Genomic DNA, 57,671 nt, shown 5'->3' on the forward strand with positions numbered 1-57,671 from the left:
TTTTTACGATAAAATATATCTTCACCTATTTTTTATCATCGCAGGAATATTTAATACCCTTTTCTTTTTATCCGGCGTTCCAGAAACCAACAATGGATCGACTCCACTTATTTTAAAGTATCCAAAAGGACTTAAAAATTTCACTCAATATGTATTACTTCCATTAATCAGCATTTATCTAGTGATTTTGATTTGTTATGAAACTAAAATCTTAGTCACACTTTCTTTGCCTGTGGGTTGGGTTTCTAATCTCGTTTTGGTTTTTGCCATCTTTGGAATACTCTCTTTTTTACTCGTACATCCTATTGCCGAAGAAACTGAAAATCTTTGGATGCGAACCTTTAACCGTTGGTTTTATTATTTATTAGTCCCGTTATTGGGATTGTTGTTTTGGGCTATTTTATATAGAATCAATCTCTACGGATTTACGCATGAACGTTATTATGTATTGGCATTATCAATTTGGTTAACGATTGTGGTAGCCTATTTTATAATCAAAAAAGAACCTAAAATAAAGTTCATTCCTATCACAATGTGCATAACAGCTTTGCTTACCATTCTTGGTCCACAAAGTGCAGATACAATATCTAAAAACAGTCAGCTTTCCAGATTTGAGTCCTATTTGCAAAAAATAGAAAAGGAAAAACTTACTTTCGAACAAGAACAAGATTTAAGCAGTATCGTGGATTTTTTAGAAGAAAACTATGGTTCAGAAGTGCTTCTTCCATTTGCAAAAGACAAACTAACTGCCCTGATTAAAAAGGACAAAAATCCAAACTCCTCCCAAATCATGATGGCATTAGGACTTCAATATCGTTCTGATTATGATAGAAAAGAAAGAAATAACACCGAGTATTTTTATAATTTTTACGAAAACAACAATCAAAACATAGAAAACATTCAAGGTTATGACATGTCTTTTTCTATTTTGAATACTGAAGATTTAGAATGTAACGATTGTATTACCATCGATAATAAGTCTTATTCTATTATTTCTACTAAAAAAGAATACGGCGTAGACTTACAAATCAATCAGGACATTGTTCCGTTGAAGATTGTTGATTTTGTGAATCAAACCCCAGATTTTGATTATAATGAAAATTGGAAACAAAAGATTACACAAAAAATTGAAACTCCTAAATACACGATTTTAATATACTACATGAACGTAGGTGGAGAAAGAAAAGGAAATAAAAAAACGGTAAATCAGTTCCAAATCAAAGTCCTATTGGGAATTAAAAACTAAAAAAAGGCCTTTGAAGAATAAACTTCAAAGGCCTTTTATCTTCTGGCAAATTTACTACAAATTATACTTTAAAGAAAAAATTACATACCGTGGCTGAACGGTATATTGCGAGGTTCTGGTTGCAAACTGAGTGAAATTATCATCATTTAATGAGGTCGTGTTCAACAAATTAGTCCCACTAACTTTATATTCTAACTTGCTGCCTTTCTTTTGATAAATCAAACTGGCACTCAAGAAATCATATTCATTATTGACTGTTTTGGTGTTGTTATAATAATGATAAAACTCATACTCCGCTACAAATGAAAAACTGTTCAAGAAGAAATAATCCAGTCTTGTAAAAGGCTTTTCCGTGTAAAAAGTAGCATTATTATAATCGTTGGTTACAATATTATACCCCAACTCCAGATTGGGCATATTCTTGTAATTCGTAGACGCTTTCAGAGTATAACTTTGAGTAAAACTCTCGTTTGTTGAGAACACATTATTCTGGATGTTGTTGAATTTTGACCAATTTAAATTGGCTCCCAAAGAGGCTTTGTAATTCTTCAAAAAAGAACGTCCGTAAGAACCATTTCCGGACAAAGTTTCATCGGCAAAATCAGAATTGAAAGGAGATGATGTTTGATTTACACCGTTGAATACGGCTCGGGTTTTTATCGCATCGACTCTTCTGGAATAATTGACAAAAGCGGTAATATTTTCAAAATTAAACATGTTGTATTTAAAGTAACGCAACGAATGTACTTGTGCCGTAGCGTTTTCTAAAAGTCGGTTTCCTTTTGTCAAACTGTTGTAATTTGAAAAAATAAATCCTTCGGCTAGTTGATTAATATCGGTGAAATTATTGGTGTACGAAAAATTATAGGTTAATGTTTCCGACTTTTTAATTTGATAAATCGCCAAGAAATCCGGCAATGCTCTGAAGAAATTTTGACCATTATTGGTTCCTAATTGCTCATTTGTCATAGTATAGGAATGCAGACTTACTCCAGGAGTAAAAGTGAATTTCCCACTCAAAATCTTATAATGCAATCCCAAAAACGTGTCATTAAAATTATAATTCACATCATTTGTATTCGCAACATCATCTAAATTGTTGACCGTTTCGTTATCCAAAATCTGAAAAATACTGGAATTGAAATTTTGATGGGAATACGTATTTCCTAACGTAACATTGATGTTACTTTTTGGGGTGACCATGTAATAATAATCCAATTTAGCGTCAATCTTATTGGTTTTTACAAAACGACTTTGGTTGATGTTATTTCTATTTTGACCAGAAATATAATCGGCTAAATTAAAAGGTTGCGATTGTAAATTAGCATTATAAAAAGGATCTTCCTCTTGGTACAAATGTTGCATTTCGAAAGCAAAAATATTTTTATCGCTTTGCGTATAATACAAACTCAGGTTTTGATTTACTGAAATTGGATCTTGTTTTTTTAATGTATTGATGTTTTCAGTTGTAGCATTATTGCTGACAATAGATTCTCTCAATAACGAATTATTCTCGTCTTGTTTGGACAATTTAGCCAGTATATCATAATCAAATTGAAACTTCGTAGTTGGTTTATAGCTGGAACTCAATTTGAATAATCCTAAATTACTTTTTTGATTTGCGGTTTCCTGACGATTCTCTGTAGAAAGAATTTCAGAAGAATTAGGCTGTAAAATATTCGTTTGTGACTTTGTTTCTAAATCCGTTTCAGAAGAAGAAAGAATTCCAAAACCACTTAAAGTCCACGCTTTATTTACATTGTACGAAAAATTTGTAGCTCCAAATTTAGTCTCAATTTCCTTAGCTCTATTATTTCTTAAAAGTGAAATACCCAAATCATTCGAAGACACATTAAAACTGGAACCGCCTTTTTGCATCATGCCTCTAAAACCGCCCGTGAATTTAAAATAATCCTGAACCGTCAAAGGCAATTCCCCAATATTATTAAAATTCGTAATTAAGTTAATACTGTATTTTGGATTATAATAAAACAATTTTGGGTTGATCAAATAGCGACTTTCCTCGTGTGCCACTCCAATTCCGGCTGTCATATCTCCAAACCAGAAATTTTTCTTTCCTGATTTAAGTTTGATATTCATCGCAATATTATCCTGATTGTTCTCCACTCCTTTTAGCGCACCAATTTCGCTGTAGTTTCGCAACACTTGAATTTTATCAATGGCATCAGCAGGAATGTTTTTTACACCCAACTTAGTGTCGCCATCAAAAAAATCTTTGCCTTCCACCATTAATTTGGAAACTTTTTTTCCTTCGACTTCCACTTCCCCATCGGCGTTTACCTCAACACCAGGCAGTTTTTTCAATAAGTCTTCCAGTTTTCGTTCTGTTCCGGATTTGAAAGAATCGGCATTATAAACAATGGTATCTCCTTTTATCGAAACCGGCATTTCACGAACAATTTCGACTCCGTCTAATTCAATTCCGCCTTCTTCAAGCGCAATGTTTTTAATGCTATTTTCTGAAGTTGTGGTGATTTCCAGCTCTTTATTTTGCATTCCCAAATAACTGATTTTTAAGCTATACGTAGTATTTGGTTTTAGATTAAGAACAAACTTCCCTTTGTCATTTGTTATGGCGTAGGAATCCATCGCTTTTGTGGCTTTATTAACCGCCATAACATTGGCCATTTCAAGACCAACTGTTTTTGAATCGGTAATTAACCCTTCTAATTTAACGGATTGTGCAAAGGAAATTGCGGAGATAAAGAAAAATAAAAAAAGGTATTGTTTTTTCATTTAGGAATTATGGATGAAATCGTATAGTATTGATTTTAAACTCTGATTTGGCTTATTATTACCCTCCTATTCTCATGTGCATCCCGCCATTTCCGCCGCGACCTTGATTCATTTCGCGCATCTCTTCCATTTTTTTCACAACCGTTTCGTCATACTCCTTTTGGGAAATCACTTTTCCATTGGTAGGCGCTTTTATTTCGGTTTTAACTTTAGGATTCAGAACTACTTTCGAACATAAAGTAACCGTTTTACCTTCATTTACTTCCAATATTAAACCTGGCAATCCCCAGTAGTTTTCAGGTCCTTGATTCACTGGAATTTCAGGAGTATACCAAGCTGTAATTGTAACTTCTTTAGGCATATCCAACTCATCCATAAGATTTGTTTTCTTAGTTGCACCCGCTGGTTTTGTTGCTGCGGCATCTTCTTTTTTGGGTCTGAAATTTCTAAAATCTGTTTTGCTTGCAGGACGCACAGCTGTTGCTTTGAAACAATTGTAACCACCAATAACACGGGTTTCACTTTCCATTTTCCATTGCAAATTAGGCAACGAATCTTTTATAAGAAACTCTTTCCCCATGAACTCTTTATCAACGGTATACGATTTGTCTTTTACATTTTTATAATACGTTCCGCCGCCGCCGGTCATAGACATCATCATTCGCATTCCGCCACCACCTTGACCCGGAGTATCCAACTTTTCTTCTTCTTTGTATATTGATGCCGATTTATCAAAATTAAGAATGAATGTTTTTTCGAACATTTTCTTCATTCTTTCCTCGATTCTTTTTTGCATGTCCGGAGTCATGTCCTTATTGCCTTCCATTCGCGTTTTAAAATCGGAGGTGCTCGTTTTCGATTCGTAAACTGCCATTCCTTGAAATTCCTGAGCGTGAAGTCCCATAAATGATGCGACTGTTACTACTAATGTGAAAATTACTTTATACATACTTTTGGATTTTAATAAATAAGACTGAAAAATACTGTTTTTGTTACTGGTATTCTGTTAAAATAATAATAAGACATTCCTAATTACAAAAGGTTTAATTGTAATTTCGCTTTCATGAAGAAATTAGTGCTATTACTGTTTATTGCTTCGTTCTCAGTTGTATCAAGTCAGAACCAAAAACTAACTTCCCTTAAAATTGATTCCATTCGTTTTGATGGAGATGCGTTTTTAGGATACGATTCATTTGGTTTTTATTACTCCATTAAAAACAATGTTTTTTCTAAAATTAATACGCGAGATACTTTAGAATATAAAAATATTTCTTTGGGTAAAATCACCAAAGTTGACTTGCAAAACCCCCTTAAAATCGTCTTATTTTACGAAAATTTCAACACTGTTATTATTTTGGACAATCAATTGAATGAAACCCAAAAAATCAATTTTTCAGAAAGTATAATTCCTATTGTAGCAATTGGAATTGCATCTCAAAATCAGTTGTGGATTTACAACAGCATGAATCAGCAACTGGGACTCTATGATTATTTAAACAAGGAGTACAAGACCATTTCAGTTCCTTTCACAGAAAGCATCAAGAATTATTCTTCAGATTTCAATGTCTTTCATTGGGTTGACAATAAAAACAACTGGTACGTATGTGACATTTTTGGAAAAATAATAAGTAAAGGAATAATTCCTGATTTTGATTCGATTGCAATTATTAATGAGAGTCAGTTTATTTATTCCAAGGACTCTGTTTTGATTTTGCAGGATTTAGAAAAAGGTAAAAAAACTGAAATTGAAATTTCAGAAAAAACGTTTAAAAAATTCTATTACAAGGACCAAATTTTATCTATTTTTACATCAGCAGGAATTACAAATTATAAAATCACAATACCGTAATGCACATAGCAATAGCAGGAAATATAGGTTCCGGAAAAACAACTTTAACACGTCTGTTAGCGAAACATTTCAAATGGGAACCGCATTTTGAAGACGTAGTTGACAATCCGTACTTGGATGATTTTTATCATCAAATGGAACGTTGGTCTTTTAATTTACAAATATATTTCTTGAATAGTCGTTTCCGTCAGGTGATACAAATTCGTGAAAGCGGTAAAAAAATCGTACAAGACCGAACTATTTATGAAGATGCTCATATTTTTGCGCCTAACCTTTACGCGATGGGCTTGATGACCAATCGTGATTTCCAGAATTATTCCTCTCTTTTTGAATTAATGGAATCTACGGTTAAAGCACCTGATTTATTGATCTATTTAAGAAGTTCTATCCCTAATTTAGTCGGACAAATACACAAACGTGGTCGTGAATACGAAAACTCAATATCTATTGATTATTTGAGTCGTTTGAACGAACGCTATGAAGGTTGGATTCAAACCTACGACAAAGGAAAATTAATGATTATTGATGTCGACAATATCAACTTTGTTGACAATCCAGAAGATTTAGGAACTATTTTTAACCGTATCGACGCAGAATTGAACGGATTATTCTAGAAAATTATTCCATTTTACAAACAAAAATGCCTCACAATTGCGAGGCATTTTTTGTTACAAAGATTTCCAAAAATCTACATCTGCTTTATCAAAGAAATTGCTTTCTCCAAATTATAAGCACCACCAATAGCATTTTCATCAAAAACCATCATATAATTATAATTGGATCCCGAAAGCCGAGCCCAAGATTTCCCCAACCTCAATTTTGCTGCGGTATCAGGATTATTCAAATGAGAACCTTTGGTTTCAACAACGATTACTTTATTGGTTTTAGTAACCAGAATAAAATCGGGATAATGATTCGATTTATAACCGTTCAAGGAGAAACCTTTACCTCTTCCTAAATTGCGATGCCAAAAAGCAATATTTGATGAACTGGAAATTTCCAAAATAAATTGCTCTTCTAATCCGTTCATATCACCTTCGTGAACATACAATGAATTGCCAATGTTATTTCCAATTCTTGTCGGAATTATGGCTTTTTCAAATTTCCAATTGGGTTCTGTTTTAATTTTAGGGATTTCGAGCCAATCATTAAACTTTTCTTCTGCATAAATATCGGCCAATTGATTGATTTTTTCCTTAATCGAATCAGAATATGTCAATTTATATTGATTGAAATCAATCAATTCTTGTGCAGACATATTCTCTAAAATTCTATTGACGTATTTCTTAATTTCATTATCGGCAATGGGTGGTAACTTATCAATTTGCTTGACTACAAAATGCGCTAAATCTTTAATTTGTCCTTCTTTAGGTTTAGCTAAAATGTATTCCGCCATTTTTTCTTGAACTATATTTTCTATTTTGAACGAAACCATTTTATAACCGCCATCATTCGTTTTTTCAGTATCAATTTTATATAAATCAGAAGAAATACTTTTAAAAGGAATTTGAATATCTTTATCCGAAAGCTTAAAATCTTTCAAAAGATTGACCCTGTCTAACAATTGCGTGTCACCTTGTTCCATTAAGAGAAATTCATTTTGAGGAACTTCAACTACAAATTTTGGCAATACAATTTCTTGTGCTTGCTCAGCAACACTTTCACGCATTTTATATTGTTTCACTTTCATGCCAACTTCAGAATAAATTTGTTGAACTGTGTTAGAATTATTATCTTGATTTGCAATTTGAATCTCCATTTTTAGACTATCTTCAATTGCCATTTTTTCCATTTCAAATACAGCAATATTAGGAGAGTTGCTAATTTCATTGGGATTGAAATGAATTTTTTGAACATCAATCACACCTTCTTCTACAACTTCTATCTGCTCAGGAAAAAAGAAATTATCTAATGTTTCTTGCTTCACTTCTTCTTTTACAAATTCTGGCATTATGTCTTTTTCACGATAATCTTTTTCGCTAAAACCTGATTGCTGCAAACCTTTGATGATATTTTGCAAAGTGTTTTGAAACTTAACCGAAGCCGTAATGACATAAGACAAATTCAACATTGTACTGTTGTGTTTCATCACATAAGGCTGACGCAAAACACGACCCAAAATCTGCGTAACATCAACTTCCGAAGATTTATCAGCCAAAGAAGCTAGAATATAAGCAAACGGACAATCCCAACCTTCTTTCAATGCATTGATAGTAATGATGTAACGAACAGGGCAAGCCGCACTCATTAAATCCTCATTTTTCAACTCATCTTTATTGGCAGTTTTGATTTTGATTTGCTCTTCGGGAATTCCAACAGCAATCAATTGGGCTTTCAATTTGTCAAAAGTCGTATTATCTTCTTTTCCTTTGGGTTGAGCCTGAAACAAGACTATTGGACGAATGTATTTTCCTCCATTCTCTTCCAGAATTTTAGCTTCTGTTTCCAATTTATTTTGCAAATGCAACGCACTTTCAATTACGCCTTCAATGTTTTGATGATTATAAACGATGACTGGTAACTTGACCATGTGCTCTTTTTTGAGTTCAATAGCAGAAACCAAACTTACAATATTAGCGTTCTGTTTGGGAGTTGCTGTCAAATCCAAAATGAAACTTGGGTTGAGATTGTTCAACATTTCCACACTCAAATCACTTTCGGCATTGTGACTTTCATCGACAACCAAAATGGGATTTAAACTTCTAATGACATTAATTAACGCTTCTTTTTCAGTACCCTCTAAAACAATTTCATCATCAATAGAATCTGAAAAACTGGATAAATTAGAATTTTGCTCATTAAATTTTCTGTCCTCTTTATTCTTGGCTCTTATGGAAGCAAAATTTACAACCATTATACTCAATTGCTCTTGTACCGATGATGGATTGAAATTAGCCCCTTGCAATAAATCTCGTTTTTCATACACTTGAACTCGGTTATTGAACAATGAATTTAGTTTCTGACAATACGGATGATCCGGATTAGAAAGATTTTTTACGGTTTGGTCTAATAAATTGCTCCAAGGCACAAGCCATACAACTGCTCTTGCCTTAGTGTCTGGCATTGCATCAAAAATAGTTTTCAACGCATTACAAGCAATAAAGGTTTTCCCGCCAGCGGTCGGCACTTTTATACTCAAATGAACGGCATTTGGAACGGTATTTTGATACGGACGCATTCCTTCGCCAGTTAATGGATTGTAGAAACCCACTTTTTCCTGCCAAAAAGAATTGAAAGCTTTATCCGCTTTTTTATGGTTTTGCAAATACTCAAAATACAGTTGCAAATCGTCAATGACTTGCTTTTGATAGGTTTTTAGTTCCATAATTAAAAACGAGTTATATCTCTCGGGATTTTCTTGAATTCAATATTTTTGGCTCTCATAAAAATTTCGGGCAACAAACAATTATCAGCATAAATGATATACCGTTCGGCTTTTTGTTGTACATAATCGGCTAAAGACTCATAATCCAGCGTAGTCAAACTGTCTTTTTCGTAGATAAAATAATAACTAGTGTCGTTATAAATTCCTAAAAATGGAGAAGTCAATTTTTGAATTGTATATGGAATTCGAGTTTCAGTAAACCAAACATATTCCCTGATTTTTTCTTCTCCTACAATTTCATTGAGGTTATTGTTTGCATCAAAAAGTGATTCGCCCAAAGTATAATAATCAAAATTGCCACCAGTTCCATCTTTGTCTGCATAACCATTAATCACTCTTTTGACACGTTCGGCAGTGATGGTTTCTGCATAATCCTCCATCTCTATCAAAATGAATTTTCGATTGCCTCCGTCTTGTTTGTTTAAATTTAAAACGGCGTGTGCTGTAGTTCCTGAACCTGCGAAACTGTCTAGGATTATGGAGTTTTTGTTTGTGCCTAATTGAACTATTCTTTCCATTAATTTTATAGACTTCGGTGTATCAAATGGGATGTCACTTTCTGGAAAAATTCCTTTTATTTCTTTTTTAGCATCTTGTGTGTGTCCAACTTCCTTGTATGTCCAAACAGTCATTGGCGTTATACCATCTTTAACTTCTGTTTTAAAACGTTTAAATCTTGGGACATTTTCTCCTTTTTCACCAAACCAAATCCTATTGTCTTTTATCATTTCAAAAAACTTTTCTTCAGTAACTCGCCAACAATATCCTTTTGGAGGATATACTATTCTTCCACTAGGACTTGTTATAGGATAGACTTGTTTTTCAACAATTGGACCAACTGATAAGTCCCCAGAAGTCCATTCACCTCTTAAATCATTATCAGAATTTGTATATCTTGAATCCGCTAAATCTGTTCTTTCTAATGCAAATTCAACCTTTTCAATTCTTTTTGTGTAACAAAGAATAAAATCGTGATTAGCAGAAAATCTTTTTTTAGTATTTACAGGCGAGTAAGCTCTTTGCCAAATTATATTATTGACAAAATTACCATTACCAAAAATCTCGTCCATTATTATCTTTAGATTAGCTTGTTCATTATCATCGATAGAGATAAAAATCGCTCCATCTTTAGCTAATAATTTATGAAGTAGTTTCAATCGCGGATACATCATACACAACCATTTGTCGTGTCGGGTCAAATCTTCACTTTCCTTACCAACAACCTTTCCCAACCATTTTTTAATTTTTGGAGAATTGACATTATCATTGTATACCCAACTTTCATTTCCTGTATTGTAGGGCGGGTCGATATAAATACAGTTTACTTTGCCTTCATATTTAGGTAATAAAGATTTTAGCGCTTCCAGATTATCGCCATTTATAATAAGATTTCCAGAAGCAACAGGAGTTTCGGATTTTTCATTTTCAGAAAAACCATATTCGTGGTTCAGGACTTTATAGGGAACTTCTTGATGATGATTGATAATTTTGTCTTTACCAATCCAGTTTAGTGTAGGCATTTTGAAGTTGATTTTTTTCAAATATAAAAATAAAATCGGTTGCAAACAATCGATTGAATACAATCGATTAAAAACAACCTTCTCATCATAAATTTATTCCGATGAAAAGGACTAGAAAATCGGAAATTCCTAAAGAAGTTATAGAAATTGGCAATAACATTAAAAGAATTATTGCAGAGAAAAATCTTGTTCCAAAAAACGTAGCTCACGATGCAGGATTGGATGTTGAAAATTTAAGAAAATACATTAAAGGTTCTCAAGAAATGAAGATTAGTACGATGTTAAAAATTGCTACAGCTCTTGGCGTTAAAGCTGAAGAGCTAATCAAAGATTTACAAATTGATTTCTTAGAAAAAAACAGCTAACTTCTATTATTTTAAAAGCAACTAGATTTAAAAATCACTAAATAAAACGTACATTTGCAGTCCTTTAACAAAGAATATTAAAATATTTCTTTATATTTACTTATGTTTAGAAGAATAAATAACGATAAAATCGGCAATGTTTTAAACTATTTTGCGTCACAAATAGACTATCTATCTATGACCAAAACGTTAAAACTATTGTACATTCTTGACGAAACTTCCATCAAGGAAACAGGATCCCCTGTAACTTGGCTAGATTACAAAGTTTGGGAAAATGGTCCCGTTGCCATTGATGTTTATAATGAAATCAAACATCAAGAAGTCTTTTGTTACCAAGGAAAAGAATTATCATTACTACACTCCATTCAACTAGAAAAAAAATTCAATACTGATAGAAATTCTGAAGAAGTTTTCTTAAAACCTAATGGTAATTTTGACAAAACCATTTTCAATAGATATGAATTAAATCTATTAGAAACCATACTTTTTAAATATGGTAATTGGAACGCAACAGAGTTAATTAATTTTCTACACGAAGAAGGATCGCTTTGGCATAAAATGGTTTCCGAACATAATTTAATAGATCACTTTCAGCAAATAGGAAAAATCACTAATCATTCCATTGAATTTAATGATTTATTAGAAAACAACCCTATTTTACAAATGGCTGCAAAATCTTCTTTTGAAGCATTAGCTTTTCAAGAAAGCATTAGCTAGAATTGACATGCTTGACGAAATTTTACAACAAGGCCATTTATTATTAATTGAAGATTATCAGTTTCAAGATGGAAATGGTAGTAAAGACAAATTTCTGATTGTATTAAATCGCAATGATGAGTTTGCTTATATCATTCATACTTTAACAACATCACAAAACAAATTGAATTTACCCTCTGGGAATTTTGGTTGCTTAGTTGCGGGAAACATTCCGTACTTTTTTATTCAAAAGAATACAGCATTAGGGAAAAATCAATTTAGTTTTGACAAAGACACTTTTATATTTTTCAGAAATAATGTTCGTAAGGAAAACACATCTTCTTTTTTGAAATACAACGAGAACAATCTTATTTTAAAAGAAAAACTATCCAATACTTTTTTAAAAAGACTTTTGAAATGTATGCTGAAATCTAACTTTATCGACCTAAATATTGAAAAAGAATTGATTACGATTAAAGACCAACTTTAAAGAAAATATCTTCTAAATATTTTTGAATTAATTTATTAATAGATTCAAAAAAGATATTTTTTTTCCAAAATAGGTACGCATCCCAAATATGACAACTTATAAAGACATTAAAAACTTATAAAAAATGGAAATAAATCCTGTAAAAACAGAAAAAGATTATGATTTAGCTTTAGAAAGAATAAACATTCTTTTTGATGCTAAACCAAATACAAAAGAAGCTGATGAATTAGATATCCTAGTCACTCTTATAGAAAAATATGAACAAATACATTATCCTATTCCTGAGCCAGATCCAATTGAAGCGATTAAGTTCATGATGGAACAAAACGGACTTACAGATGCTGATTTAGGAGTCATTTTAAATAGTCGCTCTAGAGTAACTGAAATTTTTAAACGCAAAAGAGCTTTAACTATTAAACAAATTAGAGTTTTAACAGAAACACTTCATATTCCAGCTTCAACTTTAATCAAAGAATATGCATTAGAACAATAATTTTATAATCTCAATTAAAAATGCCCCGCAATTGCGAGGCATTTTTATTTAGCAACAAATATATTTTACTTCAAAGAATCAATCTTAGTTTGAACTTCTTCATCCGTCCCTTCAAAATTTTGAATAGTAACTTTCCCGTTAATACTTGTTTTAATGGTAGCTTTTACTTTTCCATCAACATTCGTTTTTTCGATAGAAACTTCTTTAGAAACCATTTCAGTGGCTGCTTGGAAAGCTGCTTTATCCGAAATAGTATGACTTCCATTTCCTAAAATTGGGGCAATTACAAGACCTATCAAACAGGTCAATTTAATTAAAATATTCATCGATGGTCCAGAAGTATCTTTGAACGGATCTCCAACAGTATCTCCAGTTACTGCCGCTTTGTGCGCATCAGAACCTTTATACGTCATTTCACCATTAATCAGAACTCCTGCTTCAAAAGATTTCTTAGCGTTGTCCCAAGCACCACCGGCATTGTTTTGAAAAACAGCCCAAAGCACACCAGATACGGTAACTCCAGCCATATAACCTCCTAACATTTCTGCAATTAATTGGTTGTTATCCGCGTACACTATTTTACCTAAAAGAACAATGGCAATTGGAAAACCAATAGTCAAAATTCCCGGCAACATCATTTCGCGCAAAGCAGCTTTGGTAGAAATGTCAACACATTTAGCATATTCCGGTTTTCCGGTTCCTTCCATAATTCCAGGAATCTCCCTGAACTGACGACGCACTTCATATACCATGTCCATCGCGGCTTTTCCAACAGAATTCATGGCCAAAGCAGAGAAAACTACCGGTATCATTCCGCCCACAAATAGCATCGCTAAAACAGGCGCTTTGAAAATATTGATTCCGTCAATTCCTGTAAACGTTACATACGCTGCGAATAAAGCCAATGACGTTAATGCCGCCGAAGCGATAGCAAAACCTTTTCCTGTTGCTGCCGTTGTATTTCCTACTGAGTCCAAAATATCCGTTCTGGTACGCACTTCTTTAGGTAATTCACTCATTTCAGCAATTCCACCGGCGTTATCCGATATGGGTCCGAAAGCATCGATTGCCAACTGCATCGCCGTTGTCGCCATCATCGCCGAAGCAGCCAAGGCCACACCATAAAATCCTGCAAAAGCATACGAAGTCCAAATTGCAGCAGCAAATAATAAAACGGTTGGAAACGTAGAAATCATTCCAGTTGCCAAACCTGCAATTACGTTTGTTCCTGCTCCGGTACTTGATTTTTGTACAATTGCCATGACTGGTTTTGTACCCAATCCTGTGTAATATTCTGTAACAGATGAGATAACGGCTCCAACCACTAATCCAACGATTGTAGCATAGAAAACGCGCATTGACGAAATTTCTTTAGTCCCTTCTCCGAAGAAATCCATTTTCATGGTTTCGGGCAACATATATTGTACTAAAAAGAAACAAGCGATAGCTGTTAAAATAATAGAAACCCAGTTTCCTATATTCAATGCTTTTTGAACTTGTGCTTCTTTAGCATTATCATCTGTAATTTTCACTAGCATTGTTCCGATGATAGAAAATAAAATTCCAAAACCGGCGATTGCCATTGGTAATAAAATAGGTCCTATTCCGCCAAAAGCATCTTGAATATTTCCGCCCATGTCTTTGATCACATAATTCCCCAGAACCATGGCCGCTAAAACTGTCGCAACATAAGAACCAAATAAATCGGCACCCATTCCGGCAACATCTCCTACATTATCTCCTACGTTATCTGCAATTGTAGCCGGATTACGAGGGTCATCTTCGGGGATTCCCGCTTCTACTTTTCCTACTAAATCAGCTCCAACATCGGCAGCTTTTGTATAAATTCCACCACCAACTCTGGCAAACAAAGCGATAGATTCTGCTCCAAGAGAGAAACCGGCTAATGTTTCCAATACAATGGTCATGTCTTCAGTAGAAGTCCAAACTCCATTCATAAAAAAGTGGAAGAAGAAAATAAAGAAAGTGGTCAACCCTAAAACGGCTAAACCAGCAACTCCCAATCCCATTACAGTTCCGCCACCAAAAGAAACTTTTAGAGCTTGTGGCAAACTGGTACGTGCAGCCTGCGTAGTTCTGACATTAGTTTTTGTTGCGATTTTCATTCCCATATTCCCTGCTAAAGCCGAGAAAAAAGCACCGAAAATAAAAGCAACAACTATTAATATATGTGTGGTAGGAACGATAAATGAAATTCCGGCTAAAACAGCGCTTGCTCCAATTACAAAGAAAGTCAATAACCTATATTCTGCTTTTAGGAAAGCCAAAGCCCCTTCGTAGATGTAATCTGAAATCTCTTTCATTTTGCCGTCTCCGGCATCTTGTTTTAAAACCCATTTTCTCTTGGCAAACATAAATGCCAGTCCAATAAATGCCATGGCAATTGGCAAATAAATCATAATTGTATTCATAATTTTGGTTTGGTTTTTTGGTTAAAATTAATACTGTAACAAAACGAATTTAAACAAAAAAGCAACACTCTTAACAGAATGTTGCTTTTTTTATAAAAATTACAGAAGTTATTTATTTAATACTAAATAATCCTTCCGGTTTGTTCTCAATTTGATTAAAACGCTCTGTACACTCTCTAATAATGGCATACGCTTCATTTACATCTCCCCAACCACCTACATCAACCTTCTTGTTTTCAAGATCTTTGTACACTTGAAAGAAATGTTCAATTTCTTTTAGTAAGTGTGGATTCATATCTGATAAATCATTTAATGAATTCCAGATTGGATCTGAAACGGGTACACAGATTACTTTTTCATCCGGTCCTTTATCATCTGCCATGTGGAAAACACCGATTGGTTTTACTTCCATTACACATCCAGGAAAAGTTGGTTCAGTTACCAAAACCAAAACATCTAATGGATCTCCGTCTAATGCTAATGTTTCCGGGATAAATCCGTAATCAGCCGGATACATCATCGAAGAGAATAACATTCTGTCAAAACGCATTCTTTTTATTTCGAAATCATATTCGTATTTATTTCTACTTCCTCTTGGTATTTCGATTAAGACATCGAAAGTTGTTAATTTGTCTGCAGTCATTTTAGTTTTTTCTTATCTATAATTATGGCTGCAAAAATAAGGAAACTATACGGTTGCACAATAAAAAATTGATGTTATCTCTTGATTAAATTTTAACGCTATATTCTAATACTAACAGCAAAAAAATCAAACCATATAAGAAATATAAGTTCACTTAAGTTGGATTGTAAAGGATGCACGACAGATAGCACCTTCTATTCTAATTTTAACAATGAGATTAAGAGATAATGAGCGAATGCATTCAATTTGAGAGATACAATCGATTCACATTCCTGAATTATTGAGCAATTAATTGTTGATAATTTACAAATCTCTAATTTTATAAAAAAGTGCATTTTGTCGTACTCCCTAGTGCAATTTATCATGCACCCGATTGTAAATAAGTCGATATTATATGTCCTTATATTGCTTATATGGTTAAATAATTTAATGTGTTTTTTATCAAACTAGGCGTTTAAGAAGATATAAGTTTAAAAAATGCTAGTAAATAATTAGAATATAGCCAATTTTAACAAACAGCATATTAGTAAACCACTGTTCTATTTCGTTTGTTTAAATAATGATGCCATAAAAGATAGGTTGCAAAAGAACGATACGGGCTCCATTTTATAGTATGAATTTCCATGGCGCCTCTATCGTGAATATCCAGCAATTCCTTTATGGTATTCACTACCGCAATATCTCCTAAAGGCAATAAATCTGGGGCTTGCAGACAAAACATCAAATAGATATCAATCGTCCAATTTCCTATTCCTTTGATCTTGATGAGTTCTTCCCGTACTTGCTGAGCCGTTTTGGTTGGCAAACTTTCTAAATCAAGATCTTTATTTAATAAGGCTGTCGCCAAAGCTTTGATATAAGACGTTTTTTGACGGCTTACGCCAAGATTCCTAAATTCGGCATCGGATACCTGAAGAAGAATTTCAGGTACTACCGTTTTTTGACTGGCTTTTATTTTTAAAAAAGTGGCTTTAGCCGAATCTATAGACACTTGTTGTTCTAAAATCAACAATACCAAAGTCTCAAAACCTTGTGGCCTTTTGGGAATGGTTGGCATTCCATATTGCTCTATAATTGACTTGAAAATGGTGTCTTTTTCTAAAAGATAGTCGATGGCTTCTTGCATAATCTGATGTTTTTTAGCCCGGATGGAAACGGCATCCTTTTCATAAGGCGATTTTTATTCGCCTTATGAAAAGATATAGTGTACAGCCGGAATAGCTCCAAATTCCTCCTATCGTCGGAATGACAATTTGTTGTTTCTTTCTTAGAAATGAAATCCAAATGATCCTTTTATGGAAAAGCGTTGTGTATCCGGTGTATTCAAATAACTCCCGCGCCAAGCGAAATCGATACGGAATACTTTGAAGATATTCCCGATTCCTGCGCTGTATTCCCAATACCCTTTTTCGGGTGCATTATAAATTAAACCCGATGCATTAATTGCTCTATTTTCATCCGAAATGGTTCCATAAACCCCTTTTACAGATACAATTTCTCTCCAATTGAGTTTACGCATAAACGGAATTCGCGAAAAAAACCTCCCGTGGAAGTCATGATTCCATTGTAAGGTGACATATTGATCCGATACAAACTCATAGAAATTAAGATTGCTAAAGGTGTTTTCTATTGTAAAATAGGTTTGATTTCCGGGAATAACACTCATTAATCCCAGAGGTATAGTACCAAACGTTTTTCCTACTTCCATAATTATATTCGTACGTCCTAATGGCCCAATAATTATAGGCTGTTTGTAATACAACTGTATTTTATCATATTTGAAATCGCTGTTCAACAACCCCTTAAAACCGTGGCTGTAGTTGATAAAAAATCGACTGAAATGGCTATCCACAATGTCTCTTTCCACACCGACCCCAATGGTTCTCCTCTTAGGCGTGAATTCTACTTGAAGATTTACTTCTGATTGTTTTACATCACTTTTGGTAACTGTATTTGTTGCGTCAGTATAATAATCTAAACTAAACGTAGTAGAAGCAGATTCTAAAGTTCGGTAAGAGAATCCTGTTTGAAAGGTTAAATTTTTAACGGGCTCTATTTCAAATCCAATATTAGTCAAATTAATATTGGTCAATTTACCATTACTTCCTGATGAAAACACCGCTGATGAAGCAAAACTTCTGCCCAAAACATCATTTGTTGTGGTCAGGCTTGCTCCTATTTGTTCAATATCACGTCTATTCCCTCCGGACAGAATAATTCGATTTTTCTTGTCAACCATCCATTTTCCTGAAAGTCCGTATTTGAATTTATCATCGTCAAAACCATAAGCGGTATAGCCTTGTAATCGCCAGGAATCATTAGGTCCAAAATACGTTCTTCCTCCTACTCGCAATCGCACTCCTTCCACTTCATTATATCCGAATGTGGAAAAAACAGGTCCGTAATCAAAATGACCAAATTGTACATAACCGCTGCCTAGGATGGAAACTAAATTATACAATTGCTTGAATTTTTTAACCGTCTGCAACGTATCCAGCATTTTATAAACGCCCAATTCATCCTTGCTTAGGTTTTCAAAACGATTTTCGTTCCAGTATTCATCGGATTTATTGTAGACTTCATCATCCATATAATTGACCTCATCTTTATAAAAAGCTACTGGTTGCTCCTTATTAAATTGATGATTTCTATAAAATGTGGTTCGCTTTCCATAAACTCCTTTGGAACTTTCTTTTTTGTTTAAAGCAAAATCAGACATCAAATAATCCTTCGTCAGCAAGAAAACAGAATCATTGACCACCTCAAATTCCTGCTCTAAATAAATATCTTTTACCCAGTTGATATTGGCGCTTTTGGTAACCGCCATATTGATTTTCTTGATGGCAAACGTCGAATCATTCACCCAAAAATCCCCTTTGAAAGTCAATTCGTTTTTACGTCTTGGATAAAAAACAATATTATAACACCATTTTTTATCAATGTAAGCACTGTCTTTCAACACATAATTGTAGACATCAATCCCGGTTTTAGATAACGGGCTGGTAAAGCTTTTGTCAAAAAAAGTCAAGTAATTGTTGTAGACATTATAATCGGAATACAAGTCTTTTACAAAAGACAAAATCTGTTGATTTCCATTAAACCCTGATGTTTTATTGGCTTTTATTTTCTCTTTTACTTTCTTTAATTTATTATCTCCATAAACATCATGGAGCGATTCATTTATAAAAATAGGCAAATAGGTTTTCCCGGTTACTCTGGAAGTATCCATTTGATCGAAAATAAACTCCATTCCTTTGAAAAGTTTGCTTTTCATAAAAGCGCTGTCAATAGAATTCATGTCAAATTCTATTTTCTCATACTTTTCCATCTGGTATTGGTCAAACAAATGCAATCCGTTTTTGCGTTTTCTTTCCCAAATTTTTCTAAGAATATCTAACGCAGGATTGTTCTTTTTCGACGTCTTCCCGGCAAAAACAACTACTTCGCTTAAGCTCTCGGCTTCGCTCAGCTGAATTTTGAAATTGTAGTTTACAGGCTTATCTAAAATAATTTCCTTCTCGGAAAAACCTACTGAAGATATTACTAAAGTCGTGTATGTTTTTTGGGATTCGAGGTAAAACCGACCATCCTCATTGGTAACAATTCCTTCGCTGGAATCTTTGAAAACCACATTTGCAAAAGGAATAGGCTGATTCAATTTATCGACCACAATACCGCTCACTTTTGTTTGCGCAAAAGCTGCGTTTGCTGAAACAAACAAAAAAAACAAGAAAAACAAGAGATTCTTTTTCATAATCATTCAAAAAAAAAACTTCATCAAATAAATAAATAATTGATGAAGTTATAAGTTTAGCCCTTTTAGATTACTAGAATTTTTAGATTAAAATCTTACATTCTAAGAAGTCTAACAATCTAAAAGATCTATTTTTTATACATTACTTTTTTAACTGCTTTTACCACATCACCTGCATTTGGCAACCATTCTTTCAGCAATACTGGAGAGTACGGCGCTGGAGTATCCGCGGTTGTGATACGTTGAATAGGCGCATCCAAGAAATCAAAAGCGCGTTCTTGAACAATATATGTAATTTCAGAAGCTACACTTGCAAAAGGCCAAGCTTCCTCAAGAACTACCAATCTATTTGTTTTTTTAACCGATGTTAAAATCGTCTCATAATCCATAGGACGTACGGTTCTTAAATCGATAATTTCACAAGAAATTCCTTCTTTGGCTAATTCGTCAGCAGCAATATGAGCTTCTTTGATAATTTTTCCAAAAGAAACGATAGTTACATCAGTACCTTCACGTTTGATATCAGCAACTCCAAGTGGAATGGTATATTCACCATCTGGCACTTCCCCTTTATCACCATACATTTGTTCTGATTCCATGAAAATCACAGGATCATTATCACGAATAGCCGCTTTCAACAATCCTTTTGCATCATAAACCGTAGATGGAACTACCACTTTAAGACCCGGAGTGTTCGCAAACCAGTTTTCTAATGCTTGTGAGTGAGTCGCCCCTAATTGTCCTGCCGAAGCCGTTGGACCACGAAAAACGATTGGCACATTGAATTGCCCACCAGTCATCTGACGCATTTTGGCAGCATTATTTATAATTTGGTCAATCCCCACTAAACAGAAATTGAACGTCATGTATTCTACAATCGGTCTGCACCCGTTCATTGCTGATCCTACTGCAATACCAGTAAAACCAAGCTCTGCAATAGGAGTGTCAATAACTCTTTTCTCACCAAATTCAGCAAGCATTCCTTTAGATGCTTTGTACGCACCATTATATTCTGCAACTTCTTCACCCATTAAGTAGATGGACTCATCGTGACGCATTTCTTCACTCATCGCTTCGCAAATGGCCTCTCTAAATTGTATCGTTCTCATATTATATGTTGTATGTGTCTAATTTTCGAAAAGCAAAAATAAATATTTTAAACCACTTAAAAGCATAAATTACTTTAAATTAATCAGGATTTATAGTGATATTTTTCAGGAGCTGTTTCCGGCTATCCGCTGTATCTTCCTGTGGCTAAAGGAGCCACAGGAAGGATGCCGCTACTATCCGGGCTACGAAATCGTAATAGTGTTCAAAAATATTATGCACGCATAGTATATTATTCAAATTATTATTTTAAATTTGTCAAAGCTTTTTAGAAAAATCAAAATATATACTTATGAAAATATTAGTTTGCATCAGTCACGTTCCTGATACTACTTCAAAAATTAACTTTGTCAACGGTGATTCTGAATTTGACACAAATGGGGTACAATATGTAATCAATCCAAATGACGAATTTGGTTTGACACGTGCCATTTGGTTTCAAGAACAACAAGGCGCAACCGTTACTGTTGTGAATGTTGGAGGACCTGAAACCGAACCAACTTTAAGAAAAGCGTTAGCAATAGGCGCTAACGAAGCTATTCGTGTAAACGCAAATCCTACTGACGGATTTTTCGTTGCCAAACAACTTGCCGAAGTAATTAAAAACGGAGGTTACGATGTAATTATCGCCGGAAAAGAATCTTTAGACTATAATGGCGGAATGGTTCCTGGAATGATTGCTGGAATCTTAGGATACAATTTCCTTAATTCTTGTACAAACCTGACTGTTGACGGGACAAGCGTAAAAGCAGTTCGTGAAATTGATGGTGGAAAAGAAACCGTTGCTACTACTCTACCATTAATCATTGGTGGACAAAAAGGATTAGTGGAAGAAAAAGACTTGCGTATTCCAAACATGAGAGGAATTATGACTGCAAGAACTAAAGCATTGACAATTCTAGAGCCAGTTGATGCCACTGTAAATACAAAAGCAGTGAAATTTGAAAAACCAGCTCCTAAATCAGCCGTGAAATTAATTTCTGCTGATAATTTAGATGAATTAATTAATCTATTGCACAACGAAGCTAAAGTAATCTAGTAATCCGTTTTCAGTAGCAGTTTTCAGTTTTCAAAATCTGGAATCTAAACTCTAAACTCTAAACTCATAAATCATTATGTCAATATTAATATATGCGGAATACGCAGAAGGAAAATTTAAAAAAGTAGCATTCGAATTGGCCTCTTATGCAAAAAAAGTAGCAGAAACTTTAGGAACTACCGTTACGGCTGTAACAGTAAATGCAGGAGATGTTTCGGAATTATCAAAATACGGAGTAGACAAAGTATTGAAAGTAAACAACGATAAATTATCAGGATTTACTGCAAAAGCGTACGCTGATGTCATCAAACAAGCTGCTCAAAAAGAAAACGTAAAATTAGTTTTACTTTCATCAACTACAGATAGCATCTACCTTTCATCACTTGTTGCAGTAGCTTTAGAAGCTGGTTATGCATCAAATGTTGTAGGTTTACCAGTAAGTACCGCTCCATTTCAAGTAAAAAGAAATGCTTTTTCAAACAAAGCTTTCAACATCACTGAAATTGCAACAGATGTAAAAGTTCTTGGACTTGCTAAAAACTCTTATGGTGTTTTTGAAAATGCATCTACATTGACTCAAGAAGATTTTAACCCAACTATTGGAGACAATGATTTTGGCGTAAAAGTAGAATCAGTAGAAAAAGGTTCTGGAAAAGTTTCTATTGCTGATGCTGATATTGTAGTTTCGGCTGGCCGTGGACTAAAAGGTCCTGAAAACTGGGGAATGGTAGAAGAATTAGCTACAGTTCTTGGAGCTGCAACTGCTTGTTCAAAACCCGTTTCTGATTTAGGATGGAGACCTCACGGAGAACACGTAGGACAAACTGGAAAACCGGTTGCTACAAACCTTTATATTGCGATTGGAATTTCGGGAGCGATACAACATATTGCTGGAATCAACTCCTCTAAAGTTAAAGTCGTAATCAACAGCGATCCGGAAGCGCCATTCTTCAAAGTAGCGGATTACGGAGTTGTTGGAGATGCTTTTGAAATTGTACCAAAATTAATTGAGAAATTAAAAGCTTTCAAAGCACATAATTCCTAATCAACAGGAAATCATTAAATCGATTTAAATGCTACTTAAAAACAAGATATTTGTATCTTTGCTTTTAAGTAGCATTTTTTTTAACAAAAAATGAAACTTGATTTTCATCAAAAAATAAGTACGCTGTACTTACCCATTTTAACAATTATGAGCTTAGTTAAATTATCCATAAAAGGAATTTCATACAGTCAAACTCAAAACGGAGCGTATGCTTTGATATTGAATGAGGTTGATGGTGAAAGAAAATTGCCCATTGTCATTGGTGCTTTTGAAGCCCAATCAATCGCTATTGCATTAGAAAAAGAAATAAAACCACCGCGTCCCCTGACTCATGACCTATTTAAAAATTTTGCAGAGCGTTTTGATATTGTGGTAAAACAAGTCATTATTCACAAGTTAGTTGATGGTGTTTTTTATTCGAGTATTATTTGCGAAAGAGATAAAATAGAAGAAATTATTGACGCCAGAACCTCCGATGCAATTGCTTTAGCATTACGTTTTAACGCTCCTATTTTTACCTACAAAAACATCCTTGATAAAGCTGGAATATACCTGAAAGCAAATCCACTGGAACCCAATAAAGACTCTCAAGAAATCGATGATGTACTGTCTAATCCAGAAACTTTTGGGCATGAAGAAGAAAGCAATCAATCTGGAGAAACGTATTCTAAGCATAGTTTACAGGAATTGAATGAACTGTTAGATCAAGCAGTTTCGCATGAAGATTACGAAAAAGCAGCAAAAATTAGAGACGAAATCTCGAAGAGATAACTTTAATTTTGATTTTCATTATTGCATTATTTGATACATAAACGATTAACCACATAAAAAATGCAGCAGAATTTAATGCTGCACTTTTTTATATATTTTTAGTAACATCTGTTATAAAACTAATCTATGAAAACAAAATTTGTCCTAATTATTGCAACCTTATTTATTTCTACAATTGCATTTTCTCAAGATTATTATTTACACTGCGGAAAAATTCTAAATACCCAATCTGGCAAAGAGTTATCCAACCAAACCATAATTGTTTCTAAAAATAAAATCACAAAAATACAAGATGGATTTGTATCCAAATCCAAACCCGAAGACATTGAAATCGACCTGAAAAATAAATACATTTTACCAGGTCTTATCGATTTACACGTACATATTGAAGGAGAACACGACACTAAAAGTTACATGTCAAAATATTTAGACAACGAGGCTGACATTGCATTTCAAGCGGTTCGTTGTGCAGAAACAACCCTTTTAGCCGGATTCACTACCGTACGTGATTTAGGAGGAACCGGAGTTAATATCTCCATAAGAAATGCCATTAATAAAGGAATCGTAAAAGGCCCAAGAATATATACCGCAGGAAAATCGATTGCCACAACAGGAGGACATGCTGATCCAACGAACGGAAGCAATCGTAAACTTGTAGGAGATCCAGGCCCGCATGAAGGCGTAATCAATTCTCCGGAAGAAGCAGTAAAAGCAGTAAGAGAGCGCTATAAAGAAGGAGCCGATGTTATTAAAATCACAGCTACAGGCGGTGTTTTAAGTGTGGCAAAAAGTGGCAAAAATCCTCAGTTTACTTTAGACGAAATCAAAGCTATTACAACAACTGCCAAGGATTATAATATGCTTACCGCAGCTCATGCCCACGGAGATGAAGGAATGCAACGAGCTATATTGGGCGGTATAAAAACCATTGAGCACGGCACTTTTATGAGTGAAGAGACAATGGAATTGATGAAAAAATACGATGCTTATTTAGTCCCTACCTTGACCGCTGGAAAAGAAGTAGAAAAAAATGCAGAAATTAATGGTTTTTATCCTGAAATCGTAGTTCCAAAGGCCAGAGAAGTTGGTCCACAAATTAAGGCTACTTTTGCAAAAGCATACAAAAAAGGAGTCAAAATTGCTTTTGGTACCGATGCCGGAGTTTTTGCTCATGGTACAAATGCAAAAGAATTTGGCTATATGGTTGAAGCCGGAATGCCTGCATTAGCCGCTATACAATCAGCAACAACAACGAATGCTATGTTATTGGGCATTGGGAATGAAGTAGGTCAAATCAAAGAGAACTTTTTGGCAGACATTATTGCAGTTGATGAAAATCCTTTGAATACTATCAAAACGCTGGAAAAAGTCGTATTTGTAATGAAAGACGGAAAAATATACAAAAACTAAACTCGCTTACCGCAAATAGAATAAAGACACAATGAAGCAATATTTAGACTTAGTGCAACACGTGATGGAAAACGGTTGTCAAAAAGGAGATCGTACGGGAACAGGAACAAAAAGTGTATTTGGTTACCAAATGCGTTTTGATTTGAATGAAGGTTTTCCAATGGTTACCACTAAAAAACTACACCTGAAATCTATTATCTATGAATTGCTTTGGTTTTTAAAAGGTGATACGAATATTAAGTACCTTCAAGAGAATGACGTTAAGATTTGGGATGCTTGGGCTGATGCCAACGGAGATCTAGGACCAGTTTACGGACACCAATGGCGCAACTGGAATAGTGAAGAAATTGACCAAATAACAGAACTAATTAAAGAATTAAAAACCAATCCTAACAGTCGAAGAATGCTCGTTTCAGCCTGGAATCCATCGGTTCTTCCGGACACCACTAAGTCATTTGAGGAAAATGTTGCCAATAACAAAGCCGCTTTACCTCCTTGTCACGCTTTCTTTCAGTTTTATGTAGCTAGCCCAGACGAAACCAAAGGAGAAACTAAAGGAAAACTTTCCTGCCAGTTGTACCAACGAAGTGCTGATATATTTTTGGGTGTTCCTTTTAATATTGCTTCCTATGCATTATTAACCATGATGATTGCACAGGTTTGCGACCTTGAGGTTGGTGAATTTATCCACACTTTTGGTGACGCGCACATTTACAACAACCATTTTGAACAACTCGAATTGCAATTGTCCCGTGAGCCAAAACCATTGCCTAAAATGATTTTGAATCCCAATATAAAAGACATCTTCGCATTTGATTTTGAAGATTTCACGCTCGAAGGCTATGAACCACATGCCTTGATAAAAGGCAGTGTTGCGGTGTAAAGTAATAAAAAAACGGTGTTTTAGCTAAACTACTAAAACACCGTTTTCATTTCCGGCAAACTCATTCCACTTAAAAGAATCTGCTTCCGGCTCATTGACAAATGTTCCGTCAATTACGTATTTAAATTCGTAGGCTGCATCTTTGTTTACATCGAAAACCCCTTTGAAAGTACCATTTTTTAATTTGCTCAAAGCACCTTCAGCAACATTCCAATTGTTGAAATCGCCAACAACAGAAGCATGACTTGCTTCTTTTGCTTCAACTGAAAAGGTAACTTTACAAACTGGTTTTGTCTTAACAAATTGTTTCTTGATTGCCATAACTATTTCATTTATAGATTTATAAAACAAAGAAAGCAAAAGAATTTGAACGTACAATGAACGTAACGAAGATTTAATACAATGTGGCAAACCATGTTAATTTATGACCAATTTCTTAATTTTAAGCCTGTTAAATTTAACATTCAAGAAAGAGAAAACGTTTTCTTGTTAAATTAATATAGAAGCAAAATAGTGACTTTCCAAAATAAATTTTACCTTTATAAACTAAATTTTGATCAATGGAAAAAGAACTACACGAACAGTATGAATATGCAAGAAGAAGAATTAAACAAAAAAAAAGATTGTATTTTCATTTTGTCCTTTTCGTCTTAGGAAGTTTGCTTTTATTTATCGCTAATAAGTTTTTCGAAATTGCCGTAGATTCCCACTGGTCCATTTGGATTATCACCATATGGTTGTTCCTCTTTATTTTACATTTTATAAAAATTTTCATCACGGATCGTTTTATGAATAAAAATTGGGAAAGGGAACAAATAGACCGACTTGTAGCTTTACAACAAAAAAAACTGGATCAATTACAAACACAGGTTAACAACGACGACCTTAAATAACAGTACATCAATTATGATAATAATGATTGCGGCCGTTGCCGAAAATAATGCTTTAGGTAAAAACAACGAACTGGTTTGGCATTTACCAAATGATTTCAAAAGATTTAAATCCCTTACATCCGGACATCATATTATAATGGGCAGAAAAACATTTGAAAGTTTTCCAAAACCATTACCTAACAGAACCCACATCATAATCACAAGACAAAAAGAGTATCAAGCCGAAGGTTGCATCATCGTTGATAGTATGGACAAAGCATTAGCCATTTGTCCCAAAAACGAAGACACATTTATAATTGGTGGTGGTGAAATTTATACCTTAGGACTCCCTTTTACTGACAAAATAGAAATAACACGTGTTCATCACAACTTTGAAGGCGACGCTCATTTCCCTGAAATTAATGACGATGAATGGAAAATAATAGTTTCAGAATTTAATGAGAAGGACGAAAAACATCTCTACGATTATTCGTATCAGACATTCCTTAGAAAATAAAACAAAAAAACATCCTTTTTACGGGATGTTTTTTTTAAACCATTGATCAAAGAGACGATCTACTCTTGAAAGAGTATTTGATAACATAAAATAAAAATTACAAATAGTAGTAATACTCCAGAAATGAAGATTATAACATTTGATGTTTTTTGAGAATACATCTCAAAAAAGCCTTTAATACCAAATACCACGAAGGTACTAAAGACGAAAAAAATTAAAATTTCCAAAAACAAATTTAATCCTAAGAACGTATGTTGCGTTTTAACTACAATACAGTTTTGTAAAACCGTATTTTCAAAACAGCTAACAAGAACAAATGAGATAAAAAACGCTAAAATTATCCACTTGATTTGGTTGATCGGTTCTCTTTTAATCATTTAATATGGTTATTTTCTTGAATAACAAATTTGTACAATAAAATCATTAGTTACAATACCCACTTTTAGTGATATTTCAAATAAAATAAATTTTAGTTTTTTTTCTTAAATGAGTGTGTTTGAAAAACCAAGAATAAAACTTGATTCTAATTTTTTGAAACTCATTTTAAGTTCATCAAGTTTGTATTATATTTGTACAAACTAAAAAAATGTCAGAAAAAATAACACCCTATAAAGATTCAGCGCTAGGCAAAAAAGAACAAGTTGCAAAAATGTTTGACACCATTTCTGGAAATTATGATAATCTGAATCGTGTCATTTCTTTCGGTATTGATATAAAATGGCGTAAAAAAGTGTTGCAAATAGTTGCGAAATCAAATCCGAAAATCATTCTGGACATCGCAACCGGTACTGGTGATTTGGCCATTTTGATGGCACAAACAAATGCTGAAAAAATCATCGGGTTGGATATATCAGCAGGAATGCTGGAAGTAGGCGTAAAAAAAATTGCTTCAAAAAATCTTTCCAATACTATCGAAATGATTTTGGGCGACTCCGAAAACATGCCTTTTGAAGACAACTATTTTGATGCCATAACCGTTGCTTTTGGAGTTCGTAATTTTGACGATTTAGAAAAAGGCCTGGCTGAAATTCTAAGAGTTTTAAAACCTAACGGTGTATTTGTTATTTTAGAAACTTCGGTGCCGGACAAAACGCCTTACAGACAAGGATATAATTTTTACACAAAAAATATTCTTCCTCTAATAGGTAAAGTCTTCTCTAAAGACGATGTTGCATATGGTTATTTATCTGAATCGGCAGCTGCATTCCCTTATGGCGAAGTATTAAACAATATTTTGAGAAAAATTGGGTTTATAGATGTTGTAGCTTTACCACAAACTTTTGGCGTAGCTACCATTTACTCAGCTTCTAAAAAATAACATGAAAAAAATAATTGTCTTACTATTTTTTGCTTTTATTCTAAAAGGATACGCTCAAAAGTCTAAAAATATATTTAGCAGAGATCCTATTATTAATTTGGAAAATTTTCAAAAAAAGAGAATGTATTATGGGTTTTATTTAGGGTTTAACTCGTATGATTTCAAAATAGATTATAAAACAGTAGGTCCCGATATTCTTATAAAAAAAACCACTGGGTTTAATGTGGGTATCGTTGCTGATTTGAAACTTCAGGAATACATTGACTTACGATTTGAGCCGGGTCTTTATTATACAAGAAGAGATTTACATTATCCAACAAGCTATTTTTCTGAAAGCACTATTCCCACTTCTTCTGACAAACTAAGAGAGATAAACAGCACCTACATCCATTTTCCATTATTGGTAAAATTTTCCTCCCTTAGAACAGGGAATATTCGCCCCTATTTAGTAGGAGGCGTATCTGCAACGTTAAACTTATCCAGCAATTCTAAATTAATTGATGACAACTTAGAACAACGTTTTAGAGTAAAGGCATGGACCACTAATTATGAATTGGGTTTTGGAATTGATCTTTTTTCAGAATATTTTATATTTTCCCCTTCCATAAGAGGTGTTTTTGGAATGAATGACGAATTAATCAGAGATAAAGACCCAAACAGTCCATGGACAAGCAACATAGAATCGCTGAAAACCAGAGCAGTCTTCATCAATTTTACTTTCCATTAAAAAGGTAACCTCTACAAAACTCGCTTAATACTATAGCGGTAGCAGTGGCAACATTGAGGCTTTCTGTTTTTTGAAGATCCCCAAAACGAGGAATTGTGAGTCTGTTTGTGGCTAAACTTTCAAGTGCTGCCGAAACGCCATTAGCCTCATTACCCATAATAATAATGCCTTCTTTAGGTAAAACCGATTTATAAATATTCTCTCCATCCATAAAAGTACCAAAAACGGGTAATTTTGTTTGTGTAATAAAAGCATTAAGATCAATATAATTCACGTTGACCCTGGCTATAGAACCCATAGTTGCCTGAACGACCTTTGGATTATAAATATCAACTGTTTCCTTTGAACACAACAACTGCTTAACACCAAACCAATCACACAAACGCAATATGGTTCCTAAATTTCCCGGATCACGAATAGTATCAAGCGCTACAATTAAACCTGTTTCAATAATTGGTTTTTCCAAGGGCATTTTGAAAACTCCCAAACATGTATTTGGGGTTGCTAATGCACTGATTTTTTTCAAATCGCTTTCTTGAATAATCGTTTTTCTCGATACATGGACTTCCTCAAAATCATTTTGGGTAGTATACAAATGTTCCAGCTCAAAATTAGACTCCAGCAGTTCATGAATTCCTTTTACGCCTTCGGCAAAAAATAATTTATTGGCAATTCTATATTTTTTTTGCTGCAAACTCGTTATAAGCTTTATTTGGTTTTTACTAACCATAAAATAATGTACTTTTGAATTAAATATTTTAGAACACTTGAAAAAAACTTCCACAAAAATAACTGCATTTATTCTAATTGCAATACTAATTTGCGCTTGTAACGCTGTAAAAAGAGTTCCGGACGGAAAGCTACTGCTTACAAAAAACGAAATTACTGTAAATGACAAAGCAATTAAGGACGAAAATGTTTTTAATCAACTGTATCAAAAACCAAACAGCACCTTACTGGGGTATCGTTTACGCTTGAACCTTTACAATCTTGCCAATCTAAATCCAGATTCAACCTACCAAGCCAAGTTTACAAATAATCCGGAAAAATTTAGAAGAAAATCAAAATGGCTGTCTGAAAAACAAGTCAATCGACTTGGAAAATCTTTTTTGTACCATGGAATTCATGATTTCTTGAAAAGAACCGGGGAAGTTCCCGTAATTATTGACAAAGAAAGAGCTGACAAATCATTGTTACGATTGAAATACTATTATTTCAACAATGGCTTTTTTAATGTAAATGCTACTTACAAAATAGATACTTTGAGTATTAAAAAGGCTAAAATAAAATATGCCATTACTCCCGGAAATGCTTACTTTTTAGATTCTTTAAGAACTACTATTTTAACACCGGCATTGGATTCTTTGTATCAAACAAACAAATCCAACACATTTATCAAATCAGGCAATCAATATAAAACGGAAGATTTTGAGAATGAAAAAAACCGAATCACCACTCATTTTAGAAATAATGGAGCCTATTATTTTCAGCCTAATTATGTGACTTTTGATATTGATACCATTAAAAAAGTCAATCAGGCAAATATAAACTTGATGATTGATAATTATTCTTATCAAGATGGCGATTCTACCCGAACAGAACCTTTTAAAATTTATAAAATAAGCGATGTAAATATTTACACTGATTATTCTCCAAGTAGCAATACTATAAAAATTACGGATAGCACAACCTATAAGAACTTCAACTTATACAGTCAGGAAAAATTAAGATACAAGCCACGAGCCATTACTAATGCTATCTTTATTACAAAAGGAGGGTTATTTGCGGATTATAAAACCGTTTTGACAACGCGGTATTTAAACAATCTTAAAATTTTCAACTATCCTTCAATACAATATAAAGTTGACCCTAGAGACTCTACCGCACAATCATTGATTGCAGAAGTATATTTAACTCCGAGAAAAAAATATAGTTTTGGGACTACATTAGATGTCACTCATTCTAACATACAAGATTTCGGTGTGGGCTTAAGTGTTTCTGAAACGATACGAAACGTTTTCAATGGAGCCGAAACCCTTGAATTAGCTGCGCGTGGCAATATTGGTTCTTCAAAAGATTTAGCGAATCCAAAGAATAATTTTTTCAATGTTTCAGAATACGGTTTGGATTTAAAACTGAATATCCCAAGGATTTTCATGCCTTTCAGCACTGAAAAAATCATTCCAAAAAGCATGATTCCATCCACTTTAATCACAGCGGGTTTTGCAAAACAACAAAATATTGGTTTAGACAAAGAGAATTTTACCGGAACCCTATCGTATAACTGGACTCCAAAAAGAAACAATACCGCTAGATTTGATCTTTTCAACACCCAATTTGTACGAAATCTAAACACACAAAATTACTTTAATGTTTACAGTTCTTCCTATAATGCTTTGAATGAAATCAGCAAAGAATACAATACAAATCCTTCTTATTATAACAATGACATTGACAAAGATTTGCTTATTGAAGAAGGAACAACTGGCTTTACTAACGATGTTCTCACGGGTAACGCTAACTTTTTGAAACCATTGGAAGCCGCAGACTTTAGGTCTGTAAAAAGTATTGAAGAACGAAGACTCAGACTTACGGAGAATGATTTTATTTTGGCTACCAGTTTTACTTTTTCAAAAACAACCAAAAAGGATTTAACTGACAATACTTTTTATCTTTTTAGAACAAAAATAGAATCGGCTGGAACTATTTTATCTGGTTTTGCAAAAGCAACAAATCAGAAGAAAAATTCAAATGATAATTATGAAATATTCAATTTAGAATATTCAGAATACATAAAAACCGAATTTGATTATATTAAACATTGGGATTTCTCCAAAGAAAAAATAGTTGCATTTCGGTCATTTTTTGGGATAGCCATTCCATTTGGAAATTCAGATTACATTCCCTTTTCAAGAAGTTATTTTTCAGGAGGATCAAATGACAACAGGGCATGGCAACCGTATGGTTTAGGACCGGGCAGCAGTGGCGCATTGGATGATTTCAATGAGGCTAATATGAAAATTTTAATTAGTGGAGAGTTTCGATTTAAGATATTAGGCAGTTTAAAAGGAGCGCTTTTTGCCGATGCCGGGAATATTTGGAACGTACTGGATAATGTAGAAGATGAGAAATCAACTTTCACAAGTCTTAGTGATTTAAAAGATATCGCATTAGGCACTGGATTTGGACTTAGATATGACCTAAGTTTTTTTGTAATTCGTTTTGATTTAGGATTTAAAACCTACAATCCAGCCAATGAAACCAACAAAAGATGGTTCCAGGAATACAATTTTGCGAACTCCGTTTTAAATTTCGGAATAAATTATCCGTTCTAATGCTATTTAATTCTTATTTTTGCAAACTAAAAACTAAAAAAAATAACTAAAAAAATTACAATGGCACACAACATAAAACCAGGCGTAGCTACAGGAGATCAGGTTCAGGAAATTTTTAATTATGCTAAAGAAAAAGGATTTGCACTTCCTGCAGTAAATGTTACGGGATCAAATACTATCAATAGCGTTCTTGAAACTGCAGCAAAACTTAATGCTCCGGTTATCATTCAATTTTCAAATGGAGGAGCACAATTTAATGCAGGAAAAGGACTTTCTAATGCAGGCGAAAAAGCAGCTATCGCTGGTGGAATTGCTGGTGCATTACACATTCATACTTTGGCGGAAGCTTACGGAGCAACCGTAATTTTACATACTGACCATTGCGCAAAAAAATTATTGCCTTGGATTGACGGTTTATTAGATGCTTCCGAAAAACATTTTGCTGCAACAGGAAAACCATTATACTCTTCTCACATGATTGATTTATCAGAAGAGCCTATCGAAGAAAACATTGAAATTTGCAAAGGATATTTGGAAAGAATGAGCAAAATGGGAATGACATTGGAAATCGAACTTGGAATTACAGGTGGCGAAGAAGATGGTGTTGACAACTCTGATGTTGACAGTTCAAAATTATACACACAACCTGAAGAAGTTGCTTACGCATACGAAGAACTTTCTAAAGTAAGCCCAAGATTCACAATTGCTGCTGCTTTTGGAAACGTACACGGTGTTTACAAACCCGGAAATGTAAAATTGACTCCAAAAATATTAAAAAATTCTCAAGATTTTGTACAAAATAAATTCAATACAGGACACAACCCGGTAGACTTTGTTTTCCACGGTGGTTCAGGTTCTACATTGGAAGAAATTAGAGAAGGCATTAGCTACGGAGTAATAAAAATGAATATTGATACCGATTTACAATTTGCTTTTACGGAAGGTATCCGTGATTACATGGTAAAAAACATTGATTATTTGAAAACTCAAATTGGAAACCCAGAAGGTGCTGATGTTCCAAATAAAAAATATTACGATCCAAGAAAATGGCTGCGTGAAAGCGAAGTTACTTTCAACACAAGACTTGAGCAAGCTTTTGCTGACTTGAACAATGTGAATACACTATAAAAATAGTGTTCAGTGTTCCGTTTTTTTTAGTATTCAGTTATCAAAAAACTGATTATTGAATCTAAATAAGGAACACTAAAAAACGGAACACTGAATACTTGATTACTGAACACTGAATACTAGAAAAATGGCTTGGTTTAAAAGAAAAGAAAAAGGGATTACTACTGCTACCGAAGATAAAATGGATATTCCAAAAGGGCTTTGGTACAAATCTCCAACTGGAAAAATTATTGATGCCGAAGAACTAGCTCGTAACTTATTTGTAAGTCCCGAAGATGGTTTTCACGTTAGAATTGGAAGTACAGAATATTTTCAAATTTTATTTGACAACAATGAATTTGTCGAATTAGACGAAAACATGACCTCTAAAGACCCTTTGCATTTTGTTGATACCAAAAAATATGCAGATCGTTTGAAAGATGTCATGGGAAAAACCAAACTTAAAGACGCAGTACGTACCGGAGTTGGAAAATCCAAAGGAAAAGATCTAGTAATTTGCTGTATGGACTTTGCATTCATTGGTGGTTCTATGGGAGCTGTAGTGGGAGAAAAAATTGCAAGAGGAATCGACCATGCCATCAAAAACAAATTACCATTTGTTATGATTTCAAAATCAGGTGGAGCAAGAATGATGGAAGCTGCTTATTCATTAATGCAGTTAGCTAAAACATCCGTAAAACTGGCCCAACTTGCCGAAGCAAAATTACCATACATTTCCTTATGTACAGATCCAACAACTGGAGGAACAACTGCTTCTTATGCCATGTTAGGAGACATTAATATTTCTGAACCGGGTGCATTAATAGGATTTGCCGGACCAAGAGTAGTTCGAGACACAACAGGTAAAGATTTACCCGAAGGTTTCCAGACTGCCGAGTTTCTTCTTGAACATGGTTTCTTAGACTTTATCACTCCTCGAAAAGAATTGAAAGACAAGATTAATTTGTATATCGATTTGATTCAAAATAATAATATTAGATAATGAAAATCCCGAGCAATCGGGATTTTTTATTGTCATAAATATTTCATTCCAAACAGAAACAGCTTCCAAATAATTTTGAAAGCTGTTTTTTTTTATTTCTTTAATTGTCGTCTTAATTTACATTCCCGTCCTAATCGCCTCCACAGGATCTAATTTTGAAGCAGAAATTGCAGGAAGGATTCCGGAGATCAATCCAATTATGACTGCTAATCCCGTTCCCAAAACAATATTTGCCGCACTTAAAACAAATTCAAAATCTAAAGCATTTGTTAGAATAAGCGCAATAATCCAAACCATAAGCAATCCAATTATTCCACCAATTAGACACAAGATAATAGCTTCAAATAAAAACTGGAACAATATAAACCTGTTTTTGGCTCCTAATGATTTCTGAATCCCTATTAAATGGGTACGTTCTTTAACGGAAACAAACATGATATTAGCGATACCAAAACCACCCACAAGAAGTGAAAATCCCGCAATTATCCACCCGGCTATATTCATAAAACCTATAGTTTCATCAATCATATCAGTTGCGCCTTTAAGAAAATTGACGAAAAAAGTATCGATCTGTCCTGACTTAATTCCTCTAAAATTCCTGATTTTATATGTAATTTGAGCTTTAAGGTTTTCTATATCAATACCTTTACTAGGCTTAATAATGACTATTGGGTAAAATGATTGATTGTTGTCTCCAAACAAACTTCGTATCCTATTTACCGTAGGATAAATGGTGTGATCAGGATTAGAACCAAAGCTTATCATTCTATCCCCTACTTTTTTTAGAGTCCCAACCACTTTAAACCGCTGTCCGTACAACCTAACTTCCTTCCCTAATGGAGAAACTCCTTCAAAAAGCGACTCTGCAATTTCATGTCCTATTACAACATTATTACTACCCGAGTTTGATTCTTGCTCACTAAAAAAACGTCCTTCTTTAAAATCTAATTTTTCAATATCAGAGAATTCATAAGTACAAGGAACTACAGCTATTGAACTTACTGTTTTTGATTCATACTTTATAGTTTCTCGTCCCGCATAAAGTTTAAAGCAAACACTTTCAACATCAGTTAAACTATTTTTTAAAAATTTATACTCCTCATAAGTTACATCCGGAAATTGTTCAACCTTCCAACCTGGAACATCTGTGGGTCCAAAACTATATTTAAAAAAGAAAACAGTACTATTGTCTAAACTTCCAATATCTTTTTTTATTTTCCTGTCCAAAGAATCAACGGCCGCAAGTACAGCTATAATCGAAAAAATTCCAATAGTAACTCCTAACAAAGAAAGCAACGTTCTTAACTTGTTGTTTCGCAATGCATTCATTGCAAAGCCAAAACTCTCTTTTAATAATCGAAGGTAAACCAGCATAAAAATTTTTTTGTATTAAAGTAAAATTCCATAAATATTATTCAAAAACCTAATGAAAAACGTATTCGTTGCTGTGTGAATCAATTATTTTATCTTTACCAATAAAAATAGGAGTAAAAATTACACATTATCTCATTTTCAAATGGCTTAATTTTCACATTAAAAAACTATTTTTGCATTTTATAATTATAACTACACAATGAACACAACAAAAACAATTCAATCTGCATTAATCTCTGTCTTTTCAAAAGAAGGATTAGAACCTATAGTAAGACAACTAAACAGTCAAAATGTTACACTTTATTCTACTGGAGGAACTGAGGATTTTATAAAAAATTTAGGAATTCCTGTAATTCCTGTTGAAGATGTTACCTCCTACCCTTCTATTCTGGGCGGTAGAGTAAAAACATTACACCCAAAAGTTTTTGGAGGAATCTTAAATCGCCAAGACAACGAGAGTGATGTACAGCAAATGATAGAGTTCAACATTCCGCAAATAGATTTAGTAATTGTTGATTTATATCCTTTTGAAAAAACAGTAGCTTCTGGAGCTAGTGAATCAGATATTATTGAAAAAATAGATATTGGCGGTATTTCTTTGATACGCGCTGCCGCAAAAAACTTCAAGGACACCGTAATTGTAGCATCGGTTGACCAATATGGTTTGCTTTTGGATTTGATTACTGATCAAAATGGAGCTACAACATTGGAAGACAGAAAATTATTGGCTACAAAAGCATTTCATGTTTCATCGCATTATGATACTGCAATTTTCAATTATTTTAATACTGACGAAACAATCTACAAACAAAGTATTGCTAACGGTCAAGTTTTAAGATATGGTGAGAATCCACATCAAAAAGGATTTTTCTTCGGTGATTTTGATGCTATGTTCAAAAAAGTTCACGGAAAAGAATTGTCTTATAATAATTTATTAGACGTAGATGCTGCCGTAAATTTGATTAATGAATTCAAAAATGACGGTCCCACATTTGCAATATTAAAACACAATAATGCTTGTGGTTTAGCGACAAGAACAACCATTAGCGAAGCCTATCTTACGGCTTTGGCGTGCGACCCAACTTCTGCTTTTGGAGGTGTTTTAATTTCGAATACAAAAATTGATATTGCTACTGCTTCAGAAATAAACAAATTATTTTGCGAAGTGGTGATTGCTCCAGAATATGACACTGAAGCCATTGCAATTTTACAAGAAAAGAAAAACCGAATTATATTAGTTCAAAACGAAGTAGAATTACCACAAAAACAAGTACGTACTTGCTTAAACGGAATTTTAGTTCAGGAAAGAAACAACATAACCGACAATAAAGAAGACTTAAGAACCGTTACTATAACTGAACCTACTGAACAAGAAGTTCAGGATCTAATTTTTGCTTCCAAAATTTGTAAAAACACAAAATCAAATACGATTGTTTTTGCAAAAAATGGTACACTTATTGCGTCAGGTACAGGACAGACATCAAGAGTTGATGCCTTGCAACAAGCAATCGAAAAAGCGAATAATTTTCACTTTGATTTGCATGGAGCTGTGATGGCAAGCGATGCGTTTTTCCCTTTTCCAGATTGTGTAGAAATAGCTAAAGAAGCTGGAATAACTGCTGTAATTCAGCCCGGAGGATCAATAAAAGACGAATTAAGTATTAATTATTGTAATGAAAATAAAGTTGCAATGGTATTTACAGGAACTCGTCATTTTAAACATTAATTTGTTTAACTTTGCCTGTCACAAATTTATAACTTTTAACCCTTAAAAAACTTATGGGATTTTTTGATTTCATGACCGAGGATATTGCGATAGACCTTGGTACCGCCAACACTTTAATCATACATAATGATAAAGTTGTAATTGATTCCCCATCAATAGTTGCCCGAGACAGGATTTCGGGTAAAATCATTGCTGTTGGTAAAGAAGCCAACATGATGCAGGGAAAAACACATGAAAACATTAAAACGATAAGACCTTTGAAAGATGGTGTAATTGCTGATTTTGATGCTTCAGAAAAAATGATCAGTATGTTTATAAAAAGCATACCGGCATTGAAAAAAAGAATGTTTACTCCCGCATTAAGAATGGTTGTTTGTATTCCTTCCGGTATTACTGAAGTGGAGATGAGAGCCGTAAAAGAATCATGCGAAAGAGTAAATGGTAAAGAAGTGTATTTGATACATGAACCTATGGCAGCAGCAATAGGTATTGGAATAGACATCATGCAGCCTAAAGGAAACATGATTGTTGACATAGGTGGTGGAACAACTGAAATTGCAGTAATTGCATTAGGCGGGATTGTATGTGATAAATCAGTAAAAATTGCCGGTGATGTATTTACAAATGACATCGTTTATTACATGCGTACACAACACAACCTTTTTGTTGGAGAAAGTACAGCTGAAAAAATCAAAATTCAAATTGGTGCCGCTATTGAAGACTTAGAAACTCCTCCAGAAGACATGTCAGTTCAAGGAAGGGATTTACTTACCGGTAAACCAAAACAAGTAGAAGTTTCTTATAGAGAAATTGCTAAAGCATTAGACAAATCAATACAAAGAATTGAAGATGCAGTAATGGAAACTTTATCACAAACACCTCCTGAATTAGCAGCTGACATTTATAACACAGGAATTTACCTTGCAGGTGGAGGATCTATGTTAAGAGGTCTTGATAAAAGGATTTCACAAAAAACAGATTTACCTGTTTACATTGCTGAAGACCCATTAAGAGCAGTTGTTAGAGGAACTGGTATGGCACTTAAAAACATTACAAAATTTAAAAGTATTTTAATTAAGTAATCTGTTTTTGTTACACTTGTCAGCTCTCAAGTCAATTTCAATTTACAGCAATTAGATTACAAACAAGACATACAGTTATTTACATTATACCGTTAAGAAATGCAGCAAATATTTAATTTTATTTTTAAAAACAGTAATAGATTACTGTTTTTGCTGCTTTTGGGTATCTCGTTATCACTCACCATCCAATCCCACTCTTTCCACAGAAGCAAAATAATCAGTTCTGCTAACTTTTTAAGTGGCGGAGTGTACGAAAAGGTGAATAATCTTAACGAATACTTGAATTTAAAAACTCAAAATGATGCGCTTGCTCTTGAAAACGCAAAGCTAAAAAGTCTTTTATTTAATCGTAAAGACACTACTGCAATAAAAAAACTGGATAGTATTAAAGGGATAAAACCAGACGATATTGTCGTTTCAAAAGTGATACACAATTCCTATAATGTCCATGAAAATTATTTAACCTTAAATTCAGGAGAATTACAAGGCATTAAACCAGATATGGGTGTCATTAACAGTTTAGGAATTGTTGGGATCATAGAAAATACATCTCCAAATTATTCGACCGTAATCAGCATTCTGAATAAAAAATCTCAAATTAATGCCAAAATCAAAAAGTCAAATCACTTTGGGTCTTTGATTTGGGATGGAAAAAGTACAGGCTTCGTTCAATTGATCGATGTTCCGAGATTAGCGGCGATAAGAAAAGGCGATACAATCGTAACTGGAGGACAATCGGTTATATTTCCTGAAAATATAGGAATCGGTACAATTGATAAGATATTTATAGAAGAAAAAAATAATTATTACACCATAAATGTTAAGTTATTTAATGACATGACTAATTTAGGACATGTTTATATCATAAAAAGTAAAGACCGTGAAGAAATTACTAATTTAGAAAAAAGAGAAAAAGATGAATAGCGCATTGTTAGTCAATATTTTTCGATTCATTCTGTTATTGGCATTTCAGATTATCATTTTCAATAATATGAATTTTTTGGGCTACATAAGTCCTTTCCCTTATATGTTGTTCATAATCCTGTATCCCGTAAACGGAAATAAGTCAGGTCTTGTAGTTGCCAGTTTTTTTCTTGGACTTATTATGGATATGTTTAGTAATTCTGGCGGAATACATGCAACTGCCTGTTTAGTTCTAGCATATTTTAGGCCATTCATTTTTAAATTTGCTTTTGGTCTGAGTTATGAATATCAAACTATAAAATTAAATGATATTTTAACACCTGAAAGATTCTCATTTATACTACTCTCAGTTGTGATTCATCATTTTACGTTATTTTTACTGGAAGCATTTCAGTTTAGCTTTATTTTTGATATTCTAATCCGAACTTTATTAAGTACCGTATTCACAATAATTATTTGCATTATCATAATATACCTTATTAAGCCTAACAAAAGATGAGAAAAGTCTTATTGCCTTCCTTAATCATTCTAGCTACATCTTTGCTTGTAATACGAATCTTTTATTTGCAAATTATTGACGACACCTTAAAATTAAAATCAGACAATAACGCCATTAAAATAAAATATGAATATCCTGAAAGAGGGTATATTTATGACCGAAAAGGAAAGTTATTAGTTGCAAACCAAGCCTCTTATGACATCATGGTCATTCCCCGAGAATTAAAAAACACGGATACTTTAGAATTTTGTCAATTATTAAATATTACAAAAGAGGATTTTATTAAAAAAATTGAAAAAGCAAAAGTATACAGCCCACGTTTGCCATCTGTTTTTTTACCTCAATTGAACAAAAGTGAATTTGCCGCTTTTCAAGAAAAAATACGAAAATATCAAGGTTTTTACTTTCAAAAAAGATCTCTTCGTGATTATGAAGTTGCTTTTGGAGCCAATATTTTTGGATTCATTACACAAGTTAATGAGAAACTAGTCGCTAAAAACCCGTATTACAACAGTGGGGATTTAATAGGAAGACAGGGCGTTGAAGAGAGTTATGAAGATCTTTTAAGAGGAATAAAAGGCGTAAAATACATTCAAAAAGACAAATACAACAGAGAAATCGGTTCTTATAAAGACGGAAAATACGATACTATTGCTGTTCAAGGAGAAGATATAAATCTTACCCTAGACGCTGAACTTCAAAAGTATGGTGAAGAACTAATGATCAATAAAAGAGGAGGAATCGTTGCCATTGAACCAAAGACTGGAGAAATTTTAGCATTGGTTACTGCTCCATCTTATGATCCGGGTATCCTAGTAGGTAGACAACGATCTAAAAATTACACTCAATTGTATCGCGATTCCATTGCAAAACCGCTTTATGACAGAGGACTATTAGCCGAGTATCCTCCAGGATCTCCTTTTAAAATCCTGACTGGATTGGTAGCGCTACAAGAAGGCGTTGTGGACGAACAGTCTACTTTTATGTGTCGCGGCGGTTTTAGTTACGGGCGTGGGCGATTTCAAAAATGTCACTGTAAAATTTTTGGAAATGTCAAATTACACAACGGAGTTTATAGATCTTGTAACGCTTACTTTTCAAATGCTTATTTACGTACCATTGGCAAATATGCAAAGCCCGCCTACGCAGTAGATGCTTGGAGTAATCATGTAAAAAGTTTTGGGCTAGGGCAATTTATGGGGTATGATTTACCCACCGGTAAAAAAGGAAACGTACCAGATTCAAAAACATATAAAAAAGTTTATCCAAACGGAGGTTGGAGAGGCACTACAATTATATCCAATGCTATCGGACAGGGAGAAGTTTTGATGACACCCATTCAACTCGCCAACATGATGGCAACTGTTGCCAATGAAGGATATTATTACACCCCTCATATCATCAAGAAAATTGAAGGCCACAAAATTGACAAAAAATTTACTACAAAACACGTAACCACCATAGACAAGAAATATTTCAAACCTATAATTAGTGGTTTATTTGATGTTTACAACATGGGGACAGCCAGTGCACTGCGTGTAGAAGGGATAGATATTTGTGGAAAAACAGGTACTGCCGAAAATTTTGCGAGAATAGATGGAAAAAGAATAAAACTGGAAGACCATTCTATATTTGTAGCTTTTGCACCTAAAGACAATCCAAAAATTGCAATAGCAATTTTAGTTGAAAACGGTGGTTATGGAGCCGCAATAGCGGGACCTATCGCCAGTTTGATGATTGAAAAATACCTGAGACAAAAAATCACCAGAGTTGACCTCGAAAAAAGAATTCTCGCAACAAGTTTACAAAGTCGATATGCTAAATTAGGCGGACTCTCTGAAGCAGTTAAATTACAAATAAGAATTAGTGATTCTCTTCTAAAAAAGAAAACAATAATTCCAACTGTGAAAGTAAAAACAGATACCACGAAATCGAATAAACAAGCTATTTAATTCAGATGAAAAACCAAAGCATAACAAATAATATTGACTGGATAAGCATAATAATCTATGTTTTATTAGTTATTTTGGGTTGGCTAAATATCTATTCGTCTTCTTTATCTTCGATGGAAGACACTTATGAAAAACAGCTTATATTCATTGTATTAACCATTCCTTTAATATTCATCGTACTCTCTGTTGACGGTAAGTTTTATGAGAAATACGCCAGCATCATTTTTGGAATTTCCCTACTTACATTAGCAGGATTATTTTTATTTGGAAAAACCATAGCAGGTCAACGTTGCTGGTATGCGATAGGGAGTTTTACAATTCAACCTTCTGAATTTGCAAAAGCCGCCACAGCTTTGGCATTAGCCAAATATTTGAGTGATACCCAAATCAATTTAAAAGAAACAAATAGGCAAATACAAGCTCTTGCAATAATTCTTTTGCCTGTCATCCTGATACTTCCTCAACCCGACCCAGGAAGTGCTTTAATATACAGCATATTCATCATCGTTTTATACCGCGAAGGCTTACCTTCATGGTATGTTTGGACAGGATTTATTACCATACTTTTATTTGTATTAACGCTGATATTAGAGCCACAATATGTAATTCTTATAGGATTAGCAACCCTGATATTAGTTCATTTCAAATCAAGATTAGCCGATAGGAATATTATTTTAAGCAGTATGCTTTTTGTAGTTATTTCCGGATTTGTTTTATCTGTGAATTATGTCTTCGAAAATGTATTTAAGCAACATCACAGGGATCGTTTTAATATACTTTTGGGCAAAACAGTAGATCTAAAAGGAATCGGTTATAACACCAATCAATCAGAAATAGCCATTGGTTCTGGAGGCTGGTTAGGAAAAGGGTTTCTCGAAGGAACACAAACCAAAGGCGGATTCGTTCCGGAACAACATACTGATTATATATTTACAACAGTAGGTGAAGAATGGGGATTTGCAGGCTCATTAGTAGTTATCGCTCTTTTTGCAGGTTTATTTCTTAGAATAATATATCTGGCAGAAAGACAAAAAACAAAATTCAGCAGAGTTTATGGATATTGTGTTGCCGGGATTTTATTTACTCATTTCTTTGTAAACATAGCAATGGTTGTTGGTATTTTCCCAACAATAGGCGTGCCGCTACCTTTCTTTTCTTATGGAGGGTCTGGTCTTTGGGGCTTCACTATATTATTGTTTATATTTATAAAAATGGACGCCAATAAAGTAAACGAGTGGTAATTAAATAGGTTTTAAGTGTAGAGAACTTATTCTTGTTTCCGATTTTTTACCTCTTTAGGTTTTAATTATTTCATCGAGTTATGGCTTTGGTAAAACAGAAACCTTAAAAGCTTCCAATTCTAATCAAGGCTAATTAAAACTCCAATTTTTATAATCAGTTCTTTTTTCCAATTGATTTTCAATGTTGTCATTCAATTTAGGAAAGAAGTTAATTCCGGTCAATTTTTCGATATGATCAACAGACACCACAAAACTATATAATGGTTTATTACTTTCTGAATTGGGAACCAGAAAACCAATCATCTTCAAGTTCTTTCCAGAATCATCCAATAGAATTTTATAAAAAAACTCAGGAACAGAAACCTTCTCTTTTCCTATTGTCATTGATGAAGAGTTCAAAACTCCGCCTGTAATCACATAAATTCCATCATATTTTACAGCCCAATAGCGTACCTTTTGCTCTAATCTATTCCAAACTCCATTATTAAAATTACGCACTTGAGGAGAAATATTTGAAGTGAAAAAAGTTTCATTATACGCATCTAAAGCAAACTCCATATCACCTGCCGGACAAAGATGGCCTTTGTCATACCTGGTATTTTTATAATTTCTCCAATCAGCCGAACCTGTTTTTACTTTAGCATCCTCAATAAAAAAAGGACGCTTAAAATTATTGTTTTTAATATAATTTTTCTTCAATTCATAAGCTACCCACTCTGCTTGCTCATGAACTTCATTATACGATAACGTGTAATACTGGTGCTTCACAACTTGATTGGTGGTGGAAGTCGGCAAAAAATCAAACATTTCAGCTATCGATGTTTCAATATTTTCGGAACTATCAAACTGGTTTGTATTTGCTTTCAAGTAATATTTACTTCTCTCTTTGTTTGCCGAATTATCCGCTTCCAAATTCTTTTTACAGGAAGAAAAAAGAAATACGTTAAGAAGAACAAATATTAAAACTAATAATTTTCTATTTTCCATTTCTAAATTATTTATAAAAATCAGTACTACTCTTTACTATTTAAAACTTTAGACAGAATACATTTCTGATTTTGTTGTTTGATTGAATCTACAACAATCCAATACTTCTAATTGAGATTTCTGAACTGTATTCTCAAAAATCCTGACTAACCCAAACTAAAAACGCTCCAAAAATTCTTCTTGAATTTCTGGAGCGTTTTTAGTTACTAATGACTCTATGTTTTAGCTGTTAACAACTTGCTTATTAAGATTTTGCCAATTTATCCTTTTTTATTTTAACTGGAATATTTCTTTTCGAGATTGCTCTGGGTTGTAAATCATCCAAAACATTAATTGCCTCTTCCACATAAATATCTTTTGATAAAGCTTCATGCCACATATCTCTTTTTTCCTTCAACGAAACATCCTTACTCATCGCTTCTGTTTCATAAGGTAAAGAAGTAAATGTCAATGTGCTTTTGTAATTTACAATTGGCTTATATTTTTTAGCTTTCTCTTCAATTTGAGATTGAGCAATTTTAAATTTATCAATGTTCAAACTATAAACGTTCTCTTCGCTTCTACTATCAATCCACTTCGCATTTTCTTCGATTAATTGAAACTGTGGATTTGTACTAATTCTGTTTTTACTATTGACAATTGCCTGATTAAAGTTGGTATTATTATTCCAAACACTATAATCTGCCTGATCGATTTTATCCCAAGGCATTGCATTATCAATATCACGCTCTCCCATTTTTAAATAAGCATATCTGTCCGGCATAACAATATCGCTGCGCACACCTTCTAATTGGGTAGATCCGCCATTGATTCTATAAAATTTTTGTGTAGTGGTTTTAATGGCTCCTAAATCACCAATTGAACTGCTTCTTACGAACTGGTTTAAATCAATTACATTTTGAACCGTTCCTTTACCATAGGTTTGCTTACTTCCAATGATGATTCCTCTTTTATAATCCTGAATTGCAGCAGCAAGAATCTCTGAAGCCGAAGCGGAGAAACTATTCACCATAATTACTAAAGGACCATCCCATTCTATTTTTTTATCTCTGTCATAAAGAACCTCTTTTTGCAGACCGGCTGATTTAATCTGAACTATTGGACCTTGTTCAATAAACAATCCAGCAATGTCAACAACAGTCGATAAAGAACCTCCTCCGTCATCACGAACATCAAGAATAATACCGTTTACACCTGATTTTTTTAATCGGTCTACTTCTAAGGCAATATCTTTTCCTGCATCTCTTCCGTCTTTATTTTCAAAATCAATGTAGAATTTTGGCAAATAAATCACGCCGTATTTCAATCCGTTTTTGTTTACAATACTGGACTTCGCATACGTTTCTTCTATTTCAACAATATCTCTGATGATAGAAATAATCTTAATAGTTCCGTCCACTTTTTTTACAGTAAGACGAACTTCTGAACCTTTAGGCCCTTTAATTTTCTTCACAACATCATCCAAACGCATTCCAACAACATCTACCGCTTCTCCATTACCTTGAGCCACTTTCATGATTAAATCTCCAGCTTCTAGCTGTTTTCCTCTCCAAGCGGGACCACCGGAAATAAGTTCCGAAATTTCAGTAAGGTCGTTTTTCTTTTGTAAACGAGCTCCAATTCCTTCTAACTTACCGCTGATACTTACATCAAAACGCTCTTTTTCTTCCGCTGCGAAATAATTCGTGTGTGGATCAAAACGTGCTGTTATAGAATTTATATACACTGAGAACCAGTCGTTCCTATCTAAATCCTTAATAAAACCAAAGTATTCGTCTAATGATTTTGCAGAACTTTCTCTAGTCTCTTTTTCTAAAACCTCAAAAGATTTGATTTGATAAGTGGCATCATTTTTCTTTTTATCTTCTTCTAATTTTTGTTTGTCAACAAGAGAAGAAAGTGTCGATAATTTGATTTGCTTACGCCATTTATCACTAAGTTCAGACACATTCTTTGTATAAGGTGCTTTTTCATAATCAATATTGAAACTTTCGTCCACTGAATAGTCAAAAGGTTTACTCAAAACATCTTTATAAATCTTTTTACTTTCTTCCATACGCTTGATTAAACGCTCATATGTCAGATTGAAAAAAGTCAAATCCTTATTCAATAACTGATCATCTAATTGCAATTCAAATTTTGAAAATTCATCAATATCTGATTGCAGAAAGAATCGCTTAGACGGATCTAAAGCCTCGATATAATCTTTATAAATTCCTTTAGAGAACGTATCATCAATTGTAGCTGGACTGTAATGCCCTTTCTCTATAACAAACGTCAACAACTCTAAAAGCAATTTATCTTTTTCGGGATCAGATGATTTTGTTGCATTCATTTTAAACGCAAACAATGTCACCGAAATGCATACAACTAGAAGTAGTATTTTATAGTTTCTTTTCATAAAGTTAATAATAGTATTCATGAATCTTTTAATCGAAGTTACGGTAAAAACTATGCCAACAGTGGCAGGGCCTCCATAAATTTTTGTTAAAGATATAAAAATGTTCTTTTGTTTTAAGTTAAATGAATCAACATAACATATTTTTATCTTTTGTTTACACATTCCATTCTGTGTTACTACATTTGTCTTCAAAAGTATCAATAATCAATCCCTTTTTGCAACATAAAACAATGAAAAAAGACAGACCTTTAATTTTAATAACGAATGACGATGGTATTTCGGCACCCGGACTTAGAGCTTTAATTGCCGTTATGGCAGAAATAGGCGAGATTGTTGTAGTCGCTCCTGACAATCCTCAAAGTGCCATGGGACACGCCATTACCATAAACAGCACCTTGTATTTGAATAAAATTTCTAAAGAAAATGATCCCTTTATAGAATACAGTTGTTCTGGAACACCAGTAGATTGTGTAAAACTTGCTGTAAATGAAATTCTGAAACGAAAACCGGATTTATGTGTTTCCGGTGTCAATCACGGATCAAATTCTTCCATAAACGTAATTTACTCCGGGACAATGAGCGCCGCTGTTGAGGCGGGGATAGAAGGAATTCCTGCCATTGGGTTCTCTTTATTGGATTATGATTGGAATGCCAATTTTGACACTATAAAATCTTTTATTCGAAAAATTTCGTTAGAAGTTTTAGAAAATGGCCTGCCGGAAGGAGTTGTTTTGAATGTAAATTTTCCAAAATTAGAAGAAAAAGAAATTAAAGGGATCCGAATTTGTCGTCAAGCGAAAGCACTTTGGGTAGAGAAATTTGACAAAAGAAAAACACCTCAAGGAAGAGATTACTACTGGCTTGCCGGAGAATTTGTAAATCAAGACAAAGGCGAAGACACAGATGAATGGGCTTTGCAAAATGGATACATATCCGTCGTTCCTGTTCAATTTGACTTGACGGCGCATCATGCGGTACAACAACTTAACACCTGGAAATGGAATGACTAAAACAGACTTGTTTATCGGATTTTTAATTGGATTTGCCACTACGCTTCTTGGGAGTTATATTTTCATAACTTTTTTCACTGAATTTAATTTCGTTGCCGGGATTCAAATTATGAAATCACAAGGGAATTTGGGCAAAATTATAACATTGGGTTCTATTCTTACTTTGGCAGCATTTGGTGTTTTACTAAAAATGAACAAAGAACCAATGGCTCGCGGCGTGGTTTTAGCAGTGATAATAATGGCAATTCTCACTATGTTTATTTAAGAAATGTTATTAGTTTACATGATTACCCGTAACTAATACCAACTAATTATTTCAGCCACAAATTACACGAATTACCCCGAATTCTTATTTTAATTTTTAAAAAATTAGTGAAAATTTGTGTAATTCGTGGCTAACTTTTCCAAAGAGTTTGCGTCCTGTAAATTTAGTCCGCTTTGCGGATAGTCATATTAGTTTATCTTTGCAAATTGAAAATACAGATTATTTAAAATAAATATGATTTTATACGTTTGAAATCCAAATTTATAAACTCCTAATCAAGAAAGCATGAAATATTATATTATAGCGGGTGAAGCTTCAGGCGATTTGCATGGTTCAAATTTGATGAAAGAACTGTATAAAAAAGATCCAAATGCTGACATCCGATTTTGGGGTGGAGATTTGATGAAAAATGTTGGCGGCACTTTAGTCAAACACTATCGAGAATTGGCATTTATGGGTTTCATCGAAGTAATTTTCAATTTAAAAACTATTTTGAATAACATCAAAATATGCAAAAAAGACATTCTTGAATTTCAGCCCGATGTTCTTATTTTCATAGATTATCCCGGTTTTAATTTGCGCATTGCAAAATGGGCCAAAGCGTTAGGCATGAAAACACACTATTATATTTCCCCTCAAATCTGGGCTTGGAAAGAAAGCCGAATTACCGATATCAAACACGACATTGATAAAATGTACGTGATTTTACCTTTCGAAAAACAATTCTACGAGGACAAACATCATTTCCCGGTTGAGTTTGTGGGGCATCCGCTGATTGACGCTATTCACAACCAACCCGCAGTTGATCCAATACTTTTTAGAAAAGAAAATCAATTAGACGAAAAACCAATTATCGCTATTTTACCAGGCAGCAGAAAACAGGAAATCACTAAAATGCTATCTGTAATGTTGAGCGTTGTAAATGATTTTCCCGACTATCAATTTGTAATCGCTGGTGCTCCGAGTCAGGAATTCTCTTTTTATAAAAATTTCATTTCTCATGAAAATATAAAATTCATCTCCAATAAAACTTATGATTTATTGCGAAATTCAACAGCCGCATTAGTTACTTCAGGAACTGCAACACTGGAGACGGCACTTTTTAAAGTTCCGGAAGTAGTCTGTTACAAAGGCAGCTGGGCTTCCTACCAAATTGCGAAACGAATCATTACACTTAAATACATCTCATTAGTAAACTTGATAATGGATGAAGAAGTGGTCACCGAATTGATTCAAGAGCAATGTACCACAAAACGCATTAGTGAAGAACTAAAAAAAATCCTGGAATCCAATCATCGCAATACGCTTTTAGAAAAATATGCGTTATTAGAAGAGAAATTAGGTGGCATTGGCGCCAGCAAAAAAACCGCTGAATTCATCGTATCTGATTTACAGTAATTTACAGATAATTTGTAAATATTAAAATTCATCAAAAATATATTCTTTTGAAACATTTCGCATTCCTACTATTGATTCTTGTTTTTTTTACGGCTTGTAAATCGACTTCTCCAATAGTCACTTCTAAAAAGTCAGACACAAAAAAAGAGAAACTAACGAAATCCGACAAAAGAAAAACAAATCATCTGGCAGAAGAACTAATTGATGCAGCAGCTGAAAATCTTGGAGTAAAATATAAACATGGAGGCACAACAAAAGCAGGTTTTGATTGTTCCGGTTTGATGTATACTATTTTTGACTCTAACAATATAACCCTTCCACGCAACTCTTATCAACAGTCAAAAATAGGTGTTGTTATAAATCCCGAACGCGAACAGGCACAAAAAGGAGACTTAATATTTTTCAAAACCAACAAAAATTCACAAATAAATCACGTTGGAATCGTCATTGAGGTCAATGATGATGAGATAAAATTCATTCATTCCTCTACTTCAAAAGGAGTAATTATTTCCTCGACAAAAGAACCGTATTATAAAAACTCATTGGTACAATTGAATCGGGTGTTATAGACAACCAAAAACACTTCGTTACTCTACAAAAAAACAAAGTTGTTTCTTACTAAAAATGCGTACTTTAGATACATGAAAGTACTCCAATTTCCTTTAGCGAGAATAACAATTGGATTTATTTCAGGAATCCTTCTTGCTTATTACTTTCCTCCAACACCATCCTTACTCTTTATTTTACTTTTCATATCCATCAGTATTTTTGGAGCATTGTATTTTTTATTCAAAAATAAAAGCAGGAATGTTTTCTATTTTGGCTTGACAACTTATCTACTATCTTTTCTTATTGGAATTTCGACCCAAGTAATTCACATTGATCATTTTCAAAAAAGCAATTACATCCACAATAAAGCTATTTTTGAACAACCCCATTCCATTTCCATAATCATTCGTGAAAAACTAAAAAACTCTCCGTTTAGTGACCGCTACATTGCCATTATAAATCGTATAAATGAGAAAAAACAAACTGGAAGAATCATTTTAAACCTTCAAAAGGACAGCTTGCATCATGAATTCGAGATTGGGACACCTTTACTTATTGAGGGAGTTTTATCTAAAAATAGACCTCCTAATAATCCAAACCAATTTGATTACAGCAAATACCTCGAAAACAAACAAATCTATGCGCAACTGTATGCTGATGTTGATGAAATCAAAATTGGTTCTGAAATAGAGAAAAATATCTGGTATTATTCCTCTAAATTAAGGACAAGAATTATTCATAATTTAGAAAAAAATAATTTCCATAAAACTGAATTAAATGTCGCTATTGCTTTAATAATGGGACAACAGCAGGATATTTCACCAGAAATTATTCGGGATTATCAATATGCCGGAGCGGTACATATTTTATCAGTCTCAGGACTGCACATTGGTTTCATTTTAATTTTTGTCACCTTTATGCTAAAACCTATTCCTAACACTAAACGCGGCTCATTCATAAAATTACTTATCATTATTCTCTCTTTATTCACTTTCGGAATCATTGCCGGTTTAGCACCTTCGGTAGTGCGTTCCGTAACTATGTTTTCGTTTGTTGCCATTGGAAATCATTTACGAAGAAGTGTCAATATTTACCACACTTTATTGGTTTCCATCTTACTGATTCTACTTTTTGAGCCTTCTTTTTTATTTGACGTTGGCTTCCAGTTAAGCTATCTGGCCTTATTTTTCATTATTTGGTTGCAACCGCTTTTAGTCTCAATTTGGTCGCCTAAAAATAGGGTTTTAAAATATTTTGGGGGCATTCTCACTCTTTCGTTTGCCGCACAAATAGGCACTTTACCCTTGAGTATCTATTATTTCCATCAATTTCCGGGCTTATTTTTTGTGACCAATTTAATTATCATTCCGATACTGAGCATCATTATGATTTTGGGTGTTTTGGTCATGCTTTTAGCTGCATTTAATAGCATTCCAATCTTCCTTTCACAACTATTAGAATGGAGCATTTATTTCTTGAATAAAATCATTAATACAATTGCGTCTTTGGAACAATTTATAATACAAGATATTCCATTGCATTTTTATCTGTTGCTTAGCAGTTATTTAGTAATTATAACTGCTATCATTTGGCTAAAGAAACCAAGTTTTAATACGTTAATAATGACTCTAGTTTCAATTATCATTGTACAAATTTCATCTCTGAGTATTCAATGGAACATTCAAAACGAACAAGAATGGATTGTTTTCAACATCAGAAGAAACACATTGTTTGCAGAGCGAAACGGGAAAAACATAACGGTCTACGCCAATGATAGTATTTTGAAAACCGCTCAAAGAAACAATGCTTTAAAGTCGTATCGAGTGGAGAATTTAAGCACTCTGAAAGAGAAAAAAGGACTACAAAACCTTTTTTATTTTAATGGAAAAAAGATTTTCATTTTAGACAGTTCCGGCGTTTTCCCAAAAAATGTAAATCCGGATGTCATCATACTGACTCAATCTCCTAAAATAAATTTTGATCGCTTGTTGCAGACAACTAAACCAAAGATGGTCGTAGCGGATGCCTCTAATTACAAAACTATTCAAAAACAGTGGAAAGCGACTTGTATGAAACAAAAAATCCCTTTTCACGCTACGAGTGAAAAGGGATATTATAAATTGAATGACTAATTATTTCTTCTGTAGAAATCCATTTGCAACAGCTAACCATGCAGATGGTCCACCAGCAACGTAACCTGTACTTCCTAAACCTTCAAAATTCACTTTACCCTCTTTGGCTGTACCATTGGCAAAGTGGATTGTAGGAAATCCTTGAATTCCAAAAGCTTGTTGCAATTCCTCGTTTTGTTTTTTAATCTCAGGAGTCTGTGCTGCTCTTCTAGGATAATCCAATTCAACTAAAACCACATTTTTTTTGGCCCAAGCAGCAAATTCTGGTGTTTTTAAAACCTCTTTTTGCAACCTGATACACCAACCGCACCAGTCGCTTCCCGTAAAAAACAACAACATTGGTTTTTTAGTCTTATTAGAAACTTCCATAGCCTTAGTGACATTGGTTTCCCAAACTAATTCTTGTGCTTCAACGGCAAATGAACCTGCAAACAATACTAAAGCAACTATTATTTTCTTCATATTTATAATTTTTAATTATTGATAAATCAAAAATGATGCCTATAAATTATCGAACACCATGCATTAATTTCTTAATTACCGGTCCCATCAAAATAGAAAATAAAGCCACCACAATAGATATTATGGCTAACATCCAGAAGAAATAACTCAATCCATGCTCATTGGCAATTTTATCAATATTTTCCCCAAACATACCAGCTCCTTTCATTCCTATTGCAACTGCAAGATACCAAACTCCAAACATAAATGCAATCATTCTTGCAGGAACTAATTTACTCACATAAGATAATCCTACAGGAGAAATACACAATTCAGCCATAGTATGGAAAAGATAGACCAAAATTAACCAAATCATACTTACTGAAGCTGTTTTTGCACCTGCCTCGATTCCGTTTGCACCAAAAGCGACACAAGCCATACCAAGTGCTAATAATCCCATACCAATTCCGTATTTTAAATTAGCTGAAGGATTGTATTTACTTTCCCACCATTTTGAAAATAATGGCGCTAATGAAATAATGAACAATGAATTTAATGTAGAAAACCAAGTTGCAGGAACTTCAGTCAATGCAGTAGTCACTTTATCAATTTTTAACGCCTGCAAAGTATCATCTGACAATGATAAATATCCTGCAGTGTAATAGTCTTTAGCCAACATCCATATTGCTATTGTCCAAATAATCACAAAACTCACACTTAGAATAACATTTGCAATAGCATAAAGTTTAAAAGTTTGTTTGAATAATAAGATCAATACCCAAGTGATAATCACTAATGGTAAAATAGTAATCAATGAATTCATCACTAAGAATACTACACTCCAATTACCTGTTAAAACTCGATCCGTATAATCATTCGCAAAAATGGTTAAACTGTTTGGAGATTGTTCGAAAATAGCCCAAAAGAAAATAGTTAGAAACGCGAAGAATGTAACTGCTATTAATTTTTCCTTGGTAATTTTAGAATATTGAGTAAATCTATAAATCAACAATATAATAAATACAACCAGTGCTGAAACTATAGCAATAGAATTACCATTCGCTCCTAAGAAAGAAAAAATATTTACTTTACCTCCAGATATTTTTGAAGCTGGATCATTCAAAAGCCACAACAAAGCTACTAATGATGAAAATGCAATAGCTACTAATTGTATTGGTGAAAAAGGATTTCTTTTATCCGTATCCAAAGCTTCTGCTTTCGCTTTGCTTTCTTTGTTTGGTTTTAAACCAATATCTCCAAAGATATTTTGAGACAACCAAAACTGTAACATTCCAAAGAACATAAAAATTCCGGCTAAACCAAAACCGTAAGTCCACCCCACTTTTTCTCCTAAATAACCACAAAGTAAAATACCAAAGAAAGCCCCGGCATTTACACCCATGTAGAACAAAGTATAAGCACCATCTTTTTTCTCAGGACGGTCTTTGTACATTTCAGATACGATTGATGTCATGTTTGGCTTGAAAAAACCATTCCCAAAAACCAACAATACTAATCCTAAATAAATAGAAAATTCTGTTTCAACAGCCATAGAAGCATGTCCTAAAGTCATCAAGCTTGCGCCGACAACAACAGCCCATCTAAAACCAATTACTTTATCGGCAAAATAACCGCCTAACATTGTGGATAAATAAACCAAACCTACGTAGGATCCAAATAACGCAGAAGCATTTTCACGAGTCCATTCCCAACCACCATCTGTAAAGGAAGCGGTTAAAAATAATATTAATAAAGAACGCATTCCGTAGAATGAAAAACGTTCCCACATCTCTGTGAAAAACAAAACGAATAGTCCCGCAGGATGTCCTAAAACGGTACTCTTAAAAAATTGATCTGTAGTATTCTGACTCATATAATTAGTTGTTTAATTCTTTATCTACTCCGTGCATTAATTTTTTTATTACTGGCGAAAGTGCCAATAGAACAATTCCAAAACCAAGTCCAGTATAAAATAGGTATTCAAAAAGTACTAAGTAACTCTGTTTTGCTAAATTTAAATCGGGTGCTGTACCATTTGAAGTATCGACAGAAGCTATATTAGCTAAAATGGAAGCAATAAATTCGGAACTGGCTGTTGCCAAAAACCAAACGCCCATCATGAACCCAACGATTTTTACCGGAGACAATTTGGTAACTGCTGAAAGTCCAACAGGCGACAGGCATAATTCTCCACAAGTATGTAAAAAGTAGGTAAGAATTAACCAAATCATGGCTACTTTCCCCATCCCTGACAAACTAATTCCTAAAACTAAAGACCCAAAACCTAAACCTACCAACAACAATGCTATTGAAAATTTCACTGCAGTATTTGGATTGTATTTCCCTAGCTTTACCCACAACCACGCAAAAACCGGTGCTAATAAAATTATAAACAATGCATTAAAACTCAAAAATTGGCTAGCGGTTATGGTATATCCAAAAACTGTTCTGTCTAAAATGCGGTCTGCAAATAAATTTAATGAAGTATACGCTTGTTCAAATAATGCCCAAAAGATAATCGTAAAAACAATCAAAATGGTTAAAGCCATTAATTGCTCTCTTGCTTTTTTATCCAATTGCGTAACGGCATAATAGACAATATAAATAAACGAAACTGCTCCAGCAAACATCAAGGAATAGGAAACCACTTCATGACGTTGCACCATTTGCCAAAAAATCAATGCCGAAGAAGCACTTAGCAAATAAATTAGCCATTCGTTCTTTATCCCGAACGATCTTTTCTCCAAAATTTCAGGCACGGAAGTTTCCCCTTTCCCCATTAATAATTTCCTTCCGGAAATAAAAGTCAATAGTCCAAAAAACATTCCGATACCGGCTGCTGCAAAACCATAACTCCATCCATAAGTTTCTCCAAGCCAACCACAAATTAATGTAGCCATAAAAGATCCCAAGTTGATTCCCATGTAAAACAAAGTGAATCCAGAATCTCTTCTTTTATCGCCCGTTTCATATAATTCTCCCACTAATGAAGAGATATTAGCTTTTAGAAAACCGACACCGACAATTATTAAGGATAATGAAAAGTAAAATATTTGCAAGGCGGTTTCGTCCCGTGTAATTTCGCCAGTAATGGATTCAGTTGCGGCATTCCCTTCATAAGCCATTCCTAAATGACCCAAAACAAGCATAATACCTCCAAAAACAATCGCTTTTCTAAATCCCAGATAGCGATCAGCTATAAAACCGCCTAAAACTGGCACTGCATACACCAAAGCAGCGTAGCTTCCAATCAGTAAATTCCCTGAGGTATCCGAAAACAAATGGTACTTTGTCAGATAAAAAATCAACAAGGCTTTCATTCCATAAAATGAAAAGCGTTCCCACATTTCGGTAAAAAACAATATAAAAAGCGCCCTTGGATGTCCAAAAAATTCTTTCTTATTCAATGAGTCGTTTGTCATAAAGCGCTGTTATAAATTTTCTTTGATAAAATTAGTCATTTTTGTGTACAATTGAATTCTGGTTTTACCACCATAAATCCCGTGATTATTGTCTGGGTAAATTTGTGAGTCAAATTGTTTGTTGGCCTGAATCAACGCTTCCATCATTTGCATGGAGTTTTGAACATGAACATTATCATCTCCTGAACCATGAATCAAAAGAAATTTTCCTTTCAATTTGTCCACATGATTTATAGGTGAATTATCATCGTATCCGTTTGCATTTTCCTGCGGAGTCTGCATGTAACGTTCCGTGTACACACTGTCATAAAAACGCCAGTTCGTAACCGGAGCTACAGCAATTGCCATCTTGAAAACATCATTTCCTTTCATGATACAATTTGAAGCCATAAATCCTCCATACGACCAGCCAAATATACCAATTCTAGATTTATCTGCAAATGGATAATTTCCTATTACTTTGGCCGCATCAATTTGGTCTTCCACTTCGTATTTCCCTAACTCTTTTTGGGTGCATTTTTTAAACTCAGCTCCTTTAAAACCAGTTCCTCGTCCGTCAACACAAGCTACAATATAACCTTGTTGTGACAACATCATAAACCAATAATCATCCGTGCTATTCCAATCATTATTCACTTGTTGTGAACCCGGACCAGAATATTGGAACATGAAAACAGGATATTTTTTGGTTGAATCAAAATCTTTTGGCTTAATCAGCCAAGCATTTAGTTCATTCCCTTTTTCTGTTTTTAAAACAAAAAACTCTTTAGCCGGTAAATTATACCCTTTTAGTTTTGTAGCCAATGATTCATTGTTTTCAATAACCTGTACTTGTTTTCCAACTTTAGCATCGTTCAACGTATAAGTCGTAGGTTGAGACGCACTAGAAAATGTGTTGATGTAATATTGAAAATTTGGACTGAATGTCGCCGCATTCGTTCCTGTATTTTGTGACAAACGTACTTTGTTTTTTCCGTCAAGACCTATTCTGTACACATCTCTATTAATCGATCCATTTTCAACCGACTGATAGAAAACCGTATTTGTCTTTTCGTCTAAACCATAATAATTAGTTATTTCCCATTTTCCTTTGGTCAGTTGGTTTTTCAATTTTCCGTTTTTATCATATAAGTAAATATGATTGAAACCATCTTTCTCGCTGGTCCAAATAAAACTATTGTCCTTCAAGAAAGTCAAGTTATCCGTAACATCAACATACGCTTTATCTTTTTCGTTCAAAACTACTTTTGCAACTCCTGAATTACCATCGATAAACAGCAAATCCAAATTATTTTGGTGGCGATTCAATACCTGAGCAGACAATGTATTCGCATCATTCGTCCATTTCATTCTGGCGATATAAAAATCATTGTAATTCCCCAGATTTATATTTTTTACCGCATTCGAGTTTACATCATAAATATGTAAAGAAACTAAAGCATTCTTCTCACCGGCTTTAGGATATTTAAAGGTTTGTATCATTGGATACAACTCTTTACCAAAC

At 33.8% G+C, this 57,671-nt stretch carries 48 protein-coding genes (2 of these 48 cut by a window edge); 30 read left to right on the forward strand and 18 right to left on the reverse strand.

Going from position 1 to position 57,671, the window contains the following annotated elements; genetic code table 11:
• A protein-coding gene (locus E0I26_RS05315) for a DUF4153 domain-containing protein (RefSeq protein ID WP_131915464.1) crosses the window boundary here: on the forward strand, positions 1-1,246 show its 3' portion. 527 nt of this gene lie to the left of the window's left edge; the window shows 1,246 of its 1,773 coding nt (coding positions 528-1,773); the start codon falls outside the window, past its left edge; it ends in the stop codon at positions 1,244-1,246.
• A gap of 54 nt (positions 1,247-1,300) precedes the next feature.
• Here E0I26_RS05315 and E0I26_RS05320 read toward each other — a convergent pair whose 3' ends face one another.
• A complete protein-coding gene (locus E0I26_RS05320) occupies positions 1,301-4,003 on the reverse strand; it encodes a carboxypeptidase-like regulatory domain-containing protein (RefSeq protein WP_131915465.1) in 2,703 nt (900 codons plus the stop codon).
• 58 nt (positions 4,004-4,061) lie between these two features.
• Entirely contained in the window at positions 4,062-4,952 is an 891-nt protein-coding gene (locus E0I26_RS05325) for a GLPGLI family protein (protein ID WP_131915466.1), read from the reverse strand.
• Positions 4,953-5,066: 114 nt separating this feature from the next.
• On the opposite strand from E0I26_RS05325, the gene E0I26_RS05330 reads away from it, so the two are divergent.
• Both E0I26_RS05330 and E0I26_RS05335 read left to right on the forward strand, forming a co-directional pair.
• A complete protein-coding gene (locus tag E0I26_RS05330) occupies positions 5,067-5,852 on the forward strand; it encodes a hypothetical protein (protein ID WP_131915467.1) in 786 nt (261 codons plus the stop codon).
• Positions 5,852-6,466 carry a deoxynucleoside kinase gene (locus E0I26_RS05335; protein WP_131915468.1) on the forward strand — a complete coding sequence of 205 codons (615 nt, stop codon included), beginning with the start codon at positions 5,852-5,854 and terminating at the stop codon, positions 6,464-6,466. The genes E0I26_RS05330 and E0I26_RS05335 overlap by 1 nt, the downstream gene beginning before the upstream one ends.
• Before the next feature lie 74 nt (positions 6,467-6,540).
• Here E0I26_RS05335 and E0I26_RS05340 read toward each other — a convergent pair whose 3' ends face one another.
• Both E0I26_RS05340 and E0I26_RS05345 read right to left on the reverse strand, forming a co-directional pair.
• Positions 6,541-9,177, reverse strand: coding sequence for a DEAD/DEAH box helicase (locus E0I26_RS05340; RefSeq protein ID WP_131915469.1), 2,637 nt, complete (start codon positions 9,175-9,177; stop codon positions 6,541-6,543).
• Between the two features lie 2 nt (positions 9,178-9,179).
• Positions 9,180-10,757, reverse strand: coding sequence for a site-specific DNA-methyltransferase (locus tag E0I26_RS05345; protein WP_131915470.1), 1,578 nt, complete (start codon positions 10,755-10,757; stop codon positions 9,180-9,182).
• A 101-nt stretch (positions 10,758-10,858) separates the two neighbouring features.
• On the opposite strand from E0I26_RS05345, the gene E0I26_RS05350 reads away from it, so the two are divergent.
• The 4 genes from E0I26_RS05350 to E0I26_RS05365 all read left to right on the forward strand — a co-directional run bounded on the left by E0I26_RS05350 (position 10,859) and on the right by E0I26_RS05365 (position 12,801).
• On the forward strand, positions 10,859-11,122 hold the full coding sequence (locus E0I26_RS05350) for a helix-turn-helix domain-containing protein (protein WP_131915471.1): 264 nt from the start codon (positions 10,859-10,861) through the stop codon (positions 11,120-11,122).
• Positions 11,123-11,299: 177 nt separating this feature from the next.
• The gene (locus E0I26_RS05355; RefSeq protein WP_165929411.1) at positions 11,300-11,839 is read left to right on the forward strand and encodes a Panacea domain-containing protein; all 540 of its coding nucleotides are present in this window, start codon (positions 11,300-11,302) and stop codon (positions 11,837-11,839) included.
• 7 nt (positions 11,840-11,846) lie between these two features.
• Positions 11,847-12,308, forward strand: a complete 462-nt coding sequence (locus E0I26_RS05360; RefSeq protein WP_131915473.1) for a hypothetical protein — start codon at positions 11,847-11,849, stop codon at positions 12,306-12,308.
• Between the two features lie 124 nt (positions 12,309-12,432).
• Positions 12,433-12,801 (forward strand): helix-turn-helix domain-containing protein, encoded by a 369-nt coding sequence (locus E0I26_RS05365; RefSeq protein WP_131915474.1) that lies wholly within the window; start codon positions 12,433-12,435, stop codon positions 12,799-12,801.
• 65 nt (positions 12,802-12,866) lie between these two features.
• On the opposite strand, the gene E0I26_RS05370 is transcribed toward E0I26_RS05365, so the two are convergent.
• The 5 genes from E0I26_RS05370 to E0I26_RS05390 all read right to left on the reverse strand — a co-directional run bounded on the left by E0I26_RS05370 (position 12,867) and on the right by E0I26_RS05390 (position 20,739).
• Positions 12,867-15,233, reverse strand: coding sequence for a sodium-translocating pyrophosphatase (locus tag E0I26_RS05370; protein ID WP_131915475.1), 2,367 nt, complete (start codon positions 15,231-15,233; stop codon positions 12,867-12,869).
• A gap of 112 nt (positions 15,234-15,345) precedes the next feature.
• On the reverse strand, positions 15,346-15,876 hold the full coding sequence (locus E0I26_RS05375) for an inorganic diphosphatase (protein WP_131915476.1): 531 nt from the start codon (positions 15,874-15,876) through the stop codon (positions 15,346-15,348).
• A gap of 523 nt (positions 15,877-16,399) precedes the next feature.
• The gene (locus E0I26_RS05380) at positions 16,400-17,002 is read right to left on the reverse strand and encodes a DNA-3-methyladenine glycosylase family protein (RefSeq protein WP_131915477.1); all 603 of its coding nucleotides are present in this window, start codon (positions 17,000-17,002) and stop codon (positions 16,400-16,402) included.
• 141 nt (positions 17,003-17,143) lie between these two features.
• Complete coding sequence (locus E0I26_RS05385) at positions 17,144-19,630, reverse strand: DUF5686 and carboxypeptidase-like regulatory domain-containing protein (protein ID WP_131915478.1); 2,487 nt, start codon at positions 19,628-19,630, stop codon at positions 17,144-17,146.
• Positions 19,631-19,758: 128 nt separating this feature from the next.
• On the reverse strand, positions 19,759-20,739 hold the full coding sequence (locus E0I26_RS05390) for a pyruvate dehydrogenase complex E1 component subunit beta (protein ID WP_091204253.1): 981 nt from the start codon (positions 20,737-20,739) through the stop codon (positions 19,759-19,761).
• 290 nt (positions 20,740-21,029) lie between these two features.
• On the opposite strand from E0I26_RS05390, the gene E0I26_RS05395 reads away from it, so the two are divergent.
• The 5 genes from E0I26_RS05395 (at position 21,030) to E0I26_RS05415 (ending at position 25,885) form a co-directional block, all read left to right on the forward strand.
• Positions 21,030-21,776 carry an electron transfer flavoprotein subunit beta/FixA family protein gene (locus E0I26_RS05395; protein ID WP_131915479.1) on the forward strand — a complete coding sequence of 249 codons (747 nt, stop codon included), beginning with the start codon at positions 21,030-21,032 and terminating at the stop codon, positions 21,774-21,776.
• 76 nt (positions 21,777-21,852) lie between these two features.
• Entirely contained in the window at positions 21,853-22,821 is a 969-nt protein-coding gene (locus E0I26_RS05400; protein ID WP_131915480.1) for an electron transfer flavoprotein subunit alpha/FixB family protein, read from the forward strand.
• Positions 22,822-22,968: 147 nt separating this feature from the next.
• Entirely contained in the window at positions 22,969-23,592 is a 624-nt protein-coding gene (locus E0I26_RS05405) for a bifunctional nuclease family protein (protein WP_131915685.1), read from the forward strand.
• A 126-nt stretch (positions 23,593-23,718) separates the two neighbouring features.
• Positions 23,719-25,002: a metal-dependent hydrolase family protein gene (locus E0I26_RS05410; protein ID WP_131915481.1), complete on the forward strand. Its 1,284-nt coding sequence runs from the start codon at positions 23,719-23,721 to the stop codon at positions 25,000-25,002.
• Between the two features lie 31 nt (positions 25,003-25,033).
• Positions 25,034-25,885 (forward strand): thymidylate synthase, encoded by an 852-nt coding sequence (locus tag E0I26_RS05415; RefSeq protein WP_131915482.1) that lies wholly within the window; start codon positions 25,034-25,036, stop codon positions 25,883-25,885.
• A gap of 24 nt (positions 25,886-25,909) precedes the next feature.
• Here the strand turns inward: E0I26_RS05415 and E0I26_RS05420 are convergent, their stop codons facing one another.
• A complete protein-coding gene (locus E0I26_RS05420) occupies positions 25,910-26,206 on the reverse strand; it encodes an isoamylase early set domain-containing protein (protein WP_131915483.1) in 297 nt (98 codons plus the stop codon).
• 239 nt (positions 26,207-26,445) lie between these two features.
• Here E0I26_RS05420 and E0I26_RS05425 point away from each other — a divergent pair, with 239 nt between their 5' ends.
• The 4 genes from E0I26_RS05425 to porT all read left to right on the forward strand — a co-directional run bounded on the left by E0I26_RS05425 (position 26,446) and on the right by porT (position 29,319).
• Positions 26,446-26,778: a 2TM domain-containing protein gene (locus tag E0I26_RS05425; RefSeq protein ID WP_131915484.1), complete on the forward strand. Its 333-nt coding sequence runs from the start codon at positions 26,446-26,448 to the stop codon at positions 26,776-26,778.
• A gap of 13 nt (positions 26,779-26,791) precedes the next feature.
• The gene (locus E0I26_RS05430; protein ID WP_131915485.1) at positions 26,792-27,274 is read left to right on the forward strand and encodes a dihydrofolate reductase; all 483 of its coding nucleotides are present in this window, start codon (positions 26,792-26,794) and stop codon (positions 27,272-27,274) included.
• Between the two features lie 586 nt (positions 27,275-27,860).
• Entirely contained in the window at positions 27,861-28,592 is a 732-nt protein-coding gene (ubiE, locus tag E0I26_RS05440) for a bifunctional demethylmenaquinone methyltransferase/2-methoxy-6-polyprenyl-1,4-benzoquinol methylase UbiE (RefSeq protein ID WP_131915486.1), read from the forward strand.
• Position 28,593: 1 nt separating this feature from the next.
• A complete protein-coding gene (gene porT / locus E0I26_RS05445; RefSeq protein WP_131915487.1) occupies positions 28,594-29,319 on the forward strand; it encodes a type IX secretion/gliding motility protein PorT/SprT in 726 nt (241 codons plus the stop codon).
• Here porT and E0I26_RS05450 read toward each other — a convergent pair.
• Positions 29,306-30,049, reverse strand: a complete 744-nt coding sequence (locus E0I26_RS05450) for an RNA methyltransferase (RefSeq protein WP_131915488.1) — start codon at positions 30,047-30,049, stop codon at positions 29,306-29,308. The genes porT and E0I26_RS05450 overlap by 14 nt on opposite strands.
• 37 nt (positions 30,050-30,086) lie before the next feature.
• On the opposite strand from E0I26_RS05450, the gene tamL reads away from it, so the two are divergent.
• The 3 genes from tamL to accD all read left to right on the forward strand — a co-directional run bounded on the left by tamL (position 30,087) and on the right by accD (position 34,764).
• Positions 30,087-32,654, forward strand: a complete 2,568-nt coding sequence (gene tamL / locus E0I26_RS05455) for a translocation and assembly module lipoprotein TamL (RefSeq protein WP_131915489.1) — start codon at positions 30,087-30,089, stop codon at positions 32,652-32,654.
• Positions 32,655-32,714: 60 nt separating this feature from the next.
• Positions 32,715-33,782: a class II fructose-bisphosphate aldolase gene (fbaA, locus tag E0I26_RS05460; RefSeq protein ID WP_131915490.1), complete on the forward strand. Its 1,068-nt coding sequence runs from the start codon at positions 32,715-32,717 to the stop codon at positions 33,780-33,782.
• A gap of 127 nt (positions 33,783-33,909) precedes the next feature.
• A complete protein-coding gene (gene accD / locus E0I26_RS05465; RefSeq protein WP_131915491.1) occupies positions 33,910-34,764 on the forward strand; it encodes an acetyl-CoA carboxylase, carboxyltransferase subunit beta in 855 nt (284 codons plus the stop codon).
• Positions 34,765-34,881: 117 nt separating this feature from the next.
• On the opposite strand, the gene E0I26_RS05470 is transcribed toward accD, so the two are convergent.
• A complete protein-coding gene (locus E0I26_RS05470; protein WP_131915492.1) occupies positions 34,882-36,138 on the reverse strand; it encodes an ABC transporter permease in 1,257 nt (418 codons plus the stop codon).
• 199 nt (positions 36,139-36,337) lie between these two features.
• Between E0I26_RS05470 and purH the strand changes: the two genes are divergently transcribed.
• The 6 genes from purH to rodA all read left to right on the forward strand — a co-directional run bounded on the left by purH (position 36,338) and on the right by rodA (position 43,562).
• The gene (gene purH, locus E0I26_RS05475; protein ID WP_131915493.1) at positions 36,338-37,864 is read left to right on the forward strand and encodes a bifunctional phosphoribosylaminoimidazolecarboxamide formyltransferase/IMP cyclohydrolase; all 1,527 of its coding nucleotides are present in this window, start codon (positions 36,338-36,340) and stop codon (positions 37,862-37,864) included.
• A gap of 53 nt (positions 37,865-37,917) precedes the next feature.
• Positions 37,918-38,946 carry a rod shape-determining protein gene (locus E0I26_RS05480; RefSeq protein WP_114754800.1) on the forward strand — a complete coding sequence of 343 codons (1,029 nt, stop codon included), beginning with the start codon at positions 37,918-37,920 and terminating at the stop codon, positions 38,944-38,946.
• A 99-nt stretch (positions 38,947-39,045) separates the two neighbouring features.
• The gene (gene mreC / locus E0I26_RS05485; protein ID WP_131915494.1) at positions 39,046-39,870 is read left to right on the forward strand and encodes a rod shape-determining protein MreC; all 825 of its coding nucleotides are present in this window, start codon (positions 39,046-39,048) and stop codon (positions 39,868-39,870) included.
• Positions 39,863-40,369, forward strand: coding sequence for a rod shape-determining protein MreD (locus tag E0I26_RS05490; RefSeq protein ID WP_131915495.1), 507 nt, complete (start codon positions 39,863-39,865; stop codon positions 40,367-40,369). Before mreC ends, E0I26_RS05490 begins: the two co-directional genes overlap by 8 nt.
• The gene (gene mrdA, locus E0I26_RS05495; protein ID WP_131915496.1) at positions 40,366-42,321 is read left to right on the forward strand and encodes a penicillin-binding protein 2; all 1,956 of its coding nucleotides are present in this window, start codon (positions 40,366-40,368) and stop codon (positions 42,319-42,321) included. Before E0I26_RS05490 ends, mrdA begins: the two co-directional genes overlap by 4 nt.
• 5 nt (positions 42,322-42,326) lie before the next feature.
• Entirely contained in the window at positions 42,327-43,562 is a 1,236-nt protein-coding gene (gene rodA, locus E0I26_RS05500) for a rod shape-determining protein RodA (protein WP_131915497.1), read from the forward strand.
• Positions 43,563-43,691: 129 nt separating this feature from the next.
• Here the strand turns inward: rodA and E0I26_RS05505 are convergent, their stop codons facing one another.
• Positions 43,692-44,549, reverse strand: a complete 858-nt coding sequence (locus tag E0I26_RS05505; protein ID WP_131915498.1) for a DNA/RNA non-specific endonuclease — start codon at positions 44,547-44,549, stop codon at positions 43,692-43,694.
• A gap of 244 nt (positions 44,550-44,793) precedes the next feature.
• Positions 44,794-46,971 carry a carboxy terminal-processing peptidase gene (locus E0I26_RS05510; protein WP_131915499.1) on the reverse strand — a complete coding sequence of 726 codons (2,178 nt, stop codon included), beginning with the start codon at positions 46,969-46,971 and terminating at the stop codon, positions 44,794-44,796.
• 209 nt (positions 46,972-47,180) lie between these two features.
• Between E0I26_RS05510 and surE the strand changes: the two genes are divergently transcribed.
• The 5 genes from surE to E0I26_RS05535 all read left to right on the forward strand — a co-directional run bounded on the left by surE (position 47,181) and on the right by E0I26_RS05535 (position 52,304).
• Positions 47,181-47,960 carry a 5'/3'-nucleotidase SurE gene (surE, locus tag E0I26_RS05515; protein ID WP_131915500.1) on the forward strand — a complete coding sequence of 260 codons (780 nt, stop codon included), beginning with the start codon at positions 47,181-47,183 and terminating at the stop codon, positions 47,958-47,960.
• Complete coding sequence (locus tag E0I26_RS05520; RefSeq protein ID WP_131915501.1) at positions 47,953-48,225, forward strand: hypothetical protein; 273 nt, start codon at positions 47,953-47,955, stop codon at positions 48,223-48,225. The genes surE and E0I26_RS05520 overlap by 8 nt, the downstream gene beginning before the upstream one ends.
• A gap of 285 nt (positions 48,226-48,510) precedes the next feature.
• On the forward strand, positions 48,511-49,623 hold the full coding sequence (gene lpxB / locus E0I26_RS05525; protein WP_131915502.1) for a lipid-A-disaccharide synthase: 1,113 nt from the start codon (positions 48,511-48,513) through the stop codon (positions 49,621-49,623).
• A 47-nt stretch (positions 49,624-49,670) separates the two neighbouring features.
• Positions 49,671-50,192, forward strand: a complete 522-nt coding sequence (locus E0I26_RS05530) for a C40 family peptidase (protein ID WP_131915503.1) — start codon at positions 49,671-49,673, stop codon at positions 50,190-50,192.
• A gap of 72 nt (positions 50,193-50,264) precedes the next feature.
• Complete coding sequence (locus E0I26_RS05535; RefSeq protein WP_131915504.1) at positions 50,265-52,304, forward strand: ComEC/Rec2 family competence protein; 2,040 nt, start codon at positions 50,265-50,267, stop codon at positions 52,302-52,304.
• Here E0I26_RS05535 and E0I26_RS05540 read toward each other — a convergent pair whose 3' ends face one another.
• The 4 genes in view from E0I26_RS05540 to E0I26_RS05555 are tightly spaced (at most 46 nt apart) and all read right to left on the reverse strand, a layout consistent with a single transcriptional unit that may run on beyond the window.
• Positions 52,305-52,766 carry a thioredoxin family protein gene (locus E0I26_RS05540; RefSeq protein ID WP_131915505.1) on the reverse strand — a complete coding sequence of 154 codons (462 nt, stop codon included), beginning with the start codon at positions 52,764-52,766 and terminating at the stop codon, positions 52,305-52,307.
• Between the two features lie 46 nt (positions 52,767-52,812).
• Positions 52,813-54,618 (reverse strand): peptide MFS transporter, encoded by a 1,806-nt coding sequence (locus E0I26_RS05545; RefSeq protein WP_131915506.1) that lies wholly within the window; start codon positions 54,616-54,618, stop codon positions 52,813-52,815.
• Between the two features lie 4 nt (positions 54,619-54,622).
• Positions 54,623-56,167 carry a peptide MFS transporter gene (locus E0I26_RS05550; RefSeq protein ID WP_131915507.1) on the reverse strand — a complete coding sequence of 515 codons (1,545 nt, stop codon included), beginning with the start codon at positions 56,165-56,167 and terminating at the stop codon, positions 54,623-54,625.
• Positions 56,168-56,176: 9 nt separating this feature from the next.
• Positions 56,177-57,671, reverse strand: partial view of a S9 family peptidase gene (locus E0I26_RS05555; protein ID WP_131915508.1) — the 3' portion only. Its footprint extends 677 nt past the window's final position; only the last 1,495 of its 2,172 coding nucleotides appear in the window; its start codon lies off the right edge, out of view — the gene reads right to left on this strand; it ends in the stop codon at positions 56,177-56,179.

It is taken from the genome of Flavobacterium rhamnosiphilum, from assembly GCF_004349195.1.
Classification (GTDB): domain Bacteria; phylum Bacteroidota; class Bacteroidia; order Flavobacteriales; family Flavobacteriaceae; genus Flavobacterium; species Flavobacterium rhamnosiphilum.

Coding starts and splice junctions, on each gene's coding strand:
- E0I26_RS05320 (WP_131915465.1), bottom strand. CDS start 4,003: ATGAAAAAACAATACCTTTTTTTATTTTTCTTTATCTCCGCAATTTCC.
- E0I26_RS05325 (WP_131915466.1), bottom strand. CDS start 4,952: ATGTATAAAGTAATTTTCACATTAGTAGTAACAGTCGCATCATTTATG.
- E0I26_RS05330 (WP_131915467.1), top strand. CDS start 5,067: ATGAAGAAATTAGTGCTATTACTGTTTATTGCTTCGTTCTCAGTTGTA.
- E0I26_RS05335 (WP_131915468.1), top strand. CDS start 5,852: ATGCACATAGCAATAGCAGGAAATATAGGTTCCGGAAAAACAACTTTA.
- E0I26_RS05340 (WP_131915469.1), bottom strand. CDS start 9,177: ATGGAACTAAAAACCTATCAAAAGCAAGTCATTGACGATTTGCAACTG.
- E0I26_RS05345 (WP_131915470.1), bottom strand. CDS start 10,757: ATGCCTACACTAAACTGGATTGGTAAAGACAAAATTATCAATCATCAT.
- E0I26_RS05350 (WP_131915471.1), top strand. CDS start 10,859: ATGAAAAGGACTAGAAAATCGGAAATTCCTAAAGAAGTTATAGAAATT.
- E0I26_RS05355 (WP_165929411.1), top strand. CDS start 11,300: ATGACCAAAACGTTAAAACTATTGTACATTCTTGACGAAACTTCCATC.
- E0I26_RS05360 (WP_131915473.1), top strand. CDS start 11,847: ATGCTTGACGAAATTTTACAACAAGGCCATTTATTATTAATTGAAGAT.
- E0I26_RS05365 (WP_131915474.1), top strand. CDS start 12,433: ATGGAAATAAATCCTGTAAAAACAGAAAAAGATTATGATTTAGCTTTA.
- E0I26_RS05370 (WP_131915475.1), bottom strand. CDS start 15,233: ATGAATACAATTATGATTTATTTGCCAATTGCCATGGCATTTATTGGA.
- E0I26_RS05375 (WP_131915476.1), bottom strand. CDS start 15,876: ATGACTGCAGACAAATTAACAACTTTCGATGTCTTAATCGAAATACCA.
- E0I26_RS05380 (WP_131915477.1), bottom strand. CDS start 17,002: ATGCAAGAAGCCATCGACTATCTTTTAGAAAAAGACACCATTTTCAAG.
- E0I26_RS05385 (WP_131915478.1), bottom strand. CDS start 19,630: ATGAAAAAGAATCTCTTGTTTTTCTTGTTTTTTTTGTTTGTTTCAGCA.
- E0I26_RS05390 (WP_091204253.1), bottom strand. CDS start 20,739: ATGAGAACGATACAATTTAGAGAGGCCATTTGCGAAGCGATGAGTGAA.
- E0I26_RS05395 (WP_131915479.1), top strand. CDS start 21,030: ATGAAAATATTAGTTTGCATCAGTCACGTTCCTGATACTACTTCAAAA.
- E0I26_RS05400 (WP_131915480.1), top strand. CDS start 21,853: ATGTCAATATTAATATATGCGGAATACGCAGAAGGAAAATTTAAAAAA.
- E0I26_RS05405 (WP_131915685.1), top strand. CDS start 22,969: ATGAGCTTAGTTAAATTATCCATAAAAGGAATTTCATACAGTCAAACT.
- E0I26_RS05410 (WP_131915481.1), top strand. CDS start 23,719: ATGAAAACAAAATTTGTCCTAATTATTGCAACCTTATTTATTTCTACA.
- E0I26_RS05415 (WP_131915482.1), top strand. CDS start 25,034: ATGAAGCAATATTTAGACTTAGTGCAACACGTGATGGAAAACGGTTGT.
- E0I26_RS05420 (WP_131915483.1), bottom strand. CDS start 26,206: ATGGCAATCAAGAAACAATTTGTTAAGACAAAACCAGTTTGTAAAGTT.
- E0I26_RS05425 (WP_131915484.1), top strand. CDS start 26,446: ATGGAAAAAGAACTACACGAACAGTATGAATATGCAAGAAGAAGAATT.
- E0I26_RS05430 (WP_131915485.1), top strand. CDS start 26,792: ATGATAATAATGATTGCGGCCGTTGCCGAAAATAATGCTTTAGGTAAA.
- ubiE (WP_131915486.1), top strand. CDS start 27,861: ATGTCAGAAAAAATAACACCCTATAAAGATTCAGCGCTAGGCAAAAAA.
- porT (WP_131915487.1), top strand. CDS start 28,594: ATGAAAAAAATAATTGTCTTACTATTTTTTGCTTTTATTCTAAAAGGA.
- E0I26_RS05450 (WP_131915488.1), bottom strand. CDS start 30,049: ATGGTTAGTAAAAACCAAATAAAGCTTATAACGAGTTTGCAGCAAAAA.
- fbaA (WP_131915490.1), top strand. CDS start 32,715: ATGGCACACAACATAAAACCAGGCGTAGCTACAGGAGATCAGGTTCAG.
- accD (WP_131915491.1), top strand. CDS start 33,910: ATGGCTTGGTTTAAAAGAAAAGAAAAAGGGATTACTACTGCTACCGAA.
- E0I26_RS05470 (WP_131915492.1), bottom strand. CDS start 36,138: ATGCTGGTTTACCTTCGATTATTAAAAGAGAGTTTTGGCTTTGCAATG.
- purH (WP_131915493.1), top strand. CDS start 36,338: ATGAACACAACAAAAACAATTCAATCTGCATTAATCTCTGTCTTTTCA.
- E0I26_RS05480 (WP_114754800.1), top strand. CDS start 37,918: ATGGGATTTTTTGATTTCATGACCGAGGATATTGCGATAGACCTTGGT.
- mreC (WP_131915494.1), top strand. CDS start 39,046: ATGCAGCAAATATTTAATTTTATTTTTAAAAACAGTAATAGATTACTG.
- E0I26_RS05490 (WP_131915495.1), top strand. CDS start 39,863: ATGAATAGCGCATTGTTAGTCAATATTTTTCGATTCATTCTGTTATTG.
- mrdA (WP_131915496.1), top strand. CDS start 40,366: ATGAGAAAAGTCTTATTGCCTTCCTTAATCATTCTAGCTACATCTTTG.
- rodA (WP_131915497.1), top strand. CDS start 42,327: ATGAAAAACCAAAGCATAACAAATAATATTGACTGGATAAGCATAATA.
- E0I26_RS05505 (WP_131915498.1), bottom strand. CDS start 44,549: ATGGAAAATAGAAAATTATTAGTTTTAATATTTGTTCTTCTTAACGTA.
- E0I26_RS05510 (WP_131915499.1), bottom strand. CDS start 46,971: ATGAATACTATTATTAACTTTATGAAAAGAAACTATAAAATACTACTT.
- surE (WP_131915500.1), top strand. CDS start 47,181: ATGAAAAAAGACAGACCTTTAATTTTAATAACGAATGACGATGGTATT.
- E0I26_RS05520 (WP_131915501.1), top strand. CDS start 47,953: ATGACTAAAACAGACTTGTTTATCGGATTTTTAATTGGATTTGCCACT.
- lpxB (WP_131915502.1), top strand. CDS start 48,511: ATGAAATATTATATTATAGCGGGTGAAGCTTCAGGCGATTTGCATGGT.
- E0I26_RS05535 (WP_131915504.1), top strand. CDS start 50,265: ATGAAAGTACTCCAATTTCCTTTAGCGAGAATAACAATTGGATTTATT.
- E0I26_RS05540 (WP_131915505.1), bottom strand. CDS start 52,766: ATGAAGAAAATAATAGTTGCTTTAGTATTGTTTGCAGGTTCATTTGCC.
- E0I26_RS05545 (WP_131915506.1), bottom strand. CDS start 54,618: ATGAGTCAGAATACTACAGATCAATTTTTTAAGAGTACCGTTTTAGGA.
- E0I26_RS05550 (WP_131915507.1), bottom strand. CDS start 56,167: ATGACAAACGACTCATTGAATAAGAAAGAATTTTTTGGACATCCAAGG.